The 48,010-nt window shown below is 62.2% G+C and carries 43 protein-coding genes; 25 read left to right on the top strand and 18 right to left on the bottom strand.

What is annotated here, in order from left to right; genetic code table 11:
* The first annotated feature begins 286 nt into the window (after positions 1–286).
* From B5E60_RS11230 to B5E60_RS11180, 11 genes are all read left to right on the top strand, one after another.
* Positions 287–1,873, top strand: a complete 1,587-nt coding sequence (locus tag B5E60_RS11230) for an NAD+ synthase (RefSeq protein ID WP_087311647.1) — start codon at positions 287–289, stop codon at positions 1,871–1,873.
* Positions 1,874–1,876: 3 nt separating this feature from the next.
* Positions 1,877–2,299, top strand: coding sequence for a SoxR reducing system RseC family protein (locus tag B5E60_RS11225; protein ID WP_087311645.1), 423 nt, complete (start codon positions 1,877–1,879; stop codon positions 2,297–2,299).
* On the top strand, positions 2,299–3,396 hold the full coding sequence (locus B5E60_RS11220) for an RnfABCDGE type electron transport complex subunit B (protein WP_087311643.1): 1,098 nt from the start codon (positions 2,299–2,301) through the stop codon (positions 3,394–3,396). The genes B5E60_RS11225 and B5E60_RS11220 overlap by 1 nt, the downstream gene beginning before the upstream one ends.
* 17 nt (positions 3,397–3,413) lie before the next feature.
* Complete coding sequence (gene rsxC, locus B5E60_RS11215; RefSeq protein WP_087311641.1) at positions 3,414–4,763, top strand: electron transport complex subunit RsxC; 1,350 nt, start codon at positions 3,414–3,416, stop codon at positions 4,761–4,763.
* Between the two features lie 42 nt (positions 4,764–4,805).
* Complete coding sequence (locus B5E60_RS11210; RefSeq protein ID WP_087311639.1) at positions 4,806–5,774, top strand: RnfABCDGE type electron transport complex subunit D; 969 nt, start codon at positions 4,806–4,808, stop codon at positions 5,772–5,774.
* Between the two features lie 13 nt (positions 5,775–5,787).
* Positions 5,788–6,453, top strand: a complete 666-nt coding sequence (locus tag B5E60_RS11205) for an RnfABCDGE type electron transport complex subunit G (RefSeq protein ID WP_239403320.1) — start codon at positions 5,788–5,790, stop codon at positions 6,451–6,453.
* A complete protein-coding gene (rsxE, locus tag B5E60_RS11200) occupies positions 6,446–7,030 on the top strand; it encodes an electron transport complex subunit RsxE (protein ID WP_087311659.1) in 585 nt (194 codons plus the stop codon). Before B5E60_RS11205 ends, rsxE begins: the two co-directional genes overlap by 8 nt.
* Before the next feature lie 2 nt (positions 7,031–7,032).
* Positions 7,033–7,611, top strand: a complete 579-nt coding sequence (gene rsxA, locus B5E60_RS11195; RefSeq protein ID WP_087311637.1) for an electron transport complex subunit RsxA — start codon at positions 7,033–7,035, stop codon at positions 7,609–7,611.
* 194 nt (positions 7,612–7,805) lie between these two features.
* Positions 7,806–8,348 (top strand): hypoxanthine phosphoribosyltransferase, encoded by a 543-nt coding sequence (gene hpt / locus B5E60_RS11190; protein ID WP_087311635.1) that lies wholly within the window; start codon positions 7,806–7,808, stop codon positions 8,346–8,348.
* A complete protein-coding gene (locus tag B5E60_RS11185; RefSeq protein WP_087311633.1) occupies positions 8,348–8,983 on the top strand; it encodes a 7-carboxy-7-deazaguanine synthase QueE in 636 nt (211 codons plus the stop codon). Before hpt ends, B5E60_RS11185 begins: the two co-directional genes overlap by 1 nt.
* Positions 8,984–8,989: 6 nt before the next feature.
* Entirely contained in the window at positions 8,990–9,265 is a 276-nt protein-coding gene (locus tag B5E60_RS11180; RefSeq protein WP_087311631.1) for an FtsB family cell division protein, read from the top strand.
* A 152-nt stretch (positions 9,266–9,417) separates the two neighbouring features.
* Here the strand turns inward: B5E60_RS11180 and thiL are convergent, their stop codons facing one another.
* A complete protein-coding gene (gene thiL / locus B5E60_RS11175) occupies positions 9,418–10,356 on the bottom strand; it encodes a thiamine-phosphate kinase (protein ID WP_087311657.1) in 939 nt (312 codons plus the stop codon).
* Between the two features lie 113 nt (positions 10,357–10,469).
* On the opposite strand from thiL, the gene aroQ reads away from it, so the two are divergent.
* From aroQ to B5E60_RS11160, 3 genes are read left to right on the top strand one after another with little or no spacing between them, the layout of a single operon-like run.
* Complete coding sequence (gene aroQ, locus B5E60_RS11170) at positions 10,470–10,901, top strand: type II 3-dehydroquinate dehydratase (protein WP_087311628.1); 432 nt, start codon at positions 10,470–10,472, stop codon at positions 10,899–10,901.
* A 42-nt stretch (positions 10,902–10,943) separates the two neighbouring features.
* Positions 10,944–12,419, top strand: a complete 1,476-nt coding sequence (pyk, locus tag B5E60_RS11165; protein WP_087311626.1) for a pyruvate kinase — start codon at positions 10,944–10,946, stop codon at positions 12,417–12,419.
* 3 nt (positions 12,420–12,422) lie between these two features.
* Positions 12,423–13,874 (top strand): lipopolysaccharide biosynthesis protein, encoded by a 1,452-nt coding sequence (locus tag B5E60_RS11160; RefSeq protein ID WP_087311624.1) that lies wholly within the window; start codon positions 12,423–12,425, stop codon positions 13,872–13,874.
* Positions 13,875–13,910: 36 nt separating this feature from the next.
* Here B5E60_RS11160 and buk read toward each other — a convergent pair whose 3' ends face one another.
* From buk to B5E60_RS11125, 7 genes are all read right to left on the bottom strand, one after another.
* Positions 13,911–14,978, bottom strand: coding sequence for a butyrate kinase (gene buk / locus B5E60_RS11155; protein WP_087311622.1), 1,068 nt, complete (start codon positions 14,976–14,978; stop codon positions 13,911–13,913).
* Positions 14,979–15,024: 46 nt separating this feature from the next.
* Positions 15,025–15,933, bottom strand: coding sequence for a phosphate acyltransferase (locus tag B5E60_RS11150; RefSeq protein ID WP_087311620.1), 909 nt, complete (start codon positions 15,931–15,933; stop codon positions 15,025–15,027).
* Positions 15,934–15,981: 48 nt separating this feature from the next.
* Positions 15,982–17,184, bottom strand: coding sequence for an acetate/propionate family kinase (locus tag B5E60_RS11145; protein WP_087311617.1), 1,203 nt, complete (start codon positions 17,182–17,184; stop codon positions 15,982–15,984).
* Between the two features lie 43 nt (positions 17,185–17,227).
* Complete coding sequence (gene crcB, locus B5E60_RS11140) at positions 17,228–17,602, bottom strand: fluoride efflux transporter CrcB (RefSeq protein ID WP_087311615.1); 375 nt, start codon at positions 17,600–17,602, stop codon at positions 17,228–17,230.
* 104 nt (positions 17,603–17,706) lie between these two features.
* Positions 17,707–18,963, bottom strand: a complete 1,257-nt coding sequence (locus tag B5E60_RS11135; RefSeq protein ID WP_087311613.1) for a glutamate-5-semialdehyde dehydrogenase — start codon at positions 18,961–18,963, stop codon at positions 17,707–17,709.
* A 4-nt stretch (positions 18,964–18,967) separates the two neighbouring features.
* The gene (proB, locus tag B5E60_RS11130; protein ID WP_087311611.1) at positions 18,968–20,059 is read right to left on the bottom strand and encodes a glutamate 5-kinase; all 1,092 of its coding nucleotides are present in this window, start codon (positions 20,057–20,059) and stop codon (positions 18,968–18,970) included.
* 69 nt (positions 20,060–20,128) lie between these two features.
* Positions 20,129–20,800 (bottom strand): response regulator transcription factor, encoded by a 672-nt coding sequence (locus tag B5E60_RS11125; protein ID WP_087311610.1) that lies wholly within the window; start codon positions 20,798–20,800, stop codon positions 20,129–20,131.
* Positions 20,801–21,057: 257 nt separating this feature from the next.
* Between B5E60_RS11125 and B5E60_RS11120 the strand changes: the two genes are divergently transcribed.
* From B5E60_RS11120 to yidC, 3 genes are all read left to right on the top strand, one after another.
* On the top strand, positions 21,058–23,208 hold the full coding sequence (locus B5E60_RS11120) for a DUF349 domain-containing protein (protein WP_087311608.1): 2,151 nt from the start codon (positions 21,058–21,060) through the stop codon (positions 23,206–23,208).
* A 102-nt stretch (positions 23,209–23,310) separates the two neighbouring features.
* The gene (locus B5E60_RS11115; RefSeq protein WP_087311606.1) at positions 23,311–24,936 is read left to right on the top strand and encodes a CTP synthase; all 1,626 of its coding nucleotides are present in this window, start codon (positions 23,311–23,313) and stop codon (positions 24,934–24,936) included.
* A gap of 63 nt (positions 24,937–24,999) precedes the next feature.
* Positions 25,000–26,955: a membrane protein insertase YidC gene (gene yidC, locus B5E60_RS11110; RefSeq protein ID WP_087311604.1), complete on the top strand. Its 1,956-nt coding sequence runs from the start codon at positions 25,000–25,002 to the stop codon at positions 26,953–26,955.
* 183 nt (positions 26,956–27,138) lie between these two features.
* Here the strand turns inward: yidC and B5E60_RS11105 are convergent, their stop codons facing one another.
* From B5E60_RS11105 to B5E60_RS11090, 4 genes are read right to left on the bottom strand one after another with little or no spacing between them, the layout of a single operon-like run.
* Positions 27,139–27,678 (bottom strand): alpha/beta hydrolase, encoded by a 540-nt coding sequence (locus B5E60_RS11105; protein WP_087311601.1) that lies wholly within the window; start codon positions 27,676–27,678, stop codon positions 27,139–27,141.
* A complete protein-coding gene (locus B5E60_RS11100; RefSeq protein WP_087311599.1) occupies positions 27,632–28,831 on the bottom strand; it encodes a class I SAM-dependent rRNA methyltransferase in 1,200 nt (399 codons plus the stop codon). The genes B5E60_RS11105 and B5E60_RS11100 overlap by 47 nt, the downstream gene beginning before the upstream one ends.
* Positions 28,828–29,436, bottom strand: coding sequence for a 3'-5' exonuclease (locus B5E60_RS11095; protein WP_087311597.1), 609 nt, complete (start codon positions 29,434–29,436; stop codon positions 28,828–28,830). Before B5E60_RS11095 ends, B5E60_RS11100 begins: the two co-directional genes overlap by 4 nt.
* A 23-nt stretch (positions 29,437–29,459) precedes the next feature.
* Entirely contained in the window at positions 29,460–31,472 is a 2,013-nt protein-coding gene (locus B5E60_RS11090; protein WP_087311594.1) for a RecQ family ATP-dependent DNA helicase, read from the bottom strand.
* Between the two features lie 74 nt (positions 31,473–31,546).
* Between B5E60_RS11090 and B5E60_RS11085 the strand changes: the two genes are divergently transcribed.
* The 5 genes from B5E60_RS11085 to B5E60_RS11065 all read left to right on the top strand — a co-directional run bounded on the left by B5E60_RS11085 (position 31,547) and on the right by B5E60_RS11065 (position 35,848).
* Positions 31,547–31,819, top strand: a complete 273-nt coding sequence (locus B5E60_RS11085) for a PqqD family protein (protein ID WP_087311655.1) — start codon at positions 31,547–31,549, stop codon at positions 31,817–31,819.
* Positions 31,816–32,250, top strand: coding sequence for a hypothetical protein (locus tag B5E60_RS11080; protein WP_087311592.1), 435 nt, complete (start codon positions 31,816–31,818; stop codon positions 32,248–32,250). Before B5E60_RS11085 ends, B5E60_RS11080 begins: the two co-directional genes overlap by 4 nt.
* A 141-nt stretch (positions 32,251–32,391) precedes the next feature.
* On the top strand, positions 32,392–32,814 hold the full coding sequence (locus tag B5E60_RS11075; RefSeq protein ID WP_087311590.1) for a Fur family transcriptional regulator: 423 nt from the start codon (positions 32,392–32,394) through the stop codon (positions 32,812–32,814).
* An 82-nt stretch (positions 32,815–32,896) separates the two neighbouring features.
* A complete protein-coding gene (locus B5E60_RS11070; protein ID WP_087311653.1) occupies positions 32,897–35,290 on the top strand; it encodes a TonB-dependent receptor in 2,394 nt (797 codons plus the stop codon).
* A 228-nt stretch (positions 35,291–35,518) separates the two neighbouring features.
* Positions 35,519–35,848, top strand: coding sequence for a heavy-metal-associated domain-containing protein (locus tag B5E60_RS11065; protein ID WP_087311588.1), 330 nt, complete (start codon positions 35,519–35,521; stop codon positions 35,846–35,848).
* Between the two features lie 88 nt (positions 35,849–35,936).
* On the opposite strand, the gene B5E60_RS11060 is transcribed toward B5E60_RS11065, so the two are convergent.
* Positions 35,937–36,659 (bottom strand): MBL fold metallo-hydrolase, encoded by a 723-nt coding sequence (locus tag B5E60_RS11060; RefSeq protein WP_087311586.1) that lies wholly within the window; start codon positions 36,657–36,659, stop codon positions 35,937–35,939.
* A gap of 195 nt (positions 36,660–36,854) precedes the next feature.
* Here B5E60_RS11060 and B5E60_RS11055 point away from each other — a divergent pair, with 195 nt between their 5' ends.
* Entirely contained in the window at positions 36,855–37,799 is a 945-nt protein-coding gene (locus B5E60_RS11055) for a hypothetical protein (protein WP_239403319.1), read from the top strand.
* An 84-nt stretch (positions 37,800–37,883) separates the two neighbouring features.
* On the opposite strand, the gene gltB is transcribed toward B5E60_RS11055, so the two are convergent.
* The 4 genes from gltB to rpmI form a co-directional block, all read right to left on the bottom strand.
* Positions 37,884–42,362, bottom strand: a complete 4,479-nt coding sequence (gene gltB, locus B5E60_RS11050) for a glutamate synthase large subunit (RefSeq protein WP_087311582.1) — start codon at positions 42,360–42,362, stop codon at positions 37,884–37,886.
* A 333-nt stretch (positions 42,363–42,695) separates the two neighbouring features.
* Complete coding sequence (locus B5E60_RS11045; RefSeq protein WP_087311580.1) at positions 42,696–43,937, bottom strand: MFS transporter; 1,242 nt, start codon at positions 43,935–43,937, stop codon at positions 42,696–42,698.
* A 72-nt stretch (positions 43,938–44,009) separates the two neighbouring features.
* The gene (gene rplT, locus B5E60_RS11040; RefSeq protein ID WP_087311651.1) at positions 44,010–44,354 is read right to left on the bottom strand and encodes a 50S ribosomal protein L20; all 345 of its coding nucleotides are present in this window, start codon (positions 44,352–44,354) and stop codon (positions 44,010–44,012) included.
* A gap of 120 nt (positions 44,355–44,474) precedes the next feature.
* A complete protein-coding gene (gene rpmI / locus B5E60_RS11035; RefSeq protein ID WP_009598828.1) occupies positions 44,475–44,669 on the bottom strand; it encodes a 50S ribosomal protein L35 in 195 nt (64 codons plus the stop codon).
* Positions 44,670–44,801: 132 nt separating this feature from the next.
* Between rpmI and B5E60_RS11030 the strand changes: the two genes are divergently transcribed.
* Both B5E60_RS11030 and B5E60_RS11025 read left to right on the top strand, forming a co-directional pair.
* The gene (locus B5E60_RS11030) at positions 44,802–46,319 is read left to right on the top strand and encodes a S41 family peptidase (protein WP_087311578.1); all 1,518 of its coding nucleotides are present in this window, start codon (positions 44,802–44,804) and stop codon (positions 46,317–46,319) included.
* A gap of 31 nt (positions 46,320–46,350) precedes the next feature.
* On the top strand, positions 46,351–47,022 hold the full coding sequence (locus tag B5E60_RS11025; protein ID WP_087311649.1) for an MgtC/SapB family protein: 672 nt from the start codon (positions 46,351–46,353) through the stop codon (positions 47,020–47,022).
* 279 nt (positions 47,023–47,301) lie between these two features.
* Here the strand turns inward: B5E60_RS11025 and B5E60_RS11020 are convergent, their stop codons facing one another.
* Complete coding sequence (locus B5E60_RS11020; protein WP_087311576.1) at positions 47,302–47,934, bottom strand: YiiX/YebB-like N1pC/P60 family cysteine hydrolase; 633 nt, start codon at positions 47,932–47,934, stop codon at positions 47,302–47,304.
* Between the last annotated feature and the right edge of the window lie 76 nt (positions 47,935–48,010).

Below are 48,010 nucleotides of genomic sequence, written 5' to 3'. Positions count from 1 at the left end.
AGCAGGCAGGGGGCCGAGGCAGGGGGCCGAAGCAGGTGGCCGAGGCAGGGGACCGGAGCAGGGGCCGTCATCCGAAGGTCCCACCTTTGAAAAGCCTTCTCCCTTGAAAGTATCGAATCATGGAACGGGATTCCGCACCGGCGGAGTCCCGTTTTCGTATGCCTCTCTTTTTTAAAGTTTTTTCGGAACTGCGGATGTTAATTTATTAACACGGAAAAGTTTTCCTACTTTTCCAAATAATCCTTAAATTTGCCGCGATTGGATCTTTCCGACTTAAATTACTGCCATGAAAATAGCCATAGCCCAGTTGAACTACACGATCGGTGACATCGACGGCAATACTTCGAAAATCATCGATTCCATTAACAAAGCAAAGGCCCGGCATGCCGATCTGGTCATTTTCGCCGAGCAGGCCGTGAGCGGGACTCCGGCGTTCGACCTCCTCCGCAAAACGACGTTCCTCGAACTGTGTGAAGATGCCCTGGTGGAGATCGCCTCCTGCTGCGACGGTATCGCCGCCATCGTCGGCCTCCCGATTCTTACCGACAAGGGAACCGTCAGTGCCGCAGCCCTCATCCAGGATCGCAAGGTCCTTCGCTATGTCGGCAAAAAATACATCTCCGCACGCCGCGAAATGGGTTTCCTGGTCCCCTCCAAAGGATACGAATACGCCACCATCAAGGGGCACAAGTGCGCCATCATCGTCGGCGATGACCTCAGCCGCGAACACGACTTCGACAAGTCGGTCGAAACCATCATCTCCATCAACGCCCGCCGTTACGGCAAGGGTACGATGATCTACCGCTACGAAATGATGCACAACCTGGCCTTCGTCGAGGGCAAGAACCTCGTGATGGTCAATCAGGTCGGCGGTTCGACCGAGATCGTCTACGACGGCACGTCCGGCGCCCTGAACAAACACGGCGTCCCGGTGCTGATGATGAAGAACTTCGAGGAGGATTTCCAGATCTTCGACACGGAGGCCGCCGAAACCATGCCCCCCGTCGTCATCCCCTCGACCTACAACGACCGCAACCGGCTTGTCTATGAGGCAGCCCGTTGCGGTCTGCGCGATTTCTTCCGCAAGAACAACTACGAAAAGGCCGCCATCGGCCTCTCGGGCGGTATCGACTCGGCCGTAGTGGCCTGTCTGGCCGTCGACGCGCTGGGCGCGAAGAATGTCCGGGCGCTGCTCATGCCCTCGCAGTTCTCGTCGAACGCCTCGGTCGAGGATGCCAAGACACTGGCCCGGAACCTCGGCATCGAATACAACGTCATCCCCATCTCGGAGATCTACACCAGCGTGGTCAATACGCTGAAACCCGCCATCGGCGTCACGGAGTTCGACTCCACGGAGGAGAACATCCAGACCCGTATCCGCACGGTGCTGCTCATGGCCCTGCAGAACAAGACGGGATACGTACTGCTCAACTCCTCGAACAAGAGCGAAAATGCCCTGGGCCTCTGCACCCTCTACGGCGATACGGCCGGTGCGTTCAGCCCCACGGGCGACCTCTACAAGAGTGAAATGTACGACGTGGCCCGCTATATCAACCGCCGCTTCGGCGATGTGATTCCCGACTCGATTCTCAACAAGGAGCCTTCGTCGGAACTCCACCCCGGTCAGAAGGACAGCGATATCCTTCCGCCCTACGAGGTGGTCGACGCCATTCTGTTCCGCATGATCGAGGAGGGGCAGCACCGCGAGGAGATCGTCAACGCCGGTTTCGACTCCGCCGTGGTCGAGAAGATCCACTCGATGATCATGCACAACGAAAAGAAACGTTTCCAGTTCCCGCCCGTGCTGCGTTTGTCCTCCTGCTCGTTCGGGCACGAGCGCCTCATGCCACTGACGAACAAATACGGAGACTGAACCGTGGAGGCTGGAATCATCGAACACGACGGGATCGTCGAACGCGTCGAAAAGAGGTGCGTTCGCGTGAAGATCACCTCGCAAAGCGCTTGTGGAGCCTGCAAGGCCCGGCAGGCATGCGGTATGGCCGAGGCGCAGGAGAAGATCATTGTCGTCCCGACGTCCGACGCGGAGCAGTATCGCCCCGGGGAGGAGGTCCGGGTCGGTGTCCGGAAAAAGGCCGGGCGCATCGCCGTTATGCTGGCATATGGCGGTGCGCTTGTCGTTTTGCTGGCGGCGCTCGTCGTGACGATCGTCGTCTGCGGAGCCTCCGAGGGCGCAGGGCTGCTGGCCGCACTGGGCAGCGTGGCAATCTACTACCTGCTGCTGTGGGTCTTCCGTCGCAGAATCGAACACACAATTCAATTTACAATAACTAAAATCTGATGGAAGTATTACTTTACACGATCCTGACACTGTGCGTGTTGGGTGTGCTCGCCGCCGTGATCCTCTACTTCGTGGCCCAGAAGTTCCGCGTCGAGGAGGATCCCCGGATCGACGAGGTGGAGAAAATGCTGCCCGGAGCGAACTGCGGCGGTTGTGGTTTCGCCGGATGTCGCGGTATGGCCGATGCCTTGGTCAAGCGCGATGACATCTCCGAACTCTTCTGCCCGGTCGGCGGCGGCGACTGCATGAAGGCCATTGCCGGCTATCTGGGCAAGGCTGCGGCCGAAAAACAGCCCGAAGTCGCTACGGTCCGTTGCGGCGGTACGTGCGAAAAGCGCCCCCGCACGAACGAGTACAACGGTGCCCGGTCGTGTGCCGTGGCCGCATCGCTCTATGTCGGCGAGACCGGATGTGCGTTCGGCTGTCTGGGATTCGGCGACTGTGTGGCCGCCTGCGTCTTCGACGCCATCCACATGAACCCCCAAACGGGGCTGCCCGAGGTCGATCCCGACAAGTGTACGGCCTGCGGCGCCTGCGTCAAGGCCTGCCCCAAGATGGTCATCGAACTGCGCAAGAAGTGGCCCAAGAACCGCGCCGTCTATGTGTCGTGTGTCTCGAAGGACAAGGGCGCCGTCGTGATGAAGGCCTGCAAGGCCGGTTGCATCGGCTGCGGCAAGTGCGAGAAGGTCTGCGCCTTCGGGGCCATCACCGTCACGAACAACCTGGCCTACATCGACCCGCAGAAGTGCAAGCTCTGCCGCAAGTGTGTCAACGAGTGCCCGACGGGTGCCATCAAGCTCGTCGGCATGGATCCGCTGCCCAAGGAGCCCAAGGCTCCCGCCGCCCCGAAGGCCGCTCCGGCGGAGGCTCCCAAGGCCGCTCCGGCTGCCCCGAAGGCTGCTCCGGCTGCCCCGAAAGCGGCTCCGGCGGAGGCTCCCAAGGTTGCCCCGGCTGAAAAGGCCGCACAGGTTGCCCCGAAAGCGGCTCCGGCGGAGGCTCCCAAGGCCGCACCGGCTGAAAAGGCCGCTCCGGCTGCCCCGAAAGCGGCTCCGGCGGAGGCTCCTTCGACCCCGAAAGAGCCCAATCATGAATCGTAAATAACGTTAGCAGAGATATGAAGACATTTCCAATAGGCGGAGTCCATCCGTCGGCAAACAAACTGAGCAGCGCCAAGGCCATCGAGGTGCTTCCGCTGCCCGAGGTGGTGACGATTCCCCTCGCGCAGCACATCGGAGCTCCGGCCGTGGCCAAGGTCGCCAAGGGCGACAAGGTCCTCACGGGGCAGCTCATCGCCGAAGCCGGCAGCTTCATGTCGGCAAACATCCACTCCCCGATCTCGGGTACGGTGACGGCCGTCGACCTGGTGGCCAACGGTCAGGGCCTGCGCCAGATGATGATCACCATCAAACGCGAGGGCGACGACTGGGCCGAGGGTATTGACCGCTCCGAAACGCTCGTCAAGGAGTGCCGCCTCTCCGCGCAGGAGATCATCGACCGCATCAAGCAGGCCGGCATCGTCGGCATGGGCGGCGCCACCTTCCCCACACATGTCAAACTCTCGATCCCGGCCGGCAAGAAGGCCGAATGCGTCATCATCAACGGCGTCGAGTGCGAACCCTATCTGACCTCCGACCACCGCGTGATGCTCGAACACGGCGAAGAGCTGGTCGTTGGCGTCACGATCCTGATGAAGGCCGTGGGCGTCGAGAAGGCCTACATCGGTATCGAGAACAACAAGCCCGATGCCATCGCCCATCTGCGCAAGATCGTCGCTGCGTACAAGGGAATCGAGGTCGTGCCGCTGCAGGTGCGTTATCCGCAGGGCGGTGAGAAGCAGTTGATCGCTGCCGTGACGGGCCGTCAGGTGCCGCCCCCGCCCGCACTGCCGATCGACGTCGGCGCCGTGGTCTGCAACGCCTCGACCACCTATGCCGTCTACCAGGCCGTGCAGAAGGGCATGCCGCTCATTCAGCGCGTGGTGACGATCACCGGCAAGAGCCTCAGGGAGCCCAAGAACCTGCTGACGCGCATGGGTACCCCCGTTTCGGCGCTGATCGCCGCCGCCGGCGGTCTGCCCGAAAATACGGGCAAGGTGATCAACGGCGGTCCGATGATGGGTCGCGCGATGGTCAACCTCGATTCGCCCGTCACGAAGGGCTGCTCGGGCATCACCGTGATGTCGGAGCACGACGCCCGCCGCCGGGTGGCCACGCAGTGCATCAAGTGCGCCAAGTGCGTCGCCGCCTGCCCGATGGGTCTGGAGCCCTACTACCTCTCGAAGATGACCCAGAAGAAGAACTGGGACGAGGTCGAGGCCCGCATGATCACCTCGTGCATCGAGTGCGGCTGCTGCCAGTCGACCTGCCCGGCCTATCTGCCGCTGCTGGACTGGATTCGTCTGGGCAAACAGACCACCATGGGGCGTATCCGCGCCCGTGCGGCCGCCGCTGCCCCCAAAAAATAACGCGGTCCGTCAATCCGAAAATTAAAACTTACGATAACACTTATGGCAAACAAACTTATTGTCGCTCCCTCGCCGCACGTCCAGACCTTGCAGTCGACGGCGCACATCATGCGCGACGTGGTGATCGCCCTGTTGCCCGCGCTGGTCGTCTCGACCATCGTCTTCGGGGTCGACGTGCTTCGGGTGACGGCCCTCTCGGTCGCTGCCTGCGTGGTGTTCGAATTCCTGATTCAGAAATACGTGGTCCGCGGCCCGCTGACCATCTCCAACTGGTCGGCCGTCGTTACGGGCGTGCTGCTGGCCTTCAACCTCCCGGCCTCGATCCCCTGGTGGATCGTCCTCATCGGCGCCTTCGTCGCCATCGCCATCGCCAAGATGACCTTCGGCGGCCTGGGCAAGAACCCCTTCAATCCGGCTCTGGTCGGACGTGTCTTCCTGCTCGTGGCCTATCCCGTGCAGATGACCACTTGGCCCCTGCCCGTCAACGGCGCCTTCGACGCCCTGTCGGGCGCTACGCCGCTGGCGGCCGTCAAACAGGGTCTGGCCGCCCCCGATGCCCTCGGCGTGCAGGATCTGCTGCTGGGCAACATGCCCGGTTCGCTGGGTGAGGTTGCCGCACTGGCCCTGCTCGTCGGGTTTGTCTACCTGCTGTGGCGCCGCGTCATCACGTGGCACATCCCGGTGACGATCCTCGTGACGATGGCCCTGTTCGCCTTCGTGGTGGCCCTGTGCAAGGGCGAGTCGGGCGCCATGCTCTGGCAGCTGCCCCTGTTCCACGTACTGGCCGGCGGCGCCATCCTCGGTTCGGTCTTCATGGCCACCGACTACTCGACCTCGCCGATGACCGTCAAGGGCGGCGTGATCTTCGGTATCGGTATCGGCGTCATCACGATGCTCATCCGTCTGTGGGGCGCCTATCCCGAGGGCATGTCGTTCGCCATCCTCTTGATGAACGCCTGCGTGCCCCTGATCAACAAGTATGTCAAACCCAAACGCTTCGGCGTAAAATAAGGAGGAAGGATCCATGAAAAGTACACTTGTCAACATGACTGCGGTCCTCTTCGTCATTACGCTCGTGGCGTCGGCCGGCGTCGGCGTCGTGAACATGATCACCGAAGAGCCGATCGCCCTGGCCAAGGAGGCCGCCACGAAGGCCGCTCTTGCCGAAGTGCTCCCGGCCTTTGATTCGACCGAGGAGCAGACCCTGACCGTCGATGAACTCCCCATTACGGTCTACACCGCCACCAAAGAGGGTCAGGTGACCGGTTATGCCGTGCAGACGATGACCAAACAGGGCTTCAACGGCGTTGTTCGGCTGATGGTGGGCTTCACGCCCGACGGCGAGGTCGTCAACGTCAACGTCCTCGAACAGTCCGAGACCCCCGGTCTGGGAACCAAAATGGCCGATGAAGGCAACCCGCTGCTGGGCAGCATTCAGGGCCAGAAACTCGAAAACAAGAAACTCGTCGACGGAAAACTCGCCGTGACGAAGGATGGCGGCGATGTCGATGCGCTGACGGCCGCTACGATCTCCTCGCGTGCCTATGTCGATGCCGTCAACCGCGCCTGGATGGCCTACAAGAGTGTGGCTGCGGGCGTCGAGGCTACGGATACCGCCTCCGGTGCCACGCATTCCGTCGCTGAACAAACCAATGAGCCTGCGGCTCAGGAAGGAGGGCAATATGAATAAACTGAAAATCGCCTTGAGCGGCATCATCAAGAACAACCCGACGTTCGTACTGGTGCTCGGCATGTGCCCCACGCTGGGTACCACCACCTCGGCCGAAAACGGCATGGGTATGGGTCTGGCTACGGCCGCCGTGCTGACCCTGTCGAACCTCGCGATCTCGCTTATCAAGAACCTCATCCCGGACAAGGTCCGCATCCCGGCCTTCATCGTCGTGATCGCCTCGTTCGTCACCGTGATCCAGATGCTGATGCAGGCCTTCGTGCCGGCACTCTACGCCTCGCTGGGCGTCTTCATCCCGCTGATCGTCGTCAACTGCATCATCCTCGGACGCGCCGAGGCCTTCGCCTCGAAAAACTCGCCCGTCGACTCGATGATGGACGGTCTGGGCGTCGGTCTGGGTTTCACCCTCTCGCTGACGGTCATCGGCGCCGTGCGCGAGATCCTCGGCAGCGGCGCCATCTTCGGCGTCAGCCTCGGCATCTCCGACTACACGCCCCTGATCTTCGTCCTCGCACCCGGTGCCTTCCTCGTGTTGGGGTATCTGATGGTTCTGTTTAACAAATTAGCCAAGAAGTAGTCATGGAGATCTCCTATTTCGCAATCATCATCGGCGCCATCTTCGTCAACAACGTCGTTCTGGCCCAGTTCCTCGGCATCTGCCCCTTCCTGGGCGTGTCGTCGAAGGTCGAAACCTCGATGGGTATGGGTGCCGCTGTTACGTTCGTCATGGCCCTGACCGCGCTGGTGGCCTGGCCCATTCAGACCTATATCCTCGTCCCGCTGCACATCGAGTACATGCAGACGATCGTCTTCATCCTTGTCATCGCAGCGCTGGTGCAGATGGTCGAGATCATCCTCAAGAAGGTTTCCCCGTCGCTCTATCAGGCGCTGGGTATCTTCCTGCCGCTGATCACCACGAACTGCGCCGTGCTGGGCGTCGCCATCCTCATGATCCAGAAGGAGTTCAACCTGCTGCAGAGCGTCGCCTATTCGGTCTCCACGGCCCTGGGATTCGCCCTGGCACTGGTGATTTTTGCCGGCATCCGCGAGCGTCTGGAGTTCGAGGAGGTGCCCAAGGCCTTCCGCGGTGTCCCCATCGCCCTGATTACGGCCGGCATCCTGGCCATGGCCTTCCTCGGCTTCTCGGGTCTGGTTTAGTGAATGCTCCCGGGGACGGACCTGCACCGGTCCGCCGCCCGCCAACGATTCGGTCCGTACGTCGTTCTGCCTTCGTGCAGCGACGTGCGGACCGTTTCTTTGTAAAAAAATGAGGCGTTTCTTCGTTTCTTGACGGCAATTCGCTATTTTTGCACTATTGTAATCTCATAATCCCCAAAAAATTCCCGAACTGCATGGAGGATATCATAAAACTTCACGACAGGAAGTTCAAGATCATGATTCCCGCGGCCAAGATCGACCAGGCGGTCGAGGCGGTCGCCCAACGGATCAATCACGATTATGCCGACAAGGAGACCCCCTTGTTTCTGGGCATTCTCAACGGTTCGTTCATGTTCATGAGCGATCTGATCAAGAAGATCGATTTCCAGAACGAACTCTCGTTCGTCAAACTCGCCTCCTACGAAGGCACCGAATCCTCGGGACAGGTGCGCAGTCTGATCGGTCTGACCACGCCGATCGAGGGCCGTCACGTCATCATCGTCGAGGACATCGTCGACACGGGCGAGTCGATCGACCACATGATCCGCGATCTGGAGAAGCGCAAACCTGCCTCGATCGAGGTCTGCACGCTCTTCTTCAAGCCCGGCTCCTACCGCAAGACACGCCCGATCAAGTACCGCGCCATGGAGATCGGCAATGAATTCATCGTCGGCTACGGTCTGGACTACAACCAGCTGGGCCGCAGTCTGAAGGATATTTACGTCGTGACGGAGTAATGGCTGTGACGACTGATCCCGCGTTGTTCGACGGCGGGCGGATGCTGCCCCTCGTCGAGGACTTCTATACGATTCAGGGCGAGGGTTTCCATGCCGGAAAGCCCGCCTATTTCATCCGGCTGGGCGGCTGCGACGTCGGCTGCCGGTGGTGCGACGCCAAGTATACGTGGAACCCAAAGCTCTATCCGCCGACCGACGTGCGGACGGTCATCGAGCGTGCCACGTCGTGTCCGGCGCAGGCCATCGTCATTACGGGCGGCGAACCGCTGCTCTATCCTCTGGGCGTGCTGACCGACGAACTGCGCAAAAAGGGGCTCGAGATCTTCCTCGAAACCTCCGGGTCGCACCCCTTCAGCGGGGTGTTCGACTGGGTCTGCCTCTCGCCCAAGCGGCAGCAGCCCCCGTTGGACGAGGCATACGGCCGGGCCGACGAACTGAAGGTAATCATCGAATCGGAGGCCGATCTGGAGTGGGCCGAGCAGAATGCCGCCCGCGTACGCCGGCGTTGCCTGCTCTACCTGCAGCCCGAGTGGAGCCGTTCGGAGGAGGTCATGCCCCTGCTGGTGGAGTATGCCAAGGCCCATCCGCGCTGGAACATCTCGATCCAGACCCACAAGTACATGCATATTCCGTAGCCGGTGATGAAGATTCGGATTGGACGTCGTTTCTGGATCCTCCTCACGGCAGGCATCGTGGTCTTCTCGGTCTTCGTGATCGGGCGGAACGCCCTGCATGCCGTGAAGATCAAACGGCAGATCAATGGCCTCGAGCGGCAGTATGACTTCTACGTCGAAAAGATCGCTCAGGACAGTACGCTGCTCGAAAGACTGCGTTACGACGACTATCTCGAAGAGTATGCCCGCGAGCATTACCACATGCAGCGGCGCAACGAACACGTCTACATCCTGGAAGAGTAGACGGCCGATAGGCGGCACCAGCGAATCGGGCCCTTCTCCATCGGGAGAGGGCCCGATTTTTTGGGGGCTGGCGGGAGTGGCCGGTGAGTTGCTCCTGGAACGACGGTGGAGCGAAAGTACGGGCTGTCGTTTCGGTCCGCGCGGGTGCTCCGCTAATAGTGCGAAAATCCCTGCCAGTCGTGGGGCTCGGGGCGGCCGTTGCGCAGCCAGGTGAGCCCCGCCTCGGAGGTGATGCGGCCGATGGGGTAGAGCGGCGTGCCGAAGCGTGTGCGGAACTCCGCCGTGAGCCGTTCGGCCGAGGCGGTGTCGGCCGTCAGCAGCAGCTTGTAGTCCTCGCCCCCGCAGAGCGCCGTCTGCAGGTCGGAGCCCGCGGCCACGGGAATCTGTTCGAGGTCGATCTCCGCCCCGACGTGCGAGAGGTCGAGGATGTGGCGCAGATCCGAAGCCAGCCCGTCCGAGAGGTCCATCATGGCGTGGACCTCCGGCCGCGAGCCGAACCACACCCCCTCGTCGACCTGCGGCACGGGGTTGCGGTGGAGGGCAGCCAGCGGGGTGTCGAGCCGTCCGGCAAGCAGATCGCGCAGTCCGGCTCCCGAGGCGCCCAGTTCACCTGCTGCAAAGATCACGTCGCCCGGGCGGGCGTCGCGGCGCCGCTTGAGGTGCGTAAGGGGGGCGCGGCCGATGGCCGTGACGTTGATCGTGATGCCGGCTTCGGAGCGCGTCGTGTCACCCCCGACAAGCGGCGTGGAGTAGCGTTCGGAGAGCGTGCGGTACCCCTCGATGAACTCCAGCGCCCACGACTGGGCGGCATCCCGCGGAAGGGCGATCGACAACAGCGTCGCTACGGGCCGCGCCCCCATCGAGGCCACGTCGCTCAGATTGACGGCCAGCGATTTGCCGCCCAGTTCGCGCGCCGAGGTGGCGTGGCGCAGGAAGTGGACCCCCTCGGTCAGCAGGTCCGCCGTGAAGACAAGCGCCTCGCCCCCGGCGAGCGGCAGCACGGCGCAATCGTCGCCGATCCCCTCGAAACCCTGATCGGGAATCGGGGCGAAAAGTCGGCGTATCTGTTCGATGAATCCGAATTCGGTCATGTTTTTGTTGCGGCTGTGGGGCAAAGATACCGATTTTTCGTCGAAAATAGTTACCTTTGTTCCGAATTCCCCGGCCGCGATCCCCGCGGCGCGGACCCATAACCCGTAAACTCATGAAAATACTGATTCTCAATGGCCCGAATCTCAACCTGCAGGGACGTCGCGACCCGGCCGTCTACGGCACGCAAACCTTCGGGAAACTCTTCGATGAATTGCGCTCCCGTTATCCACAGGTCGAGTTCGACTGCGTGCAGTCGAACCACGAAGGGGTGCTCATCGACACGATCCAGCAGGCCGACGGCCGCTTCGACGGCGTCGTGCTCAATGCCGGCGGATACACCCATACGTCGGTGGCACTGCGGGATGCCGTGGCTGCCGTCGAGGTGCCGGTTGTCGAGGTGCACATCTCCTCGATCCTCGCCCGCGAGTCGTTCCGCCACACCTCGCTGCTCGCCTCCGTGGCCATGGGGTCGATCATGGGCTTCGGGCTCGACTCCTATCGTCTGGGTGTCGAGGCACTGATTCACGCCGCTGCGGCCCGATAGTTGGGGGATTCACAGGTTATCAACGCAAAAAAGAATTTCGTTATGTATCGCATGAAAAACACCAAGATCGTCGCCACCATGTCGGATTTCCGCTGCACCGAGGAGTTCGTCCAGAAGCTCTTCGACGCCGGAATGGACGTCGTCCGTGTCAATTCGGCCCACGTCACCGAGGAGGGTGCCACGAAGATCGTCGAGACCGTACACCGGGTTAACCCCGCCATTCCGATCATGATCGACACGAAAGGCCCCGAGATCCGCGTCACGACGATCGCCGATGAATACGGAAACAGCATTCGCTTCCAGGCCGGCGACCGCGTCGTCGTGCGCGGTTCCGACGGCTCGGACCTCTCGACGCGCAAGGTCATCTACATGAACGTTCCCTCGATCGTCCGCGACATCCCCGTCGGCGCCCGCATGCTGATCGCCGACGGCGAGTTGGAGATCCGCGTTCTGGGCAAGAGTGACGAGGAGCTCGACTGTGAATTCGTGGTCGGCGGAGCCCTCCGCTCGCGCAAGAGCGTCAACGTGCCGGGTGTCTCGATCGACCTCCCGTCGGTGACGGCCAAGGACCGCCGCTTCATCGAGTGGGCCGTGCGCAACGACGTCGACTTCATCGCCCATTCGTTCGTCCGCTCGGCACGCGACGTGAAGGCCGTGCAGGAGATCCTCGACGCCCACGGCAGCAATATCAAGATCATCTCCAAGATCGAAAACCAGGAGGGGCTCGATAATATCGACGAGATCATCGAGGCCTCGTACGGCATCATGGTCGCCCGCGGCGACCTGGGGGTCGAACTCCCCGCCGAGGAGATCCCCAATGCCCAGCGCCGCATCGTCGAGAAGTGCATCTGCGCCAAGCGTCCGGTGATCATCGCCACGCAGATGCTCTATTCGATGGTCAAGTCGCCGCGCCCGACCCGTGCCGAAGTCAGCGACGTGGCCAGCGCCATCTACGAGCGCGTCGATGCCGTGATGCTGAGCGACGAGACCGCCATGGGCGACTATCCCGTCGAGTCGGTCGAGACGATGGCCCGCGTGGCCCGCGCCATCGAACGCGACGGCGAGCACTTCCAGCCCATGATCGACATGAACATGGTCTCCGTAAACCACGAAATCACCGCCCAGCTGGCCCGGTCGGCCGTGCGCGCCTCGACCAACCTGCCGATCAAGTATGTCATCCTCGACACCAAGACCGGCCGCACGGGGCGTTATCTGGCGGCGTTCCGCGGCCGCAAGAACGTCATGGCTGTCTGCTACTCGCTCCACGCGCAGCGCATTCTGGCCCTGTCGTACGGCGTGGTGCCCATTCTGCGCAAGCAGGAGCTCTCGGATCGCTACCACTTCCTGGTCGATGCGCTGGAGTTCATCGACCAGTACCACAAACTCGATGACGAGGATCTGATGGCCATCGTCGGCGGCAGCTTCGGCCCCGACGGCGGCGCTTCGTACGTCGAGATCTCCAACGTGAGAAATCTCCGGCGCCGCAACGCCGAGATCGTCGCCCAGCAGAAAGCCTAGGTCTTGGCCGGAGAACTCAAAGAGAAGGTCACTCAGGGGGTCGCCTGGAGCATGGCCGAGAAGATCGGATCCATGCTTCTGACCATGGCCGTGCGCTTCGTGATCCTGCGTCTGCTGACGCGCGAGATCATGGGCTTCATGGCCATCCCTACGGCCATCGTCACCGTGCTGCTGGTCATCGTCGACGGCGGTTTCTCGCAGGGCCTCATCCGCCGCAAGGATCCTTCGGGAACGGACTACAAGTCGGTCTTTCTCTTCAACATGACCGTCTCGCTGGGCTGTTACGTGGGAATGGTGGCTACGGCGCCGCTGCTGGCCCGCTGGTACGACATGCCCGTCATCGCTGAGATTGCTCCGGTCTTCTACCTGCTGCTCCCGCTGACGGCCCTGTGTGCCGTGCAGAACACGATCTTCATCCGGCAGTTCCGCTTCGCCCTGCTGTCGAAGGTCACCTTCCTCTCGTCGCTCGTCGGCGGGCTGGCCGCCATCGGCTGCGCGCTGGCCGGGTGGGGAATCTGGAGTCTGGTCATCGAACGGGTCGTCTCGGTGGGGCTGCGCACGGGCATCCTCTGGTGGCTCAGTGACTGGCGCCCCCGCGGCAGCTTCTCCCCGCAGCCGCTGCACGAGATGTCGAAGTTCGGATGCAGCCTGATGGCCACCGATCTGATCTCGAACTTCTACAACAAGATCCCGCAGTTCTTCCTCGGATCGCTCTATCCGGCCGCTACGCTCGGCTCGTTCGATCAGGCCGTCAAGATCAAGGACATGCCCGCGGTGACGGGCGTCCAGGCCGTGCAGAATGTCACCTTCCCGGCCTTTTCGAAGATCCGCGACGACCTTCCGAAACTCACCGAAAGCTACCGCCAGGTGGTGATGATCGTCGCCTACGTCATGTTCCCCGTCATGCTGGGGCTTTCGGCCGTGTCCCACGACCTCTTCGCCGTGCTGCTGTCCGAAGAGTGGATGCCCACGGTCCCCTATTTCGAGGTGGTCTGTCTGGCCGGGTTGTTCTCGCCCGTGGCCGTCATCTCGATGAACATCCTCAAGGCCCGCAGCGCCGGCCCGCTCATCGTGCGGCTCGAAATCCTGAAAAAGATCGTTATGACGGTGATCTTTGCCGTGACGATCCCCCACAGCGTCATGGCTGTCGTCTGGGGACTGGTCGCCATCGCCTTCTGCGAAATGGTCATCAACTTCTGGGCCACGCGCCGCTTCACGCAGCTGACCCTCGGCCGCTTCCTCCGCACGCTGCTCCCCATGGCTCTGCTCTCCGTCGTAATGTGGCTGGCCGTACGCGGCGTCGGAATGTGGATCCCCGACAGTGCCATACTGCGTCTGCTGGTCGGGGTGACGGTCGGCGTGGCGCTCTACGTCGGCCTCTCGGCCCTCTTCCGCCTCGAAGCCTTCCGTCTGGTCTGCGACCTCCTGAAAAAACAGATCGTCCACAAGGCGTAGACGATCTGTTTTCCATTCGGGTGCGATGCCCGGCTCCTATTCGTAGACTTTCGGGGTGATGATCCCCCGCAGCACCACCAGCGCATTCTGTACCAGCGCCTCGAGTTCATTCTCTCCGGGATAGACCGTCACCGGGGCGATGAACGAGCAGTGGCGGCGGATATACTCCACGACCGGCTCGTTGTAGGCGATGCCGCCCGTGAGCAGAATGCCCTCCACGTCTCCCTCGAGTGCGGCGGCCATTGCGCCGATCTGCTTCGAGATGTTGTAGCACATGGCGTCCAGCACCTTCCGGGCCCGCTGGTCCCCCTGTGCGATGCGTTCCATCACCTGAATGACGGAGTTCGTCCCCAGATAGGCCACCAGTCCGCCCTTGCTCGAAACGTATTTCAACAGCTCCTCGCGGGTGTACTGTCCCGAGAAGCAGACCTTGATCAGGTCGCTCGACGGAATGCTCCCCGCACGGTCCGGGGCGAAGGGCCCGTCGCCGTCCAGCGCATTGTTGACGTCGACGATCCGCCCCCGGCGGTGAGCTGCCACCGAGATGCCGCCGCCCATGTGGGCCACGATCAGGTTCGTCTCCTCGTATGTGCGGCCCGTCTTCTCGCAGTGCAGCCGCGCGGTGGCCTTCTGGTTCAGGGCGTGGAAGACCGACTTGCGCGGGCACATCGGCATGCCGGTGATCCGCGCCGTGTCGTCCATCTCGTCCACCACCGGCGGATCGGCAATGTAGGCCTTCACCTTGGCCATGTGGGCGATCTGGGCCGCAAGCAGTCCGCCCAGGTTGCAGGCGTGCTTCATCACGGCGTTGCGCAGGTCGTAGCGCATCCGCGAATTCACCTCGTAGACTCCTGCCGGTATCGGGTGGATCAGCCCTCCGCGGCCGATGACGGCCGACAGTTCGCGAAGCGGAAAGTTTGCCTCGCGAAGGGCCGAAAGGATCAATCCCCGCCGCCAGTCCAGCTGGTCGATGACGTCGGTGAAGCGTTGCAGCTCCTCGGTCGAATGGCGCAGCGTCAAATCCAACAAAGGCCGCTCTTCCTCGTAAAGAGCGACCTTTGTGGATGTTGAGCCGGGATTTATAGCTAAGATCTTGTAGCTCATAAAGTTTTCGGTTCAGGGTTAGTGTGCGGCTATCCCGCCGCAAAGGTCATTTCTTCACGGCCAGGCAAGCCAGTGCGATCGAGTAGAGTTTCGTGAGGCTCGTATCGCCGCGCGAGGTCAGCACGCACGGTACGTTCGTACCCATGACCATGGCGGCCAGCTCGCCGCCGCACAGGTGCGTCGTGCTCTTGAAGAAGACGTTGGCCGACTCCAGGTTCGGGAAGAGCAGGCAGTCCGGATCGCCGGCCACCGACGAACCCTTCACCTTCTTGTGCTCGGCAACCTCCTTGTAGAGGGCTACGTCCAGCGACAGCGGGCCGTCGACAATCACGTTGCCCAACTGGCCGCGGTCGCCCATCTTGGCCAGAATGGCGCCGTCGGTCGACGATACCACGCTCGTGAGAACCTGCTCCGAGGGGGCGATGCAGGCGATCTTCGGGCAGTCGATGCCCAGCAGCTTGGCCGTCTGGGCCAGGTAGCCGATCTGCTTCATCTTCTGCTTGAAGTCCGGCAGCGGAATGACGGCCACGTCCGAGATGATGAGCAGCTTGTGGTAGCACGGCATCTCGATGATCGAGACGTGGCTCAGCACGCCCTTCGGCGGGAAGAGGCCGGCATCCTTGTTCAGGATTCCGCGCATGTATTTGTCCGTCGAGACCAGACCCTTCATCAGTACGTCGGCATTGCCGGCCACTACGGCGGCGACGGCCTGCTGCACGCACTTCACGTCATTGGTTTCGTTGACGATGTTGAAGGCCTTGATGTCGATGTTGTTTTCCGAGCAGACCTGCTCGATCACGGCCTTGTCGCCGTAGAGCGTCGGCTCGACAAGTCCCTTCTTGTAGGCTTCGTAGACCGCTGCCAGCGTGTGCGAATCCTGGCCGTAGGCTACGGCAAGACGTCTTTTACCCCTCTTTCTCGCCTCTTCGACGATCTCGGTAAGATGCTGAATCATGATGTTTGAGTTTTTTGGGATGGTTTATCCGTTGTTTGTTTGTCTCTTCTATTTGACCAGGTTGTAGGTGTCCGTGGCGATCATCAGCTCCTCGTCGGTGGCAATCACGGCCACCTTCACCTTCGAGTCGGCCTTCGAGAGCAGCTTGTTCACGCCCCGGGCGCCGCGGTTGGCCTCCGGGTCGAACTCCACGCCCATGAACTCCAGACCCGTGCAGACCGCCTCGCGCATCTCGCTCGAGTTCTCGCCCACACCGCCCGTGAAGACGATCAGATCCACGCCGCCCATTTCGGCCGCATACTGCCCGACGAACTTCTTGATGCGCAGGTAGTACATGTCGCGCGCCAGGATGGCCCGTTCGTTGCCCTCGTCGTAGGCGCGGTCGATGTCGCGCATGTCGCTCGAGATGCCCGTCAGACCCAGCACGCCCGACTTCTTGTTCATCATCGTGTCGAGTTCGGCGTAGCTCATCCCCTCCTTTTCGCCGATGAAGGTGATGGCGCTGGCGTCAACCTGGCCGCAGCGCGTGCCCATGACCAGACCGTCGAGCGGCGAGAAGCCCATCGACGTGTCGTACGACTTGCCGTCGAGCACGGCCGTGATCGAGGCGCCGTTGCCGATGTGGCAGGTGATGATCTTCGAATGTGCGAAGTCCAGACCGGCCAGTTCGGCGCCGACCCGTGCCACGTACTTGTGGCTCGTTCCGTGGAAGCCATACTTGCGCACGCGATATTTCTCATAGTATTCGTAGGGCAGGGCGAACATGTAGTTCACGGCCGGGATCGTCTGGTGGAACGACGTGTCGAAGACCGTCACCTGTCTGATGCCCGGAAGCACCTTCTCCACGGCGTTGATTCCCTCGAGGCTGGCCGGGTTGTGCAGCGGTGCGATCTGGCACAGCGACTGGATCTTGGCCTTGACATCCTCCGTGACCAGGCAGCTGGCCGGGAAGTATTCGCCGCCATGGGCCACGCGGTGGCCGACGGCCTTCACCTCGTCGAGCGACGCGATGACGCCGTGCGAGGGGTCGGTCAGTGCCTCGAGCACCAGTTTGATGCCGGTCGTATGGTCGGGAATCGGCTGGTGGAGTTCGAAGGGCGTCTTGCCCACGGGTTTGTGCGTGAGGTCTCCCTCCGGAAGGCCGATGCGTTCCACGAGTCCTTTGGCGAGCAGTTTGCCCGATGCGTCCGTCATGTCGATCACCTGGTATTTGATCGACGACGAACCGCAGTTCAATACGAGAATTACCATAGTTTATTCTTTTTGAGTCTTTGTTGTTTCATTCGTTTTTGCCTCACGCCGTGCGGGTCTGCGAGCCGAGGAGCATGCCCAGCGCCGTAAAGAGCAGGCAGACCGCGATGCTCAGCACCACATAGCAGACCGCCGGGGCGTAGTCGCCGGCCCTGAGCAGCCGCACCGTATCGGCCGAAAAGGTCGAGAAGGTCGTGAAGCCTCCGCAGAGCCCCGTCACCAGCAGCCATCCCCACGTTGAGGAGTTGAGTGTCTGGAGCAGGAAGCCGATCACGAGCGATCCTACGGCATTGACCGTGAAGGTCCCCAGCGGAAAACCGAACAACAGATGGCCGCCGAGCATCCATGTTGAAAGCGCATGACGGGCCATACAGCCGATGGCGCCGCCCAGTCCCACGCAGAAGAGTTCACGAATCATAAGTAAAAGTAGGTATTATTCTACGGACTTGCAAATTTAACGAAAAAAATGATTACGGATTGTTCTGTTTTTTGCCCGAAAAGCGGGATTTTTCATCCGTTCTGCTACGGTTGCCGGATCTGGCCGTCGCCCGTGACGATGTATTTGTAGGTGGTCAGTTCGGGAAGTCCCATCGGACCCCGGGCGTGGAGCTTCTGGGTCGAGATCCCGACCTCGGCCCCGAAGCCGAACTGTCCGCCGTCGGTGAACGACGTCGGCAGGTTCACGTAGAGGCACGCCGCATCGACGCGGCGCGTGAAGCGTTCGGCCGCCGACGCATCCTCGGTTACGATCGACTCGCTGTGGTGCGACGTGTAGCGGGCGATGTGTGCGAGCGCCTCGTCGAGCGACGCAACGCTCCGGATGGCCAGCTTGTAGTCGAGAAACTCCGTGCCGTAGCTCGCTTCGGTGGCTTGTTGGAGCAGCTCGGCAGGGTAGTGCCCTTCGAGGGCCGCGAGCGATGCGGTGTCGGCGTAGAGCGTGACGTGGCGTTCGGCCAGCGGAGCGCAGAGCGCCGGCAGGTCATCGAGCCGCGAGCGGTGGACGAGAAGGCAGTCCAGGGCGTTGCAGACGCTCACGCGGCGTGTCTTGGCGTTGCAGATCACGCGGCGCCCCTTTTCGATATCGCCCGCCGCATCGAAGTAGGTGTGGACGATCCCCGCACCGGTCTCGATCACCGGTACGCGGGCCTCTTCGCGCACGAAGCGGATCAGTCCCGCACCGCCGCGCGGAATCACCACGTCGACGTAGCCCACGGCGTGGAGCAGCGCCCCCACGGCGGCGTGGTCCGAAGGCAGCAGCGTGAACGACGCTTCGTCGATCCCCGACCGGCGGAGCGCTTCGTGCAGCACGCGGGCAATGGCTTCGTTCGAGCGGCGTGCGTCGCTGCCGCCCTTCAGCACGCAGGCGTTGCCCGTCTTCAGGCAGAGCGAAAAGATGTCCGTCGTGACGTTGGGCCGCGCCTCGCAGATCATCCCCACGACGCCGAACGGCACGCGCACCTTGCGGATCGTCATGCCGTTGGGGCGCTTCCAGGCGGCCAGCGTCTCGCCCTGCGGCGAGGGAAGCCCGGCAACGGACTCCATGTCTGCGGCCATCGTCTCGAGCCGCTCGGGCGTGAGCCGCAGCCGGTCGCACAGCGGCGACGCGGGATCCATGGCGGCCAGATCCTCGGCGTTGGCCGCGAGGATCTCCTCCAGGTGGCGGCGCAGCGCTTCGGCCGCCGTGCGGACCGCCTCCGAGAGGCGTTCGGCCGGGATGTCAGGCAGGGCGGCGCCGGCTTGCCGGGCCGCCTCGAAAAGGGGTTGGTAATCGGTCTGCATGCGTCTATTCCAGATAGAGGTAATCACAATGAATCAGCGGGCGGAGCCCCTTGCGGCCCAGGTTGCGGCGGGCCGTGGCGCTGTCGCACGCGATGCGTCCCACGCCCAGCGGCATCCCTTCGGGCGAGAGGATCCGCACGATGTCGTCGCGCTCGAAGTCGCCCTCGACCTGCGTGACCCCCACGGCCAGGATGCTCGCCGCCTGGCTCCGCCGGATGGCCTCGACCGCTCCGGCATCGAGCCGCAGCGCCCCCTTGGCGAAGCCTTCGCTGCTGGCGATCCACTTCTTGAGCCCCGAGGCCGGGCGGGCGGAGGGTTCGAAACGCGTGCAGATCACCTCGCCGTCGCCCAGAACGAGCTCCGTCAGGATGTTGTCGCGGCGGCCGTTGGCGATCACCACCTCGATCCCTTCGCCCGCCACGCGGCTGGCGATGCGGTTCTTCGAGGTCATGCCCCCGCGTCCGCGCGACGAACGCGTCGCGTCGATATAGGGCGAGAGGTCCTCGCCCGGAGCCACGCGCCGGATGACGCGCGAGGCGGGATCCGACGGAGAACCGTCGTAGATGCCGTCGATGTTGCTCAGGATCAGCAGCGCATCGGCCCCCATCATCGCCGCCACGAGCCCCGAAAGTTCGTCGTTGTCGGTGAACATCAGCTCCGTCACGGAGATCGTGTCGTTCTCGTTGACGATCGGGATCACCCCGGCCGTCAGCATCGCCTCCATGCAGTTGCGCTGGTTGAGGTACTGGCGCCGCGTCGAGAGGCTCTCCCTGGTGGTGAGCACCTGCCCGCACGCAATGCCGTATTCGTGGAACAGGTCGTAGTAGCGCGTCATCAGCCGCACCTGTCCCACGGCCGAATAGAGCTGGCGTGCCGAGACCGTGTCGATGCGTCCCGTGCACGGTTCGAGCAGGCTGCGCCCCGAGGCTACGGCCCCCGACGAGACGAGTATCGTCTCGATGCCCGCCCGGTGGAGGCGTGCCAGCTGGTCGACCAGCGCCGAAATGCGCGTCGTGTCGGGCCGGCCCTCCTCGCGCGTGAGCACGTTGCTGCCCACCTTGACGACGATCCGGCGGTATTTCCCTTCCTGTATCATGACTCTTAACCTTGCTAACCCTTTTCATGCGGACCGATCTCCCATCGGTCCGACCGAACAGCCCCCCCCTCAGGGCTCGTACTTGTAGCCGACGCCCTTGACCGTGACGATGCGTTCGTCGCCGATCTTCTGGCGCAGCTTGCGGATGTGGACGTCGATCGTGCGGTCGCCCACGACCACCTCCGTACCCCAGATCTTGGCGTAGATCTCCTCGCGCGGAATCAGCTTGCCCGGCGACGAGTAGAGCAAATCGAGCAACGCGAACTCCTTGCGCGGAAGGCTGATCTCCTCGCCGTCGCGGATCACCATGTAGCGTTCGCGGTCGACCGTAATCCCCGCCGAAGGCCGCTTCTCGGGAGGCGTGCCGGCGTCGATGCGCTTGAGGATCGCCTGCACGCGGCTCACCAGCAGCTTCATCTTGATCGGTTTGGTCAGGTAGTCGTCGGCCCCCACGCCGAAGCCCGTCAGCTGCTGCTCCTCCTCGCCCAGCGCCGAGAGGAAAACCACCATCGTATCCTTCAGTTCGGGGTTGGCGCGGATCGCCCGGCAGGTCTGCGCACCGTCCATCACGGGCATCATCATGTCCAGCAGGATCAGATGCGGATGGCACTCGGCGGCAACCTTCAGCGCCTCGGCGCCGTTCTGCGCCGTGAAGACCTCGTAACCCTCGCGGACGAGGTTGTATCGGACGAATTCGAGGATGTCCACCTCGTCGTCCACCAGCAGGATGCGATGGCTCATTGTCGTCAGGTTCTGGGGCGGCGGACCGGAGTGCGCCGCGGGGTATACAACCTGCGAATGTAACAAAAATTTTCCGAAATCCCGCCGTTTTTTTTCGGCGGATCACCTCCCCGCGGTGCGGGACCGTTCCGCTGTAGGTCGCGATTGCGCGCTTGTTGCAGGTTTTGTCGATTTCTCTTTCGGGTTCCGCATAAAATGGTTATATTTGCGGGATTTATGGACGCTCCCTTCGCCGGGATGCAAAAACCTCTACTGTGATGGCTACTGAAAAATCGACACTTCCTGCTCCCGAGGAGCAAGTCAGCCCCGTGGCTGAAGATGCGAAAACGAGTCCCGTGGCGACTCCCGAATCCGCTGAACCCGAAACTCCGACCGAGGCGTCGACCCCGGCTGAATCCGTGACGCCCCCGATGCCGGAGACCCCGCAGGAGCCCGTCGGTGCCGCTCCGGAAGAGGTAGCCCCGGAAGAGGTGGCACGCCCCAAACGCGCCCGGATCAAACCCGCTGCGGAACCCGTCGCCGAATTCGATGACGAGACGGCTCCCGCTGACGTGCGGGTCGATTTCGCCGACGAGGAGGCCGCTCTGGCCGCCCACGACGCCGGACTCGAACTCGAGGGCGAAACCGCCGAGGAGGCCGAAGCCGATCAGCTGGCCGAAGAGCAGAAAAGCTCGCCCGAGGAGAAGTTCGCCGGCAAGAGCAAGGAGGAACTCGTGGGACTCTTCGCCCGCATGCTCGAAGAGCAGCCCGTACAGTCGATCCGCCGCGATGTCGAGGCGCTGAAGATCGCCTTCTACCGCCTGCGCCGCGCCGAGGTCGAGGCGGCACGCCGCCGCTTCCTCGAGGGGGGCGGTGCCGAGGAGGATTTCGCCCCCGCCGTCGACGGCGCCGAGGTGCAGCTCAAGGAGCTCTTCAAGGAGTACCGCCGCCGTCGCGACATCTTCATCGCCAACCTCGAGGCCGAAAAGGAGGCCAATCTCAAGGTCAAGCAGCAGATCATCGAGGAGCTCAAGGAGCTCGTAAACTCCGATGAGACGCTCAACCATACCTTCAACAAGTTCCGCGAACTGCAGCAGCGCTGGCGCGAAACGGGACCCGTTCCCCAGCAGTACATCAAGGATCTCTGGGAGACCTACAACCTCCATGTCGAGAACTTCTATAACTTCATCAAGATCAACAAGGAACTGCGCGACCTGGATCTGAAGAAAAACTACGAACAGAAGGTCGCCCTCTGCGAACAGGCCGAGGCCCTGCTGCTCGAACCTTCGGTGGTCGAGGCCTTCCACAAGCTGCAGAAGCTCCACGATCAGTGGCGCGAGACGGGTCCCGTGGCCAACGAGTACAAGGAGGCGCTCTGGGAGCGTTTCAAGGCCGCCTCGAGCCGCATCAACAAACTGCATCAGGAGCATTTCGAGGCCCTGAAGGCCGAGCAGGTCAAGAATCTCGAACTCAAGACCGGCCTCTGCGAGGCAACCGAGGAGCTCGCCTCGCAGCCGCTCACTACCCGCAAGGAGTGGAACCGTGCCAGCGACAGGCTGCTCGAGATCCAGAAGACCTGGAAGACCATCGGTTTCGCCCCCAAGAAGGACAACAACCGCATCTACGAACGTTTCCGCACGGCCTGCGACAAGTTCTTCGAGGCCAAGCGCCAGTTCTACGCCGGCCTGAAGACCGAAATGGAGCACAACCTGCAGCTCAAGAACGAGATCTGCGAGGCCGCCGAATCACTGGTGAACAGCGAGGAGTGGAAGAAGACCACCGACGAACTGATCGCCCTGCAGGCCCGCTGGAAACAGATCGGCGCCGTCTCGCGCCGCCACTCCGAGGCCGTCTGGAAACGCTTCCGCGCCGCCTGCGACAAGTTCTTCGAGCGCAAGGCCGCCCACTTCGCCTCGGTCGACGGCGAGTATGAGGAGAACCTGCGCCGCAAGCAGGCCCTGCTCGACGAAATGGCCGCGGCCGACGTCCGCACGGGCGGCTACGAGGTGATCCGCGACTTCCAGCGCCGCTGGAGCGAGATCGGATTCGTGCCCATCAAGCAGAAGGATGCCATTCAGAAGCGATACAAGGCCGCCGTCGACGAACTCTTCAACGCCCTGCGCGGTTCGGAACGCGACCGCTCGATGGGCCGCTTCCGCGAGAAGATCTCCTCGATGAAGGGCTCCGGCGACCGCCGCCTGCGCACGGAACGCGACCGCCTCTACAACAAGGTGCGTCAGCTGGAGCAGGAGATCGCCCTGCTGGAGAACAACATCGGATTCTTCGCCAAATCGAAAAACGCCGAGTCGCTCATCGCCGACGTGCGCGCCAAGATCGAACGGGCTCGCCAGGAGATGGCCGCAACCGTCGAGAAGGTCCGCATGATCGACCGCCAGGAGGCCGACGCAGACAAGGACCCGAACGCCTGACAGACGCTTCTCAAACCGTATCGATCGGAGCCAGTCCGGTCGATCGGTGTTTAAGGATTCAACCGTAAGAGACAGACAAAAAATACAGAAAATCAAGACAGCATGAAACTGACCAAACCCAAGTACATATTCGTGACGGGCGGTGTGGCATCGTCGCTCGGCAAGGGTATCATCTCGGCTTCGATCGCCCGCCTGCTGCAGGCGCGTGGCTATTCGGTGACCATTCAGAAACTCGACCCCTATATCAACGTCGACCCCGGAACGCTCAACCCCTACGAGCACGGCGAGTGCTATGTCACCGAAGACGGCGCCGAGACCGACCTCGATCTGGGCCACTACGAGCGCTTTACGAACCAGCCCACCTCGAAGGCCAACAACGTCACTACGGGCCGCATCTACAAGAGCGTCATCGAGAAGGAGCGCAAGGGCGAATACCTCGGCCGCACGGTGCAGGTCATCCCCCACATCACCGACGAGATCAAACGCCGCATCCAGCTGCTGGGTCAGACCAAAAAGTTTGATATCATCATCACCGAGATCGGCGGTACGGTCGGCGACATCGAGTCGCAGCCCTTCATCGAGTCGGTGCGTCAGCTCCGCTACTCGCTCGGCTACAGGAATACGGCGCTGGTCCATCTGACGCTGATCCCCTACATGGCCGCTTCGGGCGAGATGAAGACCAAACCGACGCAGCACTCGGTCAAGGCGCTGCTCGAGAACGGTCTGCAGCCCGACATCCTCGTGCTGCGCGCCGAGCGTCCCCTGACCACCTCCCTCAAGCGCAAGGTGGCCCTCTTCTGCAACGTCGACGCCAACGCCGTCATGGAGTCGATCGACGTGCCGACGATCTACGAGGTGCCCCTGAAGATGCACGAACAGCACCTGGACGAGGTCGTTCTCGACAAGCTCAACCTCCCGGCCGAGAAGGAGCCCGACATGACCGCCTGGAGCGCCTTTGTCGACAAGATCAAGCACCCCTCCCGGAAGATCGACATCGCCCTGGTCGGCAAGTACACCGAACTCCACGACGCCTACAAGTCGATCAGCGAGTCGTTCATCCACGCCGGGGCGGTCAACGACTGCCACGTCAGGCTCCACTACGTCAACTCGGAGAAGATCACGCCCGAGACTGTCGCCGCCCAGCTGGGCAAGATGGCCGGTATTCTGGTGGCCCCCGGTTTCGGAAACCGCGGCATCGAGGGCAAGATCGAGGCCGTGCGCTTCGCCCGTGAAAACCGCATTCCGTTCCTCGGAATCTGCCTGGGCATGCAGTGCGCCGTGATCGAGTTCGCCCGCAACGTCCTCGGCATCGCCGACGCCAACTCGAGCGAAATGGAGCAGACGGCCCATCCGGTCATCGACCTGATGGAGGAGCAGAAGGGTGTCACGGCCAAGGGCGGCACGATGCGTCTGGGCGCCTATCCCTGCGTGCTGAAGAAGGGCTCGAAGGTGGCTGCCGCCTACGGAAAACTCAACATCTCGGAGCGTCACCGCCACCGTTACGAATTCAACAACGACTATCTGGAGCGTTTCGAGGCCGCCGGCATGAAGGCCGTCGGCGTGAACCCCGACACCAATCTGGTCGAGGTGGTCGAGATCGAGGACCATCCCTGGTTCGTCGGTACGCAGTACCACCCCGAGTACAAGAGCACGGTGCTGAGCCCCTCGCCGCTCTTCGTCGCCTTCGTCAAGGCCGCACTCGATTACGCCGACGCGAAAAAAAAGTAGCCCGGTCCGGTTTGATCGCTTCCCCGTTTGATTACTCACTCAAAAACAAGCAACAACGTTTGAATGGACAAGAAATCGATTATCGGTATTGCCGTCGTGGCGCTCCTCTTCCTGGGGTTCGCCTTCTTCAGCAGTAAGGAACAGAAAGAATATCAGGAGCAGAAGGCCCTCTACGACGCCTATGTCGACTCGGTGGCCCGGGCTTCGCAACCCGTGACCCCGCTGGCTGCAGGTGCCGATTCGCTCGCTGCGGCGGATGCCGTGTTGGCCGATCCGGCCGATGCCAATTCGCTCGCCGCTGCGGCCCGGGTGCGTCAGGTCGAGATGCTCGGCGAGGCTCTTACGGCCGCCCGCGAGGCCGAGGCCGAGGAGTTCACCGTCGAGAACGACGTGATCGCCGTCCGCTTCTCGACCCGCGGCGGTCAGGTCAAGGGGGTCACCCTGAAGGATTTCACCAAGTATGCCCCCCGCGGAGAACGCAGCCAGCTTGTCGAGCTGATGGATCCCTCGACGTCGCGTTTCGGGTTGTCGTTCTATGTCAAGAACGGCCTGCGGAATATCCCCGTCAACACGCTGGACTACGTCTTCGAGGCGCAGCCCGTCGAGACGCTCGGGGACGGGGCCCGACAGGTGGTCATGCGTCTGCCCGTGGCCGAAGGGGCCGCGTTGGAGTACCGGTACCTTATATATGATACGAAGACCCCGCAGCGCGACTATCTGGTCGATTTCGACGTGTGCCTGGTCAACATGGCTCATGCCATGGCCAACCAGACCCAGATTCAGATCGACTGGTCGAACGATACCTATCAGAACGAGCGTGGATTCCAGAACGAAAACATGTACACCACGCTGGCCTACCGCTTCCCCGATGAAAACTCGATCGAAGAGCTGGGCATGAGCGAAAAGTCCAAGTCCAAGGAGGTCTCTTCGCAGGTCAACTGGGTGGCCTTCAAGCAGCAGTTCTTCTCGTCGGTCTTCATCGCCCCGGAGAATGTCTCCTATGCCAACCTGTCGTTCACGACGGCCGCTCCCGAATCGGATCTGCTCAAGAGCTTCTCGGCTCAGATGACCGTGCCCTATACGCCGCAGACCCAGAACTATGACTTCGCCTTCTACTTCGGCCCCAACAAGTATTCGATCCTCAAGAAGGTCGAGTTCCCGGCCGGTGACGACATCCACCTCGAACGGCTGGTTCCGCTGGGGTGGGGTATCTTCGGTTGGGTCAACCGCTGGTGCGTGATTCCGGTCTTCGACTTCCTGCGCAACTACATCGCGAACTTCGGCATCATCATCCTGATCCTCGTCATTCTGGTCAAGATCGTCATCTTCCCGATGACCTACAAGAGCTATGTCTCGATGGCCAAGATGCGGCTGATCAAGCCCAAGGTCGACGAACTCAACAAGAAGTATCCCAAGCAGGAGGATGCCATGAAGCGCCAGCAGGCCACCATGGAGCTCTACAAGAAGGCCGGCATCAACCCCATGGGCGGTTGTATCCCGATGCTGATTCAGCTGCCGATCCTGATCGCCATGTTCCGCTTCTTCCCGGCTTCGATCGAGCTGCGCGGGCAGTCGTTCCTCTGGGCCGACGACCTCTCGTCGTACGACAGCGTGCTGAATCTGCCCTTCTCGATCCCTTTCTACGGCGACCATGTCTCGTTGTTTGCCCTGCTGATGGCCATCTCGCTCTTCGGCTATTCGTGGTACAACTATCAGCAGACGGCCTCCTCACAGCCCCAGATGGCCGGCATGAAGTTCATGATGCTCTATCTGATGCCGATCATGATGCTCCTGTGGTTCAACAGCTACTCGAGCGGTCTGTGCTACTATTACCTCCTCTCGAACCTCATTACCATCGGGCAGACGCTCGTGATCCGGCGGATGGTCGATGACGAGAAGATCCATGCCATCATGGAGGCCAATGCCGCCCGAAAATCCAAGGGCAAGAAATCGAAATTCCAGCAGCGTTATGAAGAGTTGCTCCGTCAGCAGGAGCAGCAGCGCGCCCGCCGCAAATAGTCGGATGGCCGTTGTCCGCGGTTCGTCGGGGTCGGTGATCCGGCCTGACTGACGTCCCGGAGCTTCGGACGAAGCCGTATGAAAAAAGGGCTCTCCCCCGACGGGAGAGCCCTTTTTCGTGCGGTGCGCTTCGGGACCGGATTGGGTGCTCCTTCTATTCGTCGAAACCGATCGAGAAGAAGGTCAGTATGTCGGCCAGCACCTGCTGCCAGTAGCGCCACGTGTGGCTGCCGTGCCGCCTCCGCTCATCGAAAGCCCGGCAATGGCACGGTGCTGTTTGTCGGCAAGAATCCGGTAGCGGCTCTCGATCTGCGGCATGAACTCCTCGAAGAAGAAGCGTTCGTAGGGCCAGCCCGGAACATCGAAGTAGCCCATGTGAAGACCGGTGTGGTTCTCGCCCTCGCCCGAGGCGTCGGGCATGACGATCACCATCGGGTGGGCCAGTCCCGCGGCAAAGGCTTCATCGGCAATCTGGCGCATGTTGCCCTTCTCGGTCCAGGCCGTATGGGTATCGCTGGCGCCGTGAAGCAGGTAGAGAATCGGGTAGCGGCGCGTCGTGTCGCAGTCGTAGCCGTCGGGCAGGTAGACCGTGCAGCCTCTCGGCGGCCCGGGTTCTCCCTGTGCCCCGGGTTCTCTCGTCGGCCCGGGTTCTTCACCCCCCCCCTCGCCTCTTTCGCTACTCGACGTAGAGAACCAACCCCTTGAGGTATTCGCCCTCGGGATGGTAGATGTTGATCGGGTGGTCGGCCGGCTGGGTCAGCTGGTGCAGAATCCGCACCTTGCGCCCGGCGATGGCTGCCGCCGAGAAGACCGTCGTGCGGAACAGCTCCTTCGAAACTGCCTGCGAGCAGGAGAAGGTGAAGAGTATGCCGCCCGGACGAATCTGTGACAATGCCCGTGCATTGAGCCGTTTGTAGCCCTGCATGGCGTTGCTCAACACCTTGTGGTGTTTGGCGAAGGCCGGAGGGTCGAGGATGATCAGGTCGTAGCGGTCACCGATCTCCTTGAGGTACTCCACGGCATCGGCCGCCAGTTCCCGGTGGTTGTCCGTCTCTCCGAAGTTGAGCCGCATGTTCTCCGTGGCCAGCTCCACGGCCCGCTCCGACGAGTCGACCGAAACCACCTCGCGAGCCCCGCCCGAGAGGGCATAGACCGAAAATCCGCCCGTATAGCAGAACGTATTGAGCACCGTGCGGCCTCGGGCGTAGCGTTTCACGAGCTCGCGGTTCTCACGCTGGTCGAGGAAGAAGCCCGTCTTCTGACCCTCCTCCCAGTTGACGAGAAACTGTTCGCCGTTCTCGAGGACCACCTGCGACGGGTTTTCGGCGTGGCCCCACAGGTAGCCGTCAACGGCCCCGAGGTGCGCCTTGAAGGGGAGTGTCTGCGACGATTTGTCGTAGATGGCCGTCAGGCGGTCGCCGTAGGCCGCGCGCAGCGCCTCGGCAATCTCCATCCGCGAACGGTACATCCCCACCGAGTGGCACTGGATGACGGCCGTCGTGCCGTAGATGTCCACCACGAGTCCCGGCAGCGAATCCCCCTCGCCGTGGATGAGCCGGTAGCAGGTCGTCGCGGGGTTGTCCGTCAGACCGAGCGTGCGCCGCACGTCGTGGGCCACGGCCACGCGCCGGTTCCACCATGCCTGGTCGATCGGTTCGCGTTCGAACGAGAGCACCCGCACGGCGATCGATCCGACCTGGTAGTGGCCCTGGGCGATGAAGTCGCCCGTGTGGGTGTAGACCTCGACGAGGGCCCCTTCAGCGAAATCCTCCTCCTCTTCGGCCCGGATGTGGTCGATGGCCCCCGAGAAGATCCACGGGTGGCGGCGCAGGAGCGACTCCTCCTTGCCTTTGCGCAGAATGACTTGTGGTATCATGATCGTAGCGTTTTTTGCGGGGTGCGGAGCAGCTTTTCGTAGATCCGTGTGCAGACCCACGCATCGGTGGCGGCGTAGAGCTGCTGCTTGTCGGTCAGCGTCGCGGCCTCCCAGTTGCTCAGCCGCTGGGCCTTCGAGACACGCTGTCCCAGCACGATGGCCGAGAGCTTGCGCAGGCTCTTCTCGCCGATGCCCCACTGCGGGGCGATCGACTGCAGGTCGATGAATCCCGCCTCGCGGAAGTGGCGGATCTGGTGCAGCGCACGCAGATCGCCTGCCACATCGGCCCCGACCTTGAGCACCTGTTTGTTCTCGAGCAGCTGCAGGATGGGTTTGGCCAGCGGAATCCGGTTCAGCCGGAAGAGATAGCAGACCGTCGGCGTCGAGAGCTGGAGCAGCGATACGCGGAAGGTCACCCCCGGACGGAACGACGGCCGCGTCTCGGTGTCGAAGCCGATCACCGGTTCGGCGGCAAGCACCTTGCAGGCCTCGACGATGTCGCGTTCGTGGTCGATGATACAGATCCGGCCTCCGAACTCGATGGCCGGAAGCTGGGCGGTCTCTTCGTTGCTGATCTTATCGGTAAAGTTGTTGACTGTGGTCATCCCGAGTGAATGTTCCTGCAAAATTACGGAATAATTTTCAATATCCCGCTGCCGTCGGCGACGATTTTGCCCTCGGCGAGCAATTCGCGGAGCACCGAGGCGATGCGTTCGGGCGAGGCGGCACAACCGGCAGCCAGTTGGCGCGGATCGGCCGGACGGGCCGTCAACCGTTCGAGCAGCTGTCGCCGCAACTCCTCGTCCGAAGCCGCGGCCGACGGAGCGGCGGAGGCGGTCGATGGGGCGTCGGAGTCGGCCGGGGACGGGTTTTCGTTCGCACCGCCCGGCGTATTCGGAGTTCCGGCAGCCGCTTTGGCCGCCCGCTTGCGGGCCAGGCAGACGTCGCAGATCCCGCACGGCTCCGCAGACTCGGCCCCGAAATAGCGCTCCAGAATCGTGCTGCGGCACTCCGTTTCGTTGCGCGCGTAGGCGAGCATCTGCTCGAAGCGTTCGCGGATGAGTTCCTGCCGGCGGCGGTAGGTCTCCGGGGCAATGTAGAGATCCTCGCGCGGAAGCCGCTCTTCGTTCAGGTAGAGCAGCGGCGAGCGGTTCGACGGAATGTAGCGGATCACACGCAGCTGCCACAACTCCCGGAGCAGCTCCTTGACCCGTTCGACCGTATAGCCGCTCCAGGTGGCCAGTTCGCCCTCGTCGATGGGACGGAATTCGGTGAAGATGCCGTTGTAGAGGCGCAGCAGCGTGCGGATGAACGGGTCGAGCCGGTCGCGCTGGAGCCGAAGCCGGTAGAGATCGTCGCGGCTCACGCAGAACATTACCCGAGCAGGGTTGTCCTGCAGATCGGTCAGGGTCATGTAGCCGTTCTGCTGGAGCAGCTTCACGGCGCTCTGCACCGTCCCGGCATAGAGGTGTTCCCGCGCGCAGAAGTCGTAGAGGTTGAACAGATGGCTCGTCTCGCCCCCTTCGCCGATGCCGATCTGCAGGTAGGAACAGATCCGCTCGTAGATCTCCTTGATCTTCTCCAGTGGCGGAAACTCCTGCTCGAAACGGCGCGAGATCCGTTCGCCGTCGTCCGAGGCGACGAGCAGCAGCGCGTAGGCCCGCTTGCCGTCGCGTCCGGCACGCCCGGCCTCCTGGTAGTAGCTCTCCAGCGAGTCGCACATCGCGTAGTGGACCACGAAGCGCACGTCACCCTTGTCGATGCCCATGCCGAAGGCGTTCGTCGCAACCATCACCCGGACCCGTCCCTGCAGCCACTCCTCCTGACGCTGCGAACGGTCGGCGTGGCCCAGACCGCCGTGGTAGGCGGCCGTCGTAATGCCCTCGTTGCGGAGCTGTTCGGCCAGCTGTTCGGCTCCGTCGCGCGTGCGGGTGTAGACGATGCCCGATCCCGGAACGTTGTGCAGCAGCCGCAGCAGCTGGCCCAGTTTGTCGTCCGTGTGGCGGACGCTGTACGAGAGGTTCGGCCGCGCGAAGCTGCTGCGGATGACGTTCGGCTCGGCGAATTTCAGATGGAGCATGATGTCCTCGGCCACGGGGCGCGTCGCCGAGGCTGTCAGCGCCAGCACCGGGACGCCCGGCAGCCGCTCGCGCAGCTCGGCGATCCGCAGGTAGGAGGGGCGGAAGTCGTAGCCCCACTGCGAGATGCAGTGCGCTTCGTCGACGGCCAGCAGCGTCACGGGCATCCGCACGACCCGCAGCCGGAAGGCTTCCGTGGTCAGCCGTTCGGGCGCCACGTAGAGGAATTTCGTGTCGCCGTAGACGCAGTTGTCCAGTGCGATGTCGATCTGCCGCGGCGAGAGCCCCGAGTGGATCGCCACGGCCGGGATTCCCTGCCGCCGAAGCCGGTCGACCTGATCCTTCATCAGGGCGATGAGCGGCGTGACGACGATGCACAACCCCTCGCGCGCCATCGTCGGAACCTGGTAGGTGAGGGATTTCCCGCCTCCGGTGGGCATCAGCACCAGCGTGTCGCGCCCCTCCATTACCGAACGGATGATCTGCTCCTGAACGGAGCGGAAACACGTAAAGCCCCAGTAGCGTTCGAGTGTGCGGTAGATGTTGTCCGTGACAGATTCCATGTTCACAAAGGTACGAAAAATTAGGCGTTCTTCGGAATTTTTCCTATTTTTGCCCTCGGACAAGTCGTTGCATGATGAAGATCCGCTCCGAATACAGGCTCCGCGAAATGGCCGGCGAACAGGTTGCCGTGGCCCCCGGAGAGGCCGAAACCGCCGCTCCGACACGCATTCTGGCGCTCAACGCGCCGGTCCGTGCGCTGTGGAATCTCTTCCGCGGGCGGGAATTCTCGGCCCAACAGGTGGCCGAAGCATTGACGGAACGCTACAACGTGTGCCCCGAAAGAGCCCGCAGCGACGCCCGGAAGTGGATCGGACAACTCGTCCCGTGCGGGATCATCGAATCATGAAGCTCAAACGCTGCATAGCTCTGGCGCTCTGCGCCCTGTACATCGCGGCAACGGCCTCGGTGTCGCTGGCGTCGATGACCTGCAAGTGTCTGGGCATGATGCGTGCGCAGACCGAACTCCGTTGTGCGGAGTGCTGCGCGGCCGACCTGTGCACCGATCCGCTGCCCTGCGGCGGAGGGTGGCTCGCTGCGGGCTGCGACTGCGACCGGCACTCCACCGAAATCGAACTCTATACGTCGTCGCATCCGGACGACAGCGAAAAATATCTCCGTTGCATCGTCTCGGAACTGCCGCCTTCGCTGGCGGCCGAACTCCCCGAACCGGCCCGTCTCATCCTTCCGGCCGGCGATGCTTCGCTTGCTCCGGTTCCGCTCCCCCGGGAGGTCATCCTGCGGAACCGCGGGATGAGGGCTCCTCCCGTGAGAGGGTAGTCGGGAGCGTGTGCGGCGGAGCTGCGCACACTCCGCCGCGTATGAGCTCCCCGGCCGTACGTCGCCGGTTTTTCCCCTGTTTCGCAAATCGTTGAACTCCGCTGTCGGGGCAGGCCTGACAGCAGTTGACCGTCGAAAAGCATGAACGACAACCGTTTGGAAGAGATTCTGCAACAGCACGGTATCCGCCCTACGGCGGTGCGGATCCTGTTGCTCGAGATCATGGAGCGCTTCGAGAATACGTTCAGCCTCGCCGACCTCGAAACCGAGGCCGACACGCTCGACAAATCCTCGATCTTCCGCTCGCTCACGCTCTTCGCCCGTCACCATCTGCTCCACGTCGTCGAGGACGGCAGCGGTGCCACGAAATACTGCCTCTGCCACAACGACCACGCCTGCCGCGTCGAGGAGATGCATTGCCACTTCCATTGCGAAATCTGCGGAAAAACCTTCTGCCTGGACAACATCCATATCCCCGTGATCAGCTATCCCGAGGGGTATGAGGTCCGGGAGATCAATTACCTGATCAAGGGACGCTGTCCCGCCTGCCGGTCGAAACACTGATCTTCGCGCGCTGCCCGTCTTTGCAATCGGGTTGCAAAAACGTTGCGATACCTTTGCCGGCGTAAACAAATTGGATGATCTCATGATTCGCTTGCATCTGAACACTCTTTTCATGGCGGCTTTGGCCGTCCTCTGCGGGTGCGGGGCCGCCGTGGCCCAGGACCTGCGCGGCGTGGTGCGCGACGCCGACAACAACCCCCTCGTCGGCGCTTCGGTCTACTGGGCCGGAACCACCATCGGGTCCAGCACCGATGCCCAAGGGGCATTTCTGCTCCATCGCGTCCGGGGATACGACCGTCTGGTGGCCTCGTATCTCGGTTATGTCAATGATACGCTCCGCGTCGAAAACGGCGCCGAGCGCGTCGAGTTCGCCCTGCGTGCGGAGGGCGTAGCTCTGGAGGATGTCGTCGTCGAAGGGACCGTCAGCGGCAACTTCGTCAAGCGCGACGGCATCGTCAAGGGCGAGATGATCTCCTTTGCGGGCCTCTGCAAGATGGCCTGCTGCAACCTGGCCGAGTCGTTCGAAAACTCCGCCTCGGTGACCGTCGGCTACAGCGACGCCATCTCCGGAGCCCGGCAGATCAAGATGCTCGGTCTGGCCGGAACCTACACCCAGATCCTCGACGAAAACCGCCCGATCATGCGCGGCCTGAGCGCCCCCTACGGCATGAGCTACACGCCGGGCATGTGGCTCAACTCGATCCAGGTCTCGAAGGGCGTGGCCTCGGTGACGGCCGGCCACGAGGCCATCACCGGGCAGATCAACCTCGAACACCGCAAACCAACGGACGAGGAGCGCCTCTTCCTGAACGTCTATCTCGACGATGAGCTCCGCCCCGAGGTCAACCTCTCGTCGGCCTTCCCCGTCACGCGGGACAAGAAGCTCTCGAGCGTCATCCTGCTCCACGGTTCGGGTGACACCGACGTGCGGAGGATGGACCACAACGACGACGGATTCCACGATCTGCCCATCTCGAACCAGGTCAACGTGGCCAACAAGTGGCTCTATGCCGCCGACAACGGCATGCAGATCCGCTGGGGCTGGAAGTTCGTCCAGGAGAACCGCCTGGGCGGCATGATGGACTACAAGAATACGACGGCCATGCGCGACGCCATGCTCGAGGACTGGAACTGGACGGACGAGGACAAGCCCAAGCCCATGCCGCTCTACGGTTCGCACATCCGCAACCGCAACGTCAACGGCTATTTCAAGCTCGGCATGCCAGTCGGGCCGTCGGTCTACGATGCCGAGGAGGAGGACGAGATGCGCTCGAACCTGGCGTTCGTGGCCGATTTCGACCATTTCAACGAGGCGGCCTACTTCGGGCTGAACAACTACGACGGCAACCAGAATTCGCTGGCCCTGAATCTGATGTACAACCACTACTTCACCTACCGTTCGTCGCTCATCGTCGGCGGACAGCTCCATCTGGACTACTACCGTGAGGGGCTGCTCAACCGCACGCCCTGGATCACACAGTTGGCCAGCGCCGATTTCGATCTGGACCGCAACGAGCGTGAGGCGGGCCTCTACGCCGAGTACACCTATGCCATCAAGGACAAGTTCTCGGTCGTGGCCGGTGTGCGCGGCGACTACAACCACTATTACGACCGCTTCTTCGTCACGCCGCGCGGCCATCTGAAGTGGAACATCACCCGCTCGACCACGCTCCGCGCCTCGGCCGGTCTGGGTTACCGTTCGACGAACCTCATCACGGACAACATCGGCGTGCTGGCTACGGGCCGCGCCATCCGTCCGGTGACCTTCGACGAAGCCGGGCTGCCCGCCAACGGTTCGTTCCGCGATATCGACCGTATGGAGAAGGCCCTCACCGCGGGTGGAAGCCTCACGCAGACCTTCGGCCTTGTCGAGCCCGATGACGCCACGCTGAGTTTCGACTACTTCCGCACGCAGTTCTACAACTCGGTGGTGGCCGACCAGGAGATGTTCGCCGATCGGATTGTCTTCTACAGCACCGACGGCCGTTCGTCCACCGATACCTATCAGGTTGACTTCTCGTGGACACCCGTTGAGCGGCTCGACATCTTCGCCACGTTCCGCTACACGGACAGTGAGATGACGATCCGCCGTGCGGACGGCACTTCGGCCCGTGTCGAACGCCCGCTGGTGAGTCAGTACAAGACGCTGCTCAACATCCAGTATGCCACGAAATTCCGCCGCTGGACCTTCGATGCCACGGCGCAGCTGAACGGTCCGGCGCGTATTCCGACGCAGAATGCCGATCTGGCCGACAGCTACTACTCACCGCGCTATCCGATGTTCTACGCCCAGGTGAGCCGCAAGTTGGGCAAGTTCGACCTCTATGTCGGGTGTGAGAACATCGCCGACTACATCCAGAAGGACCCGATCATAAATGCGGAGAATCCATACGATTATCGCTTCAACTCGATGAACGTCTGGGGGCCGCTCATGGGTCGCAAGTTCTATATCGGCCTGCGGCTGAATATCTATTGACAGGCTGTCGAGCGGAGGCCGATATGGAACCGATGCAGACAATCCCTCCAAACCTCCCTTTGAGAAGGGAGGCTTCGGCAGCGGTTGACAAAGATGCGAAGATCGGCCTGCGGCTGAATATCTATTGATCGGCTGCCGAGTGGAGGCCGATATACCTAACAGGAGACCGATATGCCGGAAAACCCGGAAAACAAAACCGAAACAACAACCGATAAAATGGCAAAAACAATGAAACGAATTCTGATGCTGTGCCTGGCCCTGGTGATGGGCGTGGGCCTGACGGTGGCTGCCCCCAAGGGCGCTCCCAAAAAGATGGTGACGACGATCTTTGCGGCCGATGTCGACTGCGAACATTGTGTCAACAAGATCCTGAACAACGTCCCTTCGCTCGGCAAGGGTATCAAGGACGTACAGGTAAGCCTCGAGAAAAAGGAGGTGACCGTGGTCTACGATGCCTCGAAGAACAGCGACGAGAAGATCATCCAGGGGCTGGCCTCGCTCAAGGTGAAGGCCGAAGTCAAGAAGTCCTCGAATACCGAATCCGCGGCGAAAAAGTAACTGCCTGCCTCTTTCAAAGGAATCGGGGCGGTCTCTCGGCTGAGAGATCGCCCCGATTCGTTTCGGGCGGGCAAAAGCCTCGCGAGGGTTATTCCAGCGGCCGGATTCGGACCTCGGTCACCCCGTCCAGCTCCTGTGTGAGGCGCTCCAGATCGGTCTTCTCCTCCACTTCGCCGTAATGGTAGGGGTAGAAGATCGCCGGACGGATCGCCTTGACCGCCTCCACGGCCTGATCGACGGTCATCGTATAGGGCTGGTTCACAGGCAGGAAGGCGATGTCGATGTTTTTCAGCTTCTTCAGCTCCGGAGTCGGCTCCGTATCGCCGGCCACGTAGATGCGTGTTCCGCCGATCGTCAGCACATAACCGCAATCCTCGCGGTCCTTCGGGTGGAACTGAAGGTGTCCCGGCGTGGTGTTGTAGGCCGCCACGGCCTCGATCTTCACGTAGTCGCGCGGCGTGGCTACGCTCCCCGGACGCATCGTGTAACAGTTCATCTCGAAGGCTTCGGCCGAGGTCCGGTCGCAGAGAATCTCCGTCTCGGGGGTCAGAATCCGATCCACGGCCGTGATGTCCAGGTGGTCGTGGTGCGAGTGGGTGATCAGCACCAGATCGCTTTTCGGCAGCGAGGCGTAGTCGGCGTATTCGCTGACCGGATCCACGTAGATCCACTTCCCGCCGGTCTCGATGGCCAGCGAGGCGTGTTTGAAGAAATGAAACCTCATTTCGCGCCCGTCGCGCGCCGTGAGCGTGTCCGACGGGTATTCGGGGGCCTTTGAACGGCCGCATCCGAAGAAGGTAAGTAAGGACATAATGGTTGTTCCGATTATCAAATGGGTCTTCATCGTGGATTAAAGATACGATTTTGCGGCGAATTGTCCAAATATTCCGCTCCTTCGTAAAAAAAATCGTACCTTTGGGGCGTGAACCTGTTTTTTTTTGCTTCGGGCATGCAGTAATCCGCTCCGGAGCCCGTTTTATGGAAAACGTATAATCGACAACATCGCATGAAGAGAATTTTTGCTACGCTGATGCTCGCGGCCCTGGCGCTCTCGAGCTGTGTCAAGGAGAATGACTCCTACAAGGACTGGTTGCCCGTACAGCCCGGTCAATATATCTACACCTACGTCATGACCCAGGATCGGGTCGCCATGCAGGCTGCCAATGCCGGCATGCGGGTGGCCGTGATGGCTGCCGAGGTGGCCAAGCAACGGGCCGCCGGGGAAGATGAGGTGACCATCGGGACGGTGAAGTACAACAATCAGCTGTTGCTTTCGGCGCTTTTCAACTCCGGAACCAAGATCGAGGAGACAGACGACGGATATATGCTTACCTTCTCGAAGGATTATCTGATGCCCGACGGATTCCATCTCGGAGGCTCGCTGCTTGTCCGCACGGGCGGTGCCGCCGAACTGGCCAACGGAGCCGAATGGAGTGTGGAGATGCAGCCCGATTTCAAACTCTACAGTGACTCCGCTTACGGAAGCGTGCAGTCGCAGGTCAACATGTACAGCGGCACCACGACGCTCACGGACAATCAGGACGGATCTTATACCATTCGTCTCTCAGGCATAGCCGCCGAGGTCGATGGCAGTCACATCGGATCCTCGAACTGGAGTACTTCGGACGAGGGCTTTGTCCTCCGCCCCGAGGATGAGAAGGTGACGCTGGCCTACTCCTCCTGCCACGGCGAGACCTTTCGGATCAACGGATCCGCTTCGGGCCTCTCGATTTATGCCAACATGTCTGGATCCCGCCCGTTGAGCATGTCCTACACCGTGACCGACGGACTCTTCGTCGGGCTGCGGATCATCGGCGGAACCCAGGAGTGCGAGTTTACCTCGACCTCCGACTACGATACGGCGGGCTATCCCGCTCCCGATGTCCGCGTCGAGTGGACCAACGGTCAGTCCCGCATCTTCTACAACGGAAACGTCTATCCGAAGGAGTAACCTCCTTCCGCAAGACCGCGAAAAAAGGCTGCATCCACATAAGGGGATGCAGCCTTTTTTCGTGTCCGGAGCCTTGCCGGCGGATCACTGCTTCTGCGTCTGTGCGAGGTAACGCTTGTATTCGACGGGCGTCACCTTGATGAACTGCCGCACGTAGCTCTCCCAGTTCTCCAGCATCCGACGGCCGATGGCGCTGTTCGTGTGGCGGACGTGGGTGATGATCAGCCGGTGCAGCTCTTCGCGGTCATCGGCCCGGTCGAGCAGCGTCAGTTCGACCATCTCCATGTTGCAGTAGTAGTCGAAATCGCCGCGCGGGTTCCAGACGTAGGCGATACCGCCGCTCATGCCTGCGGCGAAGTTGCGGCCCGTCTGCCCGAGGATGGCCACGCGGCCGCCGGTCATGTATTCGCAACCGTGGTCGCCGACTCCCTCGACGACGGCCGTCGCTCCGCTGTTGCGCACGCAGAAGCGTTCGCCGACCCGGCCGTTGATGTAGGCCTCGCCCGCCGTGGCGCCGTAGAGCAGCGTATTGCCGGCGATGACGTTTCCTTCGGCGGCGAAGCGGCTCCCTTCAGGCGGTACGACAACGAGCTGTCCGCCCGAAAGCCCCTTGCCCAGGTAGTCGTTGGCGTCGCCCTCGAGGCGGAACGTAACCCCCGGGCAGAGGAAGGCGCCGAAACTTTGACCGGCGCTTCCGCGGAAGGTCACCGTCAGCGAACCCGTCGTGAGTCCCCGGCTGCCGCAGCGGCGCGTGATGTGGCCGCTGAGCATCGCTCCGACACTGCGGTCCGTGTTGGCGATCGGCAGGGCCTGCACGAGATTCTTCCGTTCGTCGATCACCCGGTCGGAGAGCGGCAGCAGCTGCCGGTCGATGACCTCCGTCAGGGCGTGCTCCTGCGGCTGGGTATGGCGCCGATCGGCATCACCCGCCGGGCGGAAGAGCAGCCGTCGCAGATCGAGTCCGTCGCCCGGTGCGCCGGCGGCAATCGGACGCTGGCGCAGCAGGTCGCTGCGGCCGATCAGATCGTCGAGCCGCGCGTAACCCATGGCCGCCATTCGGCGCCGCAGATCTTCGGCCAGCAGCCGGAAGTAGGTGATCAGGTGTTCGGGCTTGCCGGTGAAGCGCTTCCGCAGTTCGGGGTTCTGCGTCGCCACGCCCATCGGGCAGGAGTTCGTATGGCACTTGCGGATCATCCGGCACCCCAGCACCACGAGGGCCGCCGTGCCGAATCCGTACTCCTCGGCTCCGAGCAGGGTGCTCACCAGCACGTCGTGGGCGCACTTCATCTGCCCGTCGGCCTGCAGCCGCACGCGGCCCCGCAGACGGTTGCCCACGAGCGTCTGCTGGATCTCGGCCAGTCCGATTTCGACCGGTACGCCGGCGTATTTCATGGAGTCGGCCGGGCTGGCTCCCGTGCCGCCGTCCGAACCGCTGATGAGGATCTTGTCGGCCTTGGCCTTCGCCACGCCCGCAGCGATGGTCCCCACGCCGCTCTCGGCGACGAGTTTCACGCTGATCAGCGCCTCGGGGTTGATGTTCTTCAGGTCGAAGATCAGCTGGGCCAAATCCTCGATCGAATAGATGTCGTGGTGGGGCGGGGGCGAGATGAGCGTGATGCCCGGGATCGAGTGGCGCGTGCGGGCGATCATCTCGTCGACCTTGAAGCCCGGAAGCTGGCCGCCCTCGCCGGGCTTGGCCCCCTGCGCCACCTTGATCTGGATCTCGTCGGCGTTGACCAGGTACTCGGCATCGATGCCGAAGCGTCCCGAAGCCACCTGCTTCACGGCACTGCGCAGCGACGTGCCGTCTGCCAGCGGCGTGTTGCGGGCCGGGTCTTCGCCCCCTTCGCCCGTGTTGCTCTGGCCGCCGATGCGGTTCATCGCTGCGGCGATCGTCTCGTGCACCTCCTTGCTGATGGCCCCGAACGACATCGCCTCCACGACGAAGCGGTGCATGATCTCCCCGGCCGGCTCGACCTCCTCGAGTGCGATGGGCCGGCGGTCGCTGACGATCTCCATCAGATCGCGCAGGAAACGCGGCTTGTCGCGGTGTTCAGCCTGGCGGGTGAACTCGGCGAAGGTTGCCTCGTCGCCCGTGCGGGCGGCACCTTGCAGCGAGAGCACCGTGGCGGGATTCCAGCCGTGGAACTCGCCGTCGCGGCGGTAGGCGTAGCGTCCGAAGTTCTCGAGCGGCGTCTCTTCGAGGGCCGGAGCGGCGAAGCCCCGCGCATGCAGGGCCGAGGCCTGGCGCGCAACCTCCTCGAGCCCGATGCCGCCGATCGACGAGTGGCCGCCGCCCATGTAGCGTTCGAGCAGCGCATCGCCCACGCCCAGCGGTTCGAACAGCGCCGCGCCGCGGTAGCTGCGGATCGTCGAGATGCCCATCTTCGACATGATCTTCAGCATCCCCTTGTCGACGGCCCGGATGTAGTGCTGCTCGGCCCCTTCGTAGTCGAGTTGCAGTTCGCCCGCGGCGGTCAGCTGCCGGAGGATGGCAAAGGCCATGTAGGGGTTCACGCCGCTGGCGCCGTAGCCCATCAGCAGCGCCACGTGCATCGTCTCGCACACCTCGCCGCTCTCGACGATCACGGCGATCTGCGACCGCTTGCGGCGCGAAATGAGGTAGTGGTGCACGGCCGACATGGCCAGCAGCGACGGGATGGCGGCGTGCTCCGGGTCGATGCCGCGGTCGCTCAGGATCACGTAGTTGTAACCCTCGTCGACGGCCCGTTCGGCCGCCCGGCACAGCGCGTCGAGCGCCTCTTCGAGCGCCCGTCCGTCGCCTCCCGCCGGGAAGAGCATCTGCAGCGTGATGGTGCGGAAGCCCTTGTATTCGAGGTTGCGCAGGATGTCCAGATCGCGGTCCGAAATGATCGGCGAGGCCATCATCACCACCTTGCACAGCTCGGCCGAGGGCTTGAGGATGTTCTTGCGCACGGCGCCGATGTAACTGGTCAGCGACATGACCAGCTCCTCGCGGATCGAGTCCATCGGCGGGTTGGTCACCTGGGCGAACTGTTGTCGGAAGAAGTTGAAGAAGCGCTGCGGCTGTTCCGACAGCACGGCCAGCGGCGTGTCGTCGCCCATCGAGACGGTCGGGCCGGCCGCGGCCGTGGCCATCGGCTTGAGAATGCGGTCGATCTCCTCGCGGTCGTAGCCGAAGGCCCGCAGCGATTGGGCGTAATGGGGCACCTCGTGCGTCACGCGGCGTCCGCTGGTGATGTGGCGCAGGATGATCCGGTTGTCGTGCAGCCACTCGTCGTAGGGGTGCTCCGCGGCCAGCTGGCGCTTGATCTCGTCGTCGAAGAGGATCTGCCCCTGTTCGGTGTCGACCATCAGGATCTTGCCCGGTTCGAGGCGTCCCTTCGATTCGATCTCGTTGGCCGGGATATCCAGTACGCCCGTCTCCGAGGCGATGACCATCAGTCCGTCGCGCGTGATCAGGTAGCGTGCCGGACGCAGTCCGTTGCGGTCGAGCATGCCGCCCGCGTAGCGTCCGTCGGAGAAGATGATCGCCGCCGGACCGTCCCACGGCGCCATGAAGATCGAGTGGTATTCGTAGAAGCTCTTGAGCTTTTTCGAGAGCGGGTTCTTCTCGTTGAAACTCTCCGGAACGAGCATCGCCAGCGCGTGGGGCAGCGACATGCCGCCCCGCAGGAAGAACTCCAGCGCATTGTCGAACGAGGCGCTGTCGCTCATCCCCGGCTGGATGATCGGACCCAGTCCGCCGTCGGTCCGCCCGGCAAATTCGGGATGGAGCACCGCCTCGCGCGTCCCCATCCAGAGGCGGTTGCCGCGGATGGTGTTGATCTCGCCGTTGTGGCCGATCAGCCGGAAGGGTTGCGCCAGGCTCCATGTCGGGAAGGTGTTGGTCGAGAAGCGCGAGTGGACCAGCGCAATGGCGCTCGAGAAGTAGGGGCTCTGCAGATCGGTGAAGTAGTGGCGCAGCTGGCGCGACGAGAGCATTCCCTTGTAGACGATCGTGCGCGTCGAGAGGCTGGCGATGTAGCAGCTTCGCTTGTCACGGATCGTCGACGAGGCGATCCGTGCCTCGAGGCGTTTGCGCACGACGTAGAGCAGCTCCTCGAGCCGCTGGCGGTCGTCGCACCCCACGATGAAGAGCTGCCAGATGTCGGGCTCCGTGGCGGCGGCATCCTCACCCAGGATCGTGCTGTCGACCGGCACGCGGCGTGTGGCCATCAGCTGCAGTCCCTGCTCCTCGACCGATTCGGTGGCCAGCCGCATGAAGAGCCGCTGGTCCTCCTCGTTGCGCGGCAGGAAGACCATTCCCACGCCGTAGCGCCCCTTTTCCGGGACGGGAATGCCGTTCAGCAGGATGAATTCGTGCGGAATCTGCACCAGAATACCCGCACCGTCACCGGTTTTGTTGTCCGAACCTTCGGCGCCGCGGTGGGCCATGTGCTCCAGCACGCAGAGTCCCTGGTCGACGACCGAGTGGTATTTGTTTCCGTTGATGTTGACGACGAGTCCGACCCCGCAGGCGTCATGCTCGTTCTCCGGACGGTAGAGTCCACCCTCCGGCATGGCATACGTTTTCTTCATAGGATTCTCGCTAACTAACCTTCGACAGACTGTGGCGGGGCGACGGGGCGATTTTTGTTTTCCCTTCCTTTCCGGCAGCAGTCAATACCTACAAAGATAAGGATTTTTGAAAAAAGATGCAAATCGGAGGGTTATTTTTGAAATTATTTTAATATTATTCCAGCCTTGCAAAGTGTGGGTGGAAACGTATTGTGTTGGTTCTAAGTGTGTTGCATTGACTGCTCTTTGCAAGGAGGGAAATTCTGCCGGGGCGTGGGTCGGGGTGATTTGTGGCCGATTGAGGGGGGCTCCCGGAGGGTGGTGGCAGGGTGTCGGGCCGGTGGCCGGGGTGGATTACCGCTTGTTGGAAGAGGAATCCGGCTGTTCGGGGTGTCGGTCGAGCCGCAGCACCGACGGCAGGCAGAAAGCCACGCACCCCAGCAGGCAGATGGCTCCTCCCGAGAGGACGAACGTTGTGGTCAGCCCCACCTGCTCGGCCAGAAATCCCGTGCTCAGCAGCCCGAGGGCTGAGGGCAGCAGTCCGAAACTGCGGTAGAGCGACAGCACGCGTCCCAGCAGACCCGCCTCGATGCGGGTCTGGAGCACGGCGACGAACGAGGCGTTGAAGACGCTGCTCGAGACGCCGGCGGCGGCCGTCAGCACCGCAAACCAATAGAAGGCCGTCGGTGGCAGCAGTCCCGAGAGCAGGAATGAAAGCCCCACCATGATATACATCAGATTGATCAGCACGATGCGGTTGATCGGGTAGTTGCGGGCCCCCATGATCGCCCCGCCGAGCAGGGCTCCGCCGCCCCAGATGATCTCCACGAAGCTCATCTCCCAGGTGCCGCCGCCGAAGTGGTTGAGCGTCATGAGCGGGAACATCACCCCGACGGGCATGATCAGAAACCAGATGGCGATGGCCAGCACGAAGAACCATCCCAGACCGGGTTGCGAGTGCATGGCGGCGAATCCTTCGCGCAGTTCGTGCCACAGATCGGCCTTGCGCTTCGGGCGCTCGGGGTTCGGAATGCGGACGAAGAGCAGCGTCGTGCAGGCGATCAGCGCCCCCACGACATCGAGCAGCAGGATGTTGCCGATCGAGGTGAGCCCCAGCAGCAGGGCTCCCAGTGCCGGTCCTGCCAGGTCCGAGAATGACGAAATCACCTGATTCACGCCGGCGATGCGTGTCAGCTGCCGCTCGGGGGCCAGCAACGGCACCGAGGCCTGCATGGCCGGCACGTGGAAGGCCGTTCCCACCGAACGGCAGGCCAGCAGCACGTAGACATGCCACAGCTCGGCCCGCCCGCTCCAGAACAGAGCGGCCAGCCCCAGCGTGCAGAGGGCGATGAAGCTGTCGGCCAGAATCATCGTGCGTTTGCGGTCCCAGCGGTCGATGTAGACCCCCACGAAGAGCCCCAGCACGGCCTGCGGCAGCATGCCGGCCATGGCCGAAAGGGCCAGAACCTCGGCCGAACGCGTCTCGACGCTCATCCAGAAGATGATTGCGTAGGCGACGATCGAGCTGCTGAGGATCGAGACGGCCTGACCGCTCCAGATGACGGCGAAGGTATGTTTCCAGTTCTCTGCGGACATGGGGATCGGGAAAGAAAAGAAACGGCGGGCACCCGTGAGGGTATCCGCCGTGCTGAACCCTCGTCAGAAGGGTTATTTAACTGCGTTAACTATTGCCTCGAATGCCTTCGGCTCGTTCATGGCCAGATCGGCCAGTACCTTGCGGTTCAGGACGATGCCTTTGGCGTTGAGCTTGCCGATGAATTGCGAATAGGTCATTCCCTGGGCGCGGACGGCAGCGTTGATACGCATGATCCACAGCGAACGGAATGTCCGCTTCTTGAGCTGACGGTGTGCATAGGCAAAGCACAACCCTTTCTCGACCGTGTTTTTCGCAACGGTCCATACGTTTCCCCTTGAACCAAAGTTACCCTTGGCAAGTTTCAAAACTTTCTTTCGACGTGCGCGAGACGCAACAGCGTTTACTGAACGTGGCATAATGTAAAGTTTTTGGAGGACGGCCAGCGACACGGTTCTCCCGTGTTCTTCGGGGCTGGTTTGTCCCGGTTTGTGAATTGGGTTTGCCCTGACGGGCGGCTATCCGAATCGGCCGGCGGATTACTTCACCAGCAGGTTCTTGATTTTGGCCTCGTCGGCCGCAGATACGGTACCCGAATAGCAGAGGTTCCGCTTCTGCTTCGTCGTCTTTTTGGTCAGGATGTGACTGTGATAAGCGTGTTTACGCTTGATCTTTCCTGTGCCGGTGAAGGTAAAACGCTTCTTCGCAGCGGCATTGGTTTTCATTTTCGGCATTTTCGTAAACAGTTAATTAGTTAAACATAGCCTGCAAAAGTACGAATTTTTTTGCTTCGTGCAATCTTTTGCCGCGAAAACTTTGCGGTCTCGCTCTTTTTTCGTAATTTGTTGCATCAAAAACGTTGCGTCATGAGGAAGTCTATCTGGTTGTTTGCGTTGCTCGCGGCGGTCGGAGCAGTGCCCGGGGCCAAGGCCCAGCAGCCGCCCGTGCAGACCGTGGGTGTCGAATTGAGGGGGGATACGATGGTTTACCGTACCGTGAATGTCCCGCACCGTCGCCACGGCGCTTTGCGCGGCAGGGCCTGGGCCGGCTATTCGCATACGCCCTGGAGCCCGGAGCAGCGTCTCTTCGCCCTCTCGAAGCTCTGGATGGAGGTGCGGCGCAATTTCGCCTACATGGACCGTTTTGGCGTCGAGCGCTGGGATTCGCTCTACCGTTCGATGATCGTCCCCGTGCAGCAGGCCCGCAACGACGTGGAGTTCTACCGCCAGCTCGAGGGGCTCTGCGCCCGCCTGCAGAACGAACAGACCTTCATCCGCCACAGCCGTGACTTCCCGCAGTCGGCCATCCGCTTCGAGGATGGATGGCTGCTGCGCCTGATGGATGTCGGCGGGCATGTCGTGGTCTCGGAGGTGAGCCGCGACAAGGCCCAACTCATGCCGCCCGGATCCGAGATCCTGGCGGTCGACGGCCGGCCCGTCGAGGCGTGGCTCGGGGAGGTGATGACACGCGTTTCGGCCTCGACCGACCGTGTGCGGCGGCGTCTGGCCGTCGAGCAGATGCTGCTTGATATGGTCGGCTCGCCGCATGAGGTGACCTTCCGCCGCCCGGATGGCTCGCAGGCCTGCGTGCGGCTGGTCAACGCCCGGCCCGAAGCCGGTGAGCGGATCGCCTGCACGGCTCTGCCCGGACACGGATGGGACGAACTGCACGAGGATTTCCGCGTGACGTGGTATCCCGGTGACGTGGCCTGTCTGAAGATCGGTTCGTTCCGCCCCGGACGTGTCTTCCGGGCCTTTCACGATGCCTTCCCCGGGGTAAAGAACCGGGCCCGGGCGCTGATCATCGACCTGCGCTGGAACGAACGCGGCAGCAGTCGTATGGCCGCCGAATTCCTTTCGCATCTGACCCGCGATACGCTTCTCCGCGGTGCCGTCTGGCGTACGCGGATCTATGATGCCGCTCTGGCTTCGTGGGGTTCCGATGCCACGCCGGCCGACACGGTGGGCAATGCCCGCGTGAAGCTGGCCTATGAATACTACAACGATGCGGCCTTCTCCGAACCCGAGCGCAGCGCCTATCGCTTTCCGCGCAGCCGCGAGGTGTTGGAGGTGCCGACCGTGATTCTTGTCAACGATGCGACGGGCTCGGCCGCGGAGTGTTTCCTGGCGTTGGCCGCTTCGCAACCCCACATGTCGACCGTCGGAACGCCGACGTCGGGGTGTGCCGGAACTGTTGCCCTTTACGAGCTGCTGCCCGGTCTGCAGTGTGGAATCTGTACGCAGGAGGTGCGTTTCTCGGATGGCAAGGAGTTTGTCGGGCTGGGTATTGCCCCCGATGTGACGGTTGAGGATACGCTGGATGACATCCGTGCCGGGCGTGACGCCGCTCTGGAGAAGGCCCTCGAACTGCTCGGCGTGGAGTGATGTGAGGCGTGTCAACGTAACGGAGTGAATGATGAATATGGAGTGGGATTTTCTGATTCGTTTGTGTGTGGCTGGGCTGTGCGGTACGGTGATCGGCCTGGATCGTGAGTACCGTGTCAAGGATGCCGGCTTCCGCACCCATTTTCTGGTGGCGCTCGGAAGTGCGCTGATGATGATCGTTTCGCAATACGGCTTCGAGGATTTTCTGGCCTCGCACGACGGCCTGCGTTTGGACCCGAGCCGCATTGCGGCCCAGGTGGTCAGTGGTATCGGCTTCATCGGCGCCGGCACGATCATCATCCACCGGCAGCTGGTCCGCGGTCTGACCACGGCGGCCAGCCTCTGGGCCACGGCCGGAATCGGTCTGGCGGCCGGCGGCCACATGTATCTCGTGGCCGCCGCGGCAACCGTGCTGACGCTCTTCGGACTGGAGGTTCTGTCGCTCTTCTTCGGCGGACTGGGCAGCCGACGCACGATGGTTGTCTTTTCGGCTCCGACGCGGGCTGTGGTTGACGCCATGTTCAACCGGCTCGAAAGTCGCGACTACGCGGTAATCTCCTATGAGGTGGAGGCCGCCCGCACGCCCGACGGCATTGTCTATCGCGCCACGCTGGTTATCCGCTCCAAGGGGGCGGTCAGCGAGGAGGGTTATATCGACCTGCTGCGGGCCGATCCCGACATTACGATCGAGCGCATCGTCTGATCGGGGACGAGTGTCGGGAAGGTGAGTTTCGGGGGCTGGGTGCCGGGGCAGTTCAGAGAGATGAGAGGGGGCGTTTTGAGGCCGGGTGCCGAGAGGGACCGTTTAGAATGCTGAGTGCCGAAGGGCTGTCTCAGGGGTGGTTCTCGAGGACAGTCCGGGGAGGGTGGTTTCGAAAAAACGGTCGCGAGACGGCTGTTTTGGACGGTGTTGGAGGCAAGGAAGTACGTTCGGGAAGGGAGCACGAACGTCGGGGCTTCCGGCGCACGGCTGTCGTCCCTTTCAGAACCAGCGGCTGACCTCTTTCAGGTGCGGATCGTGGGCTATATCGTTGGGATTGGTCCCCGGCTCACCTTCGGGAATCGGCTCTCCCAGCCGTTCGAACAGCTCCACCCAGAAGGCGGGCATCGTCCCGTCTGTAGCTCGGAAATTCATTGGCCGGGCCGGAAAGATCCGCTCCCCGTCCGGCGTGCGATAACTCTCCCAGATCAGTTCGCTGCAGTAGAAGCGTCCATTGTCCGGGCGGTAAGAGTAGTCGTAGGGGAGTCCCCTGAAGCTTCGTGCCCGTGCGACCGAGGCTGCTACGCCCGTCGTATCGCTCAAGCGCATGGCCACGACGGCCGGACGGTCATTGATTCGGGCCGCATTCTTCAGAAATTCATCCAGCAAAGTCATCCGGACCCCGCCATTGCTGGTCGCTTCGAGTACCGAATCGGCCCCTTCGCAGGTGATTGCAATTCCTACATGGGTGAAATTCAGCGGGCTGTCGTCTCCGGTTGCGGCGGTGATTGCTCCGCTCATCTCCGATGTGGCGCCGACCTCAAACAACAGATCGCCGGTCCGGATTTCGGGCTCTGATGCCGTGCAGGCAGAAGCCGCCCACAGGGTCGCTATATATATAAGTGTCCGTTTCATTTTCTGTGAGGTTTACTTCGGGCAAAGATATTAAAAAAATTTTCATAAGTAACTGCCTGACGGATAGAGGAGTTTG

The sequence above is a fragment of the Alistipes sp. An116 genome (assembly GCF_002161005.1).
GTDB lineage: Bacteria > Bacteroidota > Bacteroidia > Bacteroidales > Rikenellaceae > Alistipes > Alistipes megaguti.
This window is presented reverse-complemented; position numbering and strand designations above follow the sequence as displayed.

Bases quoted from the DNA above. Each gene is read 5' to 3' on its own strand.
- B5E60_RS11085 (WP_087311655.1), top strand. From the start codon at position 31,547: ATGAAGATCCGCTCCGAATACAGGCTCCGCGAAATGGCCGGCGAACAG.
- B5E60_RS11060 (WP_087311586.1), bottom strand. From the start codon at position 36,659: ATGTCCTTACTTACCTTCTTCGGATGCGGCCGTTCAAAGGCCCCCGAA.
- proB (WP_087311611.1), bottom strand. From the start codon at position 20,059: ATGATACAGGAAGGGAAATACCGCCGGATCGTCGTCAAGGTGGGCAGC.
- pyk (WP_087311626.1), top strand. From the start codon at position 10,944: ATGTATCGCATGAAAAACACCAAGATCGTCGCCACCATGTCGGATTTC.
- B5E60_RS11095 (WP_087311597.1), bottom strand. From the start codon at position 29,436: ATGACCACAGTCAACAACTTTACCGATAAGATCAGCAACGAAGAGACC.
- B5E60_RS11135 (WP_087311613.1), bottom strand. From the start codon at position 18,963: ATGCAGACCGATTACCAACCCCTTTTCGAGGCGGCCCGGCAAGCCGGC.
- B5E60_RS11055 (WP_239403319.1), top strand. From the start codon at position 36,855: ATGAAGAGAATTTTTGCTACGCTGATGCTCGCGGCCCTGGCGCTCTCG.
- B5E60_RS11230 (WP_087311647.1), top strand. From the start codon at position 287: ATGAAAATAGCCATAGCCCAGTTGAACTACACGATCGGTGACATCGAC.
- aroQ (WP_087311628.1), top strand. From the start codon at position 10,470: ATGAAAATACTGATTCTCAATGGCCCGAATCTCAACCTGCAGGGACGT.
- B5E60_RS11065 (WP_087311588.1), top strand. From the start codon at position 35,519: ATGAAACGAATTCTGATGCTGTGCCTGGCCCTGGTGATGGGCGTGGGC.
- B5E60_RS11075 (WP_087311590.1), top strand. From the start codon at position 32,392: ATGAACGACAACCGTTTGGAAGAGATTCTGCAACAGCACGGTATCCGC.
- B5E60_RS11150 (WP_087311620.1), bottom strand. From the start codon at position 15,933: ATGATTCAGCATCTTACCGAGATCGTCGAAGAGGCGAGAAAGAGGGGT.
- B5E60_RS11025 (WP_087311649.1), top strand. From the start codon at position 46,351: ATGAATATGGAGTGGGATTTTCTGATTCGTTTGTGTGTGGCTGGGCTG.
- rsxC (WP_087311641.1), top strand. From the start codon at position 3,414: ATGAAGACATTTCCAATAGGCGGAGTCCATCCGTCGGCAAACAAACTG.
- B5E60_RS11020 (WP_087311576.1), bottom strand. From the start codon at position 47,934: ATGAAACGGACACTTATATATATAGCGACCCTGTGGGCGGCTTCTGCC.
- yidC (WP_087311604.1), top strand. From the start codon at position 25,000: ATGGACAAGAAATCGATTATCGGTATTGCCGTCGTGGCGCTCCTCTTC.
- B5E60_RS11145 (WP_087311617.1), bottom strand. From the start codon at position 17,184: ATGGTAATTCTCGTATTGAACTGCGGTTCGTCGTCGATCAAATACCAG.
- B5E60_RS11185 (WP_087311633.1), top strand. From the start codon at position 8,348: ATGGCTGTGACGACTGATCCCGCGTTGTTCGACGGCGGGCGGATGCTG.
- rplT (WP_087311651.1), bottom strand. From the start codon at position 44,354: ATGCCACGTTCAGTAAACGCTGTTGCGTCTCGCGCACGTCGAAAGAAA.
- B5E60_RS11125 (WP_087311610.1), bottom strand. From the start codon at position 20,800: ATGAGCCATCGCATCCTGCTGGTGGACGACGAGGTGGACATCCTCGAA.
- rsxA (WP_087311637.1), top strand. From the start codon at position 7,033: ATGGAGATCTCCTATTTCGCAATCATCATCGGCGCCATCTTCGTCAAC.
- B5E60_RS11100 (WP_087311599.1), bottom strand. From the start codon at position 28,831: ATGATACCACAAGTCATTCTGCGCAAAGGCAAGGAGGAGTCGCTCCTG.
- B5E60_RS11180 (WP_087311631.1), top strand. From the start codon at position 8,990: ATGAAGATTCGGATTGGACGTCGTTTCTGGATCCTCCTCACGGCAGGC.
- B5E60_RS11070 (WP_087311653.1), top strand. From the start codon at position 32,897: ATGATTCGCTTGCATCTGAACACTCTTTTCATGGCGGCTTTGGCCGTC.
- crcB (WP_087311615.1), bottom strand. From the start codon at position 17,602: ATGATTCGTGAACTCTTCTGCGTGGGACTGGGCGGCGCCATCGGCTGT.
- buk (WP_087311622.1), bottom strand. From the start codon at position 14,978: ATGAGCTACAAGATCTTAGCTATAAATCCCGGCTCAACATCCACAAAG.
- B5E60_RS11030 (WP_087311578.1), top strand. From the start codon at position 44,802: ATGAGGAAGTCTATCTGGTTGTTTGCGTTGCTCGCGGCGGTCGGAGCA.
- B5E60_RS11045 (WP_087311580.1), bottom strand. From the start codon at position 43,937: ATGTCCGCAGAGAACTGGAAACATACCTTCGCCGTCATCTGGAGCGGT.
- hpt (WP_087311635.1), top strand. From the start codon at position 7,806: ATGGAGGATATCATAAAACTTCACGACAGGAAGTTCAAGATCATGATT.
- thiL (WP_087311657.1), bottom strand. From the start codon at position 10,356: ATGACCGAATTCGGATTCATCGAACAGATACGCCGACTTTTCGCCCCG.
- B5E60_RS11080 (WP_087311592.1), top strand. From the start codon at position 31,816: ATGAAGCTCAAACGCTGCATAGCTCTGGCGCTCTGCGCCCTGTACATC.
- B5E60_RS11220 (WP_087311643.1), top strand. From the start codon at position 2,299: ATGGAAGTATTACTTTACACGATCCTGACACTGTGCGTGTTGGGTGTG.
- B5E60_RS11120 (WP_087311608.1), top strand. From the start codon at position 21,058: ATGGCTACTGAAAAATCGACACTTCCTGCTCCCGAGGAGCAAGTCAGC.
- B5E60_RS11090 (WP_087311594.1), bottom strand. From the start codon at position 31,472: ATGGAATCTGTCACGGACAACATCTACCGCACACTCGAACGCTACTGG.
- rpmI (WP_009598828.1), bottom strand. From the start codon at position 44,669: ATGCCGAAAATGAAAACCAATGCCGCTGCGAAGAAGCGTTTTACCTTC.
- B5E60_RS11205 (WP_239403320.1), top strand. From the start codon at position 5,788: ATGAAAAGTACACTTGTCAACATGACTGCGGTCCTCTTCGTCATTACG.
- B5E60_RS11210 (WP_087311639.1), top strand. From the start codon at position 4,806: ATGGCAAACAAACTTATTGTCGCTCCCTCGCCGCACGTCCAGACCTTG.
- B5E60_RS11115 (WP_087311606.1), top strand. From the start codon at position 23,311: ATGAAACTGACCAAACCCAAGTACATATTCGTGACGGGCGGTGTGGCA.
- rsxE (WP_087311659.1), top strand. From the start codon at position 6,446: ATGAATAAACTGAAAATCGCCTTGAGCGGCATCATCAAGAACAACCCG.
- gltB (WP_087311582.1), bottom strand. From the start codon at position 42,362: ATGAAGAAAACGTATGCCATGCCGGAGGGTGGACTCTACCGTCCGGAG.